General features: G+C 63.9%; 54 protein-coding genes and 1 other RNA gene (2 of these 55 only partly in view). 35 read left to right on the top strand and 20 right to left on the bottom strand.

Features of this window, described 5'->3' with window-relative positions; translation table 11 throughout:
* Nucleotides 1-1,116, bottom strand: the 5' portion of a protein-coding gene (locus AB4Z42_RS09075; protein WP_442008780.1) for an acyl-CoA dehydrogenase. 48 nt of this gene lie to the left of the window's left edge; the window shows 1,116 of its 1,164 coding nt (coding positions 1-1,116); the start codon lies at nt 1,114-1,116; the stop codon falls past the left edge of the window.
* Nucleotides 1,117-1,374: 258 nt separating this feature from the next.
* On the bottom strand, nt 1,375-1,932 hold the full coding sequence (locus AB4Z42_RS09070; protein WP_442008779.1) for a TetR/AcrR family transcriptional regulator: 558 nt from the start codon (nt 1,930-1,932) through the stop codon (nt 1,375-1,377).
* Between the two features lie 280 nt (nt 1,933-2,212).
* Here AB4Z42_RS09070 and AB4Z42_RS09065 point away from each other — a divergent pair, with 280 nt between their 5' ends.
* Together AB4Z42_RS09065 and AB4Z42_RS09060 are read left to right on the top strand one after the other, a co-directional pair.
* Nucleotides 2,213-3,187, top strand: coding sequence for an esterase family protein (locus AB4Z42_RS09065; protein ID WP_442008778.1), 975 nt, complete (start codon nt 2,213-2,215; stop codon nt 3,185-3,187).
* 122 nt (nt 3,188-3,309) lie between these two features.
* Nucleotides 3,310-4,308: an acrylyl-CoA reductase family protein gene (locus AB4Z42_RS09060; protein WP_442008777.1), complete on the top strand. Its 999-nt coding sequence runs from the start codon at nt 3,310-3,312 to the stop codon at nt 4,306-4,308.
* Nucleotides 4,309-4,323: 15 nt separating this feature from the next.
* Here the strand turns inward: AB4Z42_RS09060 and AB4Z42_RS09055 are convergent, their stop codons facing one another.
* A complete protein-coding gene (locus AB4Z42_RS09055) occupies nt 4,324-5,535 on the bottom strand; it encodes an acyl-CoA dehydrogenase family protein (RefSeq protein WP_442008776.1) in 1,212 nt (403 codons plus the stop codon).
* A 35-nt stretch (nt 5,536-5,570) separates the two neighbouring features.
* A complete protein-coding gene (locus AB4Z42_RS09050) occupies nt 5,571-6,968 on the bottom strand; it encodes an acyl-CoA dehydrogenase family protein (RefSeq protein WP_442008775.1) in 1,398 nt (465 codons plus the stop codon).
* Nucleotides 6,969-7,260: 292 nt separating this feature from the next.
* Here AB4Z42_RS09050 and AB4Z42_RS09045 point away from each other — a divergent pair, with 292 nt between their 5' ends.
* The gene (locus tag AB4Z42_RS09045; RefSeq protein WP_442008774.1) at nt 7,261-8,529 is read left to right on the top strand and encodes an alpha/beta hydrolase; all 1,269 of its coding nucleotides are present in this window, start codon (nt 7,261-7,263) and stop codon (nt 8,527-8,529) included.
* Here the strand turns inward: AB4Z42_RS09045 and AB4Z42_RS09040 are convergent.
* The gene (locus AB4Z42_RS09040) at nt 8,475-9,911 is read right to left on the bottom strand and encodes a WS/DGAT/MGAT family O-acyltransferase (RefSeq protein ID WP_442008773.1); all 1,437 of its coding nucleotides are present in this window, start codon (nt 9,909-9,911) and stop codon (nt 8,475-8,477) included. The two genes, AB4Z42_RS09045 and AB4Z42_RS09040, sit on opposite strands and share 55 nt — an antisense overlap.
* Nucleotides 9,912-10,045: 134 nt before the next feature.
* Here AB4Z42_RS09040 and AB4Z42_RS09035 point away from each other — a divergent pair, with 134 nt between their 5' ends.
* Nucleotides 10,046-11,926 carry a CHASE3 domain-containing protein gene (locus AB4Z42_RS09035; RefSeq protein WP_442008772.1) on the top strand — a complete coding sequence of 627 codons (1,881 nt, stop codon included), beginning with the start codon at nt 10,046-10,048 and terminating at the stop codon, nt 11,924-11,926.
* A 103-nt stretch (nt 11,927-12,029) separates the two neighbouring features.
* On the top strand, nt 12,030-12,419 hold the full coding sequence (locus tag AB4Z42_RS09030) for a response regulator transcription factor (protein WP_442008771.1): 390 nt from the start codon (nt 12,030-12,032) through the stop codon (nt 12,417-12,419).
* Here the strand turns inward: AB4Z42_RS09030 and hisN are convergent.
* Entirely contained in the window at nt 12,416-13,198 is a 783-nt protein-coding gene (gene hisN, locus AB4Z42_RS09025; protein ID WP_442008770.1) for a histidinol-phosphatase, read from the bottom strand. The genes AB4Z42_RS09030 and hisN overlap by 4 nt on opposite strands.
* A gap of 23 nt (nt 13,199-13,221) precedes the next feature.
* On the opposite strand from hisN, the gene AB4Z42_RS09020 reads away from it, so the two are divergent.
* Nucleotides 13,222-13,584: a hypothetical protein gene (locus AB4Z42_RS09020; protein WP_442008769.1), complete on the top strand. Its 363-nt coding sequence runs from the start codon at nt 13,222-13,224 to the stop codon at nt 13,582-13,584.
* On the opposite strand, the gene AB4Z42_RS09015 is transcribed toward AB4Z42_RS09020, so the two are convergent.
* Nucleotides 13,581-14,945: an FAD-dependent oxidoreductase gene (locus tag AB4Z42_RS09015; RefSeq protein ID WP_442008768.1), complete on the bottom strand. Its 1,365-nt coding sequence runs from the start codon at nt 14,943-14,945 to the stop codon at nt 13,581-13,583. The genes AB4Z42_RS09020 and AB4Z42_RS09015 overlap by 4 nt on opposite strands.
* Nucleotides 14,946-15,107: 162 nt before the next feature.
* Between AB4Z42_RS09015 and prfB the strand changes: the two genes are divergently transcribed.
* The 8 genes from prfB to AB4Z42_RS08975 all read left to right on the top strand — a co-directional run bounded on the left by prfB (nt 15,108) and on the right by AB4Z42_RS08975 (nt 22,976).
* Nucleotides 15,108-16,223, top strand: coding sequence for a peptide chain release factor 2 (gene prfB / locus AB4Z42_RS09010; protein WP_442008767.1), 1,116 nt, complete (start codon nt 15,108-15,110; stop codon nt 16,221-16,223).
* Nucleotides 16,213-17,193 carry a mechanosensitive ion channel family protein gene (locus AB4Z42_RS09005; RefSeq protein WP_442008766.1) on the top strand — a complete coding sequence of 327 codons (981 nt, stop codon included), beginning with the start codon at nt 16,213-16,215 and terminating at the stop codon, nt 17,191-17,193. The genes prfB and AB4Z42_RS09005 overlap by 11 nt, the downstream gene beginning before the upstream one ends.
* Nucleotides 17,190-17,654, top strand: coding sequence for a hypothetical protein (locus AB4Z42_RS09000; protein WP_442008765.1), 465 nt, complete (start codon nt 17,190-17,192; stop codon nt 17,652-17,654). The genes AB4Z42_RS09005 and AB4Z42_RS09000 overlap by 4 nt, the downstream gene beginning before the upstream one ends.
* A gap of 36 nt (nt 17,655-17,690) precedes the next feature.
* Nucleotides 17,691-18,380 (top strand): cell division ATP-binding protein FtsE, encoded by a 690-nt coding sequence (gene ftsE, locus AB4Z42_RS08995; RefSeq protein WP_442008897.1) that lies wholly within the window; start codon nt 17,691-17,693, stop codon nt 18,378-18,380.
* A complete protein-coding gene (ftsX, locus tag AB4Z42_RS08990) occupies nt 18,380-19,276 on the top strand; it encodes a permease-like cell division protein FtsX (protein ID WP_442008764.1) in 897 nt (298 codons plus the stop codon). Before ftsE ends, ftsX begins: the two co-directional genes overlap by 1 nt.
* 2 nt (nt 19,277-19,278) lie before the next feature.
* Nucleotides 19,279-19,773: an SsrA-binding protein SmpB gene (smpB, locus tag AB4Z42_RS08985; protein WP_442008763.1), complete on the top strand. Its 495-nt coding sequence runs from the start codon at nt 19,279-19,281 to the stop codon at nt 19,771-19,773.
* A gap of 53 nt (nt 19,774-19,826) precedes the next feature.
* Nucleotides 19,827-20,615: an EamA family transporter gene (locus tag AB4Z42_RS08980; protein ID WP_442008762.1), complete on the top strand. Its 789-nt coding sequence runs from the start codon at nt 19,827-19,829 to the stop codon at nt 20,613-20,615.
* Between the two features lie 75 nt (nt 20,616-20,690).
* On the top strand, nt 20,691-22,976 hold the full coding sequence (locus tag AB4Z42_RS08975) for a putative bifunctional diguanylate cyclase/phosphodiesterase (protein ID WP_442008761.1): 2,286 nt from the start codon (nt 20,691-20,693) through the stop codon (nt 22,974-22,976).
* Between the two features lie 20 nt (nt 22,977-22,996).
* Here the strand turns inward: AB4Z42_RS08975 and AB4Z42_RS08970 are convergent, their stop codons facing one another.
* Nucleotides 22,997-23,746 (bottom strand): helix-turn-helix domain-containing protein, encoded by a 750-nt coding sequence (locus tag AB4Z42_RS08970; protein ID WP_442008760.1) that lies wholly within the window; start codon nt 23,744-23,746, stop codon nt 22,997-22,999.
* A 47-nt stretch (nt 23,747-23,793) separates the two neighbouring features.
* Between AB4Z42_RS08970 and AB4Z42_RS08965 the strand changes: the two genes are divergently transcribed.
* From AB4Z42_RS08965 to AB4Z42_RS08950, 4 genes are read left to right on the top strand one after another with little or no spacing between them, the layout of a single operon-like run.
* Complete coding sequence (locus AB4Z42_RS08965) at nt 23,794-25,692, top strand: S9 family peptidase (RefSeq protein ID WP_442008759.1); 1,899 nt, start codon at nt 23,794-23,796, stop codon at nt 25,690-25,692.
* A gap of 44 nt (nt 25,693-25,736) precedes the next feature.
* Nucleotides 25,737-26,363, top strand: coding sequence for a DUF3159 domain-containing protein (locus AB4Z42_RS08960; RefSeq protein ID WP_442008896.1), 627 nt, complete (start codon nt 25,737-25,739; stop codon nt 26,361-26,363).
* Nucleotides 26,363-27,517: an SGNH/GDSL hydrolase family protein gene (locus tag AB4Z42_RS08955; protein ID WP_442008895.1), complete on the top strand. Its 1,155-nt coding sequence runs from the start codon at nt 26,363-26,365 to the stop codon at nt 27,515-27,517. Before AB4Z42_RS08960 ends, AB4Z42_RS08955 begins: the two co-directional genes overlap by 1 nt.
* A 46-nt stretch (nt 27,518-27,563) precedes the next feature.
* The gene (locus AB4Z42_RS08950) at nt 27,564-28,373 is read left to right on the top strand and encodes a thioesterase family protein (protein ID WP_442008758.1); all 810 of its coding nucleotides are present in this window, start codon (nt 27,564-27,566) and stop codon (nt 28,371-28,373) included.
* Nucleotides 28,374-28,386: 13 nt separating this feature from the next.
* On the opposite strand, the gene AB4Z42_RS08945 is transcribed toward AB4Z42_RS08950, so the two are convergent.
* Nucleotides 28,387-28,869 (bottom strand): hypothetical protein, encoded by a 483-nt coding sequence (locus AB4Z42_RS08945; protein ID WP_442008757.1) that lies wholly within the window; start codon nt 28,867-28,869, stop codon nt 28,387-28,389.
* 175 nt (nt 28,870-29,044) lie between these two features.
* On the opposite strand from AB4Z42_RS08945, the gene AB4Z42_RS08940 reads away from it, so the two are divergent.
* The 4 genes from AB4Z42_RS08940 to ssrA all read left to right on the top strand — a co-directional run bounded on the left by AB4Z42_RS08940 (nt 29,045) and on the right by ssrA (nt 32,773).
* Nucleotides 29,045-30,238 (top strand): acyl-CoA dehydrogenase family protein, encoded by a 1,194-nt coding sequence (locus tag AB4Z42_RS08940; RefSeq protein ID WP_442008756.1) that lies wholly within the window; start codon nt 29,045-29,047, stop codon nt 30,236-30,238.
* Nucleotides 30,231-31,418: an acyl-CoA dehydrogenase family protein gene (locus AB4Z42_RS08935; protein ID WP_442008755.1), complete on the top strand. Its 1,188-nt coding sequence runs from the start codon at nt 30,231-30,233 to the stop codon at nt 31,416-31,418. The genes AB4Z42_RS08940 and AB4Z42_RS08935 overlap by 8 nt, the downstream gene beginning before the upstream one ends.
* 55 nt (nt 31,419-31,473) lie before the next feature.
* On the top strand, nt 31,474-32,325 hold the full coding sequence (locus AB4Z42_RS08930; RefSeq protein ID WP_442008754.1) for a maleylpyruvate isomerase family mycothiol-dependent enzyme: 852 nt from the start codon (nt 31,474-31,476) through the stop codon (nt 32,323-32,325).
* A 79-nt stretch (nt 32,326-32,404) separates the two neighbouring features.
* Nucleotides 32,405-32,773, top strand: a transfer-messenger RNA (tmRNA) gene (gene ssrA, locus AB4Z42_RS08925).
* A gap of 23 nt (nt 32,774-32,796) precedes the next feature.
* Here the strand turns inward: ssrA and AB4Z42_RS08920 are convergent.
* Together AB4Z42_RS08920 and AB4Z42_RS08915 are read right to left on the bottom strand one after the other, a co-directional pair.
* On the bottom strand, nt 32,797-33,723 hold the full coding sequence (locus tag AB4Z42_RS08920; protein ID WP_442008753.1) for a tyrosine-type recombinase/integrase: 927 nt from the start codon (nt 33,721-33,723) through the stop codon (nt 32,797-32,799).
* 187 nt (nt 33,724-33,910) lie between these two features.
* The gene (locus AB4Z42_RS08915; RefSeq protein WP_442008752.1) at nt 33,911-34,570 is read right to left on the bottom strand and encodes a helix-turn-helix domain-containing protein; all 660 of its coding nucleotides are present in this window, start codon (nt 34,568-34,570) and stop codon (nt 33,911-33,913) included.
* Between the two features lie 295 nt (nt 34,571-34,865).
* Here AB4Z42_RS08915 and AB4Z42_RS08910 point away from each other — a divergent pair, with 295 nt between their 5' ends.
* From AB4Z42_RS08910 to AB4Z42_RS08895, 4 genes are all read left to right on the top strand, one after another.
* Nucleotides 34,866-35,822: a bifunctional DNA primase/polymerase gene (locus tag AB4Z42_RS08910; RefSeq protein ID WP_442008751.1), complete on the top strand. Its 957-nt coding sequence runs from the start codon at nt 34,866-34,868 to the stop codon at nt 35,820-35,822.
* On the top strand, nt 35,800-37,341 hold the full coding sequence (locus AB4Z42_RS08905) for a YfjI family protein (protein WP_442008750.1): 1,542 nt from the start codon (nt 35,800-35,802) through the stop codon (nt 37,339-37,341). Before AB4Z42_RS08910 ends, AB4Z42_RS08905 begins: the two co-directional genes overlap by 23 nt.
* A 73-nt stretch (nt 37,342-37,414) precedes the next feature.
* Nucleotides 37,415-37,993 carry a hypothetical protein gene (locus AB4Z42_RS08900; RefSeq protein WP_442008749.1) on the top strand — a complete coding sequence of 193 codons (579 nt, stop codon included), beginning with the start codon at nt 37,415-37,417 and terminating at the stop codon, nt 37,991-37,993.
* Nucleotides 37,994-38,078: 85 nt separating this feature from the next.
* Nucleotides 38,079-38,576: a hypothetical protein gene (locus tag AB4Z42_RS08895; RefSeq protein WP_442008748.1), complete on the top strand. Its 498-nt coding sequence runs from the start codon at nt 38,079-38,081 to the stop codon at nt 38,574-38,576.
* Between the two features lie 299 nt (nt 38,577-38,875).
* Here AB4Z42_RS08895 and AB4Z42_RS08890 read toward each other — a convergent pair whose 3' ends face one another.
* Nucleotides 38,876-39,307, bottom strand: coding sequence for an ASCH domain-containing protein (locus AB4Z42_RS08890; RefSeq protein WP_442008747.1), 432 nt, complete (start codon nt 39,305-39,307; stop codon nt 38,876-38,878).
* Nucleotides 39,280-40,764 (bottom strand): GNAT family N-acetyltransferase, encoded by a 1,485-nt coding sequence (locus AB4Z42_RS08885; RefSeq protein ID WP_442008746.1) that lies wholly within the window; start codon nt 40,762-40,764, stop codon nt 39,280-39,282. Before AB4Z42_RS08885 ends, AB4Z42_RS08890 begins: the two co-directional genes overlap by 28 nt.
* A 672-nt stretch (nt 40,765-41,436) precedes the next feature.
* Here AB4Z42_RS08885 and AB4Z42_RS08880 point away from each other — a divergent pair.
* Nucleotides 41,437-42,000, top strand: a complete 564-nt coding sequence (locus AB4Z42_RS08880) for a recombinase family protein (protein ID WP_442008745.1) — start codon at nt 41,437-41,439, stop codon at nt 41,998-42,000.
* A 105-nt stretch (nt 42,001-42,105) separates the two neighbouring features.
* Here AB4Z42_RS08880 and AB4Z42_RS08875 read toward each other — a convergent pair whose 3' ends face one another.
* On the bottom strand, nt 42,106-42,927 hold the full coding sequence (locus tag AB4Z42_RS08875; RefSeq protein ID WP_442008744.1) for an alpha/beta hydrolase: 822 nt from the start codon (nt 42,925-42,927) through the stop codon (nt 42,106-42,108).
* A gap of 228 nt (nt 42,928-43,155) precedes the next feature.
* Between AB4Z42_RS08875 and AB4Z42_RS08870 the strand changes: the two genes are divergently transcribed.
* The 6 genes from AB4Z42_RS08870 to AB4Z42_RS08845 all read left to right on the top strand — a co-directional run bounded on the left by AB4Z42_RS08870 (nt 43,156) and on the right by AB4Z42_RS08845 (nt 48,593).
* Nucleotides 43,156-43,368, top strand: coding sequence for a hypothetical protein (locus tag AB4Z42_RS08870; protein ID WP_442008743.1), 213 nt, complete (start codon nt 43,156-43,158; stop codon nt 43,366-43,368).
* Between the two features lie 404 nt (nt 43,369-43,772).
* A complete protein-coding gene (locus AB4Z42_RS08865; protein WP_442008742.1) occupies nt 43,773-44,906 on the top strand; it encodes a spirocyclase AveC family protein in 1,134 nt (377 codons plus the stop codon).
* 127 nt (nt 44,907-45,033) lie between these two features.
* On the top strand, nt 45,034-45,477 hold the full coding sequence (locus AB4Z42_RS08860; protein ID WP_442008741.1) for a limonene-1,2-epoxide hydrolase family protein: 444 nt from the start codon (nt 45,034-45,036) through the stop codon (nt 45,475-45,477).
* Nucleotides 45,474-46,310: an alpha/beta fold hydrolase gene (locus AB4Z42_RS08855; RefSeq protein ID WP_442008740.1), complete on the top strand. Its 837-nt coding sequence runs from the start codon at nt 45,474-45,476 to the stop codon at nt 46,308-46,310. The genes AB4Z42_RS08860 and AB4Z42_RS08855 overlap by 4 nt, the downstream gene beginning before the upstream one ends.
* Nucleotides 46,307-47,242 (top strand): SAM-dependent methyltransferase, encoded by a 936-nt coding sequence (locus AB4Z42_RS08850; protein ID WP_442008739.1) that lies wholly within the window; start codon nt 46,307-46,309, stop codon nt 47,240-47,242. Before AB4Z42_RS08855 ends, AB4Z42_RS08850 begins: the two co-directional genes overlap by 4 nt.
* A gap of 130 nt (nt 47,243-47,372) precedes the next feature.
* Nucleotides 47,373-48,593, top strand: coding sequence for a cytochrome P450 (locus AB4Z42_RS08845; RefSeq protein ID WP_442008738.1), 1,221 nt, complete (start codon nt 47,373-47,375; stop codon nt 48,591-48,593).
* A 33-nt stretch (nt 48,594-48,626) separates the two neighbouring features.
* Here AB4Z42_RS08845 and AB4Z42_RS08840 read toward each other — a convergent pair whose 3' ends face one another.
* From AB4Z42_RS08840 to AB4Z42_RS08825, 4 genes are all read right to left on the bottom strand, one after another.
* Nucleotides 48,627-49,559, bottom strand: coding sequence for an SDR family oxidoreductase (locus AB4Z42_RS08840; RefSeq protein ID WP_442008737.1), 933 nt, complete (start codon nt 49,557-49,559; stop codon nt 48,627-48,629).
* Between the two features lie 46 nt (nt 49,560-49,605).
* On the bottom strand, nt 49,606-50,436 hold the full coding sequence (locus AB4Z42_RS08835) for a CbbQ/NirQ/NorQ/GpvN family protein (protein ID WP_442008736.1): 831 nt from the start codon (nt 50,434-50,436) through the stop codon (nt 49,606-49,608).
* A 15-nt stretch (nt 50,437-50,451) separates the two neighbouring features.
* Nucleotides 50,452-52,122, bottom strand: a complete 1,671-nt coding sequence (locus tag AB4Z42_RS08830) for a nitric oxide reductase activation protein NorD (RefSeq protein ID WP_442008894.1) — start codon at nt 52,120-52,122, stop codon at nt 50,452-50,454.
* A 66-nt stretch (nt 52,123-52,188) separates the two neighbouring features.
* Nucleotides 52,189-53,166, bottom strand: coding sequence for an oxygenase MpaB family protein (locus AB4Z42_RS08825; RefSeq protein ID WP_442008735.1), 978 nt, complete (start codon nt 53,164-53,166; stop codon nt 52,189-52,191).
* 127 nt (nt 53,167-53,293) lie between these two features.
* Between AB4Z42_RS08825 and AB4Z42_RS08820 the strand changes: the two genes are divergently transcribed.
* Both AB4Z42_RS08820 and AB4Z42_RS08815 read left to right on the top strand, forming a co-directional pair.
* Nucleotides 53,294-53,938 (top strand): TetR/AcrR family transcriptional regulator, encoded by a 645-nt coding sequence (locus AB4Z42_RS08820; protein ID WP_442008734.1) that lies wholly within the window; start codon nt 53,294-53,296, stop codon nt 53,936-53,938.
* Nucleotides 53,939-55,287: 1,349 nt separating this feature from the next.
* Nucleotides 55,288-55,674 (top strand): hypothetical protein, encoded by a 387-nt coding sequence (locus AB4Z42_RS08815; RefSeq protein ID WP_442008733.1) that lies wholly within the window; start codon nt 55,288-55,290, stop codon nt 55,672-55,674.
* Here AB4Z42_RS08815 and AB4Z42_RS08810 read toward each other — a convergent pair.
* Both AB4Z42_RS08810 and AB4Z42_RS08805 read right to left on the bottom strand, forming a co-directional pair.
* A complete protein-coding gene (locus AB4Z42_RS08810; protein WP_442008732.1) occupies nt 55,658-56,119 on the bottom strand; it encodes an NAD-dependent epimerase/dehydratase family protein in 462 nt (153 codons plus the stop codon). The genes AB4Z42_RS08815 and AB4Z42_RS08810 overlap by 17 nt on opposite strands.
* A gap of 136 nt (nt 56,120-56,255) precedes the next feature.
* Nucleotides 56,256-56,944, bottom strand: partial view of a hypothetical protein gene (locus AB4Z42_RS08805; RefSeq protein WP_442008731.1) — the 3' portion only. 73 nt of this gene lie beyond the right edge of the window; 689 of the gene's 762 nt are visible here — the last part of the coding sequence; its start codon lies beyond the right edge, outside the window — the gene reads right to left on this strand; its stop codon occupies nt 56,256-56,258.

Raw genomic sequence — 56,944 nt, 5'->3', positions numbered from 1 at the left:
GGCGAGTTCGCGACTGGTGTCGTAGTCGAACACCACGTGACCGGCGAGGACGTCGACATCTCGTTTGATGCGCTGCAGCGGGTTGCCGGTGAAGTGAACGCTGGCGCCCGACGCCTCGAGCAGGCCGGCGATCACGTTCCGCGATTCATGCACGATGTGCGCGGCCGCGAGCCGTGCCTCGGCGCGCACCGGCCGTGGGACGGGGTCCCCTGAGGCGACGACGGTTTCGACGTCGGCGACGGTGTCGGCGAGCAGCCCGCGCAGCGCGCGCAGCCGGACCCGCGCCTCGCCGAGCCGTGCCTGCGCAAGCGGCTTGTCCTTCTGTGCGACGCCCTCGTACGCGAGGACTCGTTCGCCGAGCCGGTCGGCGAAGATCTCGGCGACGCGCTCGGCGCTGCCCAGCGCCGGCATCGCCGCCAGAAGCGACAGTGCGGGCACCATCGGCCATCGGTAGGTGTCGGCATCGTGCAGCCCGGCGCCGGGCGCGGTGCCGGAATAGATGTCGGCGACCCGGACAAGGCGGTGCTGCGGGACGAATGCATCGGTGATGACGACATCGTTGGATCCGGTCGCCCGCATACCGTCGGTGTGCCAGACGTCCTCGATGCGGACGTCCTCGATGGGCAGCAGCGCCAACGCCGGATAAATAGCGTCGTCGGGCCCGCACAGTGCGCCGACCATGATCCAGTTGCCGTCCATCACGCCCGTCGCCCACGACCACCGGCCGGTCAGCCGGATGCCGTCGCCGGACGGGACCCCTCGACCCGTCGGCGCAAGGGGCGCGGGCGCGAGGAATGGACGCGTCGCGAACGCTTCCTCCTGAGCACGCTCGTCGAACAGGGCGAGAATCCAGTTGTGCAGCGCGTAGAAACCGATGGTCCACGCACTCGACGCGCAACCGTGTGCCATCCGCCGGACCGGGTCGAGGATCGCAGGCCACTCGGCCTGCGCACCGCCGAAACGGGCAGGCACCAAGAGCTCGGTGAAGCCGGAAGCGGTGAGGTCGGCGACGGTGTCGGCGGGCAACCGGCGCAACTGTTCGGCCTCCTGCGCCCGGTCACCCAGCCGCGCGACGAACTCGGCGGTGATGGCCGGGGTATCTGAAACCGCGGTCATGGCCGCGACGTTACCATACTTTTTAGTACGGAACTCTTGCCGGGGCAGCCTCATTCGCGGGCATTGCGCCGCGCCCCCGACACTCATTGCGACCCCCAACGCCGAAAACCGACTTTTGCAGGGAAAGTGCGAGTAAGTGCCTGCAAAACTCGGATTTCGGCGTGTTCGGGACAGACTCGCAGCAGACTCGGCCGAGATCGCCAGCCAGCGCGCGCCGACGGAACTCCGCCGTCAGCGCGCGCCGACGGAACTCCGCCGTCAGCGCGCCAGCATGATGTCGAGGAAGCGTTCCCGCCGTCCCGCTCCCCGGGAGCTGGGCTGGGGCCCGGACAGGTGCAGGAACCCGATTCCGGCCGCGAATGTGGCAGCCGCCCGCAGGTCGGCCTCGTCGGTATCGAACCCGTAATCCAGAAATGCCTGGCGGACAGCGCCGAGGACTCGCCCGTCCGCGGCACGCACACTGGCGGCGACCGCCTCGTCGGTGCGGGCCCACTCCCGCATGGCGCGCTCGAGCGTCCAGTGCCGAGCGTCCACCAGCGTTGTCATCATTTGCGAGAGCCGCTCCCGAGGCGGCGTGTCGGTCGGCTCGCCGAAGTGGCGTCGCTCCTCGTCTCGGGAGGCGCCCCACGCGTCGACCAGAGCGATGCGATAGCTCGCGATATCGGTGAAATGCCAGTAAAAGCTGCCTTTGGTCACGCCGAGGCGTTCGCACAGCCGGTCGATCTTGAGAGATTTGATGCCCTCTTGGGCAAGGACCGCGTAGCCGGCCTGGATCCAGTCGTCGACGGCCAGGCGGGTGGCGCGAGCCTTTGCCATGCCCTTCAGCCTACGATGCGAACGGCAGGTCACGAAGATGTAGACGGCCGGCGTCGTATTCACAGGAATCACGCAACCCGCGCCGGTCGGGCTTTCTCCCGTGCTGGTCACATGTTTTACTGCACACGCGACAACTGAAATTTTCTCGGTCCGTTCAATGGCCACCGGGCTCAGTCGGGCGGACGCGACAACGCAGTGAAAACAATGCTGCGCTGTCGATGACGATCACCCGATCGTGGGAAAAGGTATGCGGAAACCGGAAGATGGATGGGTTTGCAGTATGAGCTTCATTGACAAGTTTCGAGGCCCCTGGGCGCGCCGGATCGTGGTGGGTGCCGTAGCGGCAGCCCTGCTACCAGGCGTAGTGGGCACCATCGGGCAGTCAGCCACCGCTGGGGCGTTCTCCCGGCCGGGCTTGCCGGTGGAGTACCTCATGGTCCCCTCGCCGTCGATGGGCCGCGACATCAAGATCCAGTTCCAGAAGGGCACCGGATCGCATGCCGTCTACCTGCTTGACGGTCTGCGCGCCCGTGACGACTTCAACGGCTGGGATCTCGAGACCCAGGCGTTCGAGTGGTTTTACGACACCCCGTTGTCGATCATCATGCCGGTCGGAGGCCAGTCCAGCTTCTACAGCGACTGGTACGCGCCGGCATGCGGCAAAGCCGGCTGCCAGACGTACAAATGGGAGACGTTCCTGACCAGCGAGCTGCCCCAGTGGCTGTCCTCCGAACGAGGGGTCTCCACCGCGGGTAACGCCGCGGTCGGCCTGTCGATGGCGGGTAACTCGGCGATGATTCTCTCGGTCTATCACCCGGACCAGTTCGTCTATGCCGGGTCACTGTCGGCGTTCCTCAACCCGTCCGAAGGGCAGTGGCCGTTCCTCATCAACATGGCGATGGGTGACGCGGGTGGATTCAAGGCCAACGACATGTGGGGCCCGACCGAAGATCCGAACAGCGCTTGGAAGCGCAATGACCCGATGCTGCAGATTCCTACTCTCGTCGCGAACAACACGCGCCTATGGGTCTACTGCGGTAATGGCACCCCCAATGAGTTGGGCGGCGCGAACATGCCCGCGCAGTTCCTCGAAGGTCTGACAATCCGGACCAACGAGACGTTCCGCGACAACTACATCGCCGCGGGCGGCAACAACGCCGTGTTCAACTTCCCGGCCTACGGCACGCACAGCTGGGAGTACTGGGGTCAGCAGCTTCAGGCCATGAAGCCTGATCTGATCTCGCACCTCGGCTGACAAGCACAGACGCAAGGTCCCCGACTCACTCGGCTCGCCCGGGTGATCGGGGACTTTTGCGTTCCCCTACTCCCCAGCTTGCGCGTGGGCCCATCGGTGTGGGCCCAGGCAGAATGAGTTGCATGTCTGAAGTCAACGCGCTGGTCGCACATCAGGACGCCGAGGGATCCATCACGCTGGAGCACGAGGTCGTCGACACGTCCTTCCTGCCCGACGGCGACGTGCAGATCGCCGTCGAGTACTCGGGGATCAACTACAAGGACGCGTTGGCCATCACCCCGAAGGGTGGTGTGGCGCGGGAGTACCCGCTGATTCCCGGTATCGACGTCGCCGGAACGGTGACCGCGAGCTCGTCCTCCGACTTCGCCGTCGGCGACCGCGTCGTCGCCCACGGGTACGACATCGGCACCGGTCGCCACGGGGGCTACGCCGACACCGCCCGCTACCCGGCCGAATTCGTCGTGAAGCTCGACGAGTTGACCACGGCGCAGGCCGCCGCCATCGGTACGGCGGGATTCACTGCGGCGATGAGCGTCAACGCGATTCGCGCGGCGGGGGTCCAACCCGCGGACGGCCCGATCCTTGTCACCGGCGCGACGGGGGGAGTGGGCAGCGTCAGTGTCGACCTGCTGGCAGGCCTCGGGTACGAGGTGGTCGCGTCGACGGGCAAGTCCGACGCGCACGACTGGCTGATGGCACTGGGCGCCACTCAGGTGATCGGCCGGCTGCCCGCCGAGGGCGAGAAGGTCCGGGCACTCGGCAAGTCGCAATGGGCCGGAGTAGTCGACAGCGTCGGCGGTGACACGCTGGCCTACGCGCTGAGCACCTTGAATTACGGTGGTACAGCCGCAATTTCAGGCCTCGCCCGATCGGCAGACCTGCCGACGACGGTGATGCCGTTCATCCTTCGCGGTGTGACGCTGGCGGGTATCGACTCGGTTCAGCTGCCGATCGCCGCGCGCCGCGAGGTGTGGCGCCAGCTCGCCGGCGAGCTCAAGCCGGGTCACCTCGAGGAGATCACCAACGACGTCTCGGTGCTCGAGGCGCCGCACACGCTGCGCACCATCGTCGGCGGCGGCGTCACCGGCCGGACCCGCGTCGCCGTGCACGACGGGTTCTGAGCGCGCGGAAAGCGTTTACTTCAGTTCGGACGACGACAGGCCCAGCAGCCGTCGAGCCACCACCAGCTGCTGAATCTGTTGCGTGCCTTCGAAGATGTCGAGGATCTTGCTGTCGCGGGCCCACTTCTCGAGCAGCGTCTGCTCGGAATAGCCTACGGTGCCTGCCAATTCGACCGTCTTGAGCGTGATGTCGCTGGCGACGCGACCGGCCTTGGCCTTGCCCATCGACGCTTCCTTGGAGTTGGGGATGTTGTTGTCGGCCTGCCAGGCGGAGCGCACCATCAGCAGATACGCCGACTCCCAGTCCGATTCCATCCGCAGGAACTCCGCGACGGGCGCGCTCTGCGCGTGTGAGGGCTTGTCGTAGGAGATCTCCACACCGGCCTGGGTGAGGGTCTTGCGCAACTCCTCGAGTGCGGCGCGGGCGATACCGACGGCCATCGCGGCCACCACCGGACGGGTGTTGTCGAAGGTCTCCATGACCCCGGCAAAACCCTTCTCCACCTGGATCTCCGGGCTGCCCAGCAGGTTCTCTTTGGGGATACGCGCGTTGTCGAAGCGGATGGCCGCGGTGTCGGACGCCCTGATGCCGAGCTTGTCCTCGAGGCGCTCGACGGTCACTCCGGGGTGTTCGCGTGGGACGATGAACGACTTGATCGCCGCGCGGCCCAACGACTTATCCAGCGTCGCCCACACGACGATATGGGTGGCGCGGGACCCGGCGGTGACGTAGATCTTCTCGCCGTTGATGACGTACTCGTCGCCGTCGAGCTTCGCGGTGGTCGTCACTGCGGCGGAGTCGGAGCCGAAGCCCGGCTCGGTGATCGCCATCGCCGCCCACACGTCGTTGCCCAGCCCTTCGAGCTGTTCACGGGTGGCGACGCTGGAGATGGCGGCGTTACCGAGGCCCTGGCGCGGCACCGAGAGCATCAAAGCCACGTCGCCCCAACTGATTTCCATCACGTTGAGCACGGCCGACATGTTGGCGCCGTTGTGGTTGGTGTCTCTGGCCTCACCGGCTGCGAACGCCTCGGCGCCGGCGAAGGCGACGGTGTTGGCCTGTGAGATGCCCTCAAACAGGGTGGCCAGCGTGTCGAGTTCGACGGGATACTCGTGCTCGCGCAGATCCCACTTGCGTGAGATCGGTCGCAGCATCTCGGCGGCACCCTGATGCGCCTTCTCGATCACCGCTTCGAGCTTCTTCGGCAGTTCCAGATTGATTGCCATGGTCCGACTTTCGGGTCTAAGGAATAACGACTCTGTTAAATAATTACGATGCCCTCGGCGACGCCGATCGCGCGAAGGTCGCGGTACCAGCGTTCGACCGGGTGTTCCTTGGTATAGCCGTGGCCACCGAGCAGCTGGACGCCGTCCAGCCCGATCTGCATGCCCTTGTCGGCGCCGAGTCGCTTGGCCAGCGCCGCCTCGCGGGCGAACGGCAGCCCCTGGTCGGCGCGCGAGGCGCCGCGCCAGGTGATCAGCCGCAGACCGTCGAATTCGATCGCCATGTTGGCGCACATGAACGCCACGGCCTGCCGGTGCGCGATCGGCTCGCCAAATGCGTTCCGCTCCTTGACATATGGCACCACGTAGTCGAGTACCGCGTGCGACGTGCCGACGGCCAGTGCCGCCCATCCCAGGCGTGACAGCGCGATGGCTTCCGAGTAGTCCGCATCGGTTGCCTCGTCCTCGCCGAGGCGCGCCGACAGCGGCACGGTGACGTGGTCGAGCTCGACCTGTCCGAGTGCCGCCGCGCGGATCCCCATGCTCGGATCGGCGGTGACGGAGACACCCTTCGACGACGATTCGACGATGAACAGCGCCGGCTTACCGTTGAGTTGTGCTGCCACGATGAACAATTCGGCGTTGGCGGCAGCAGGCACCAGCGATTTGACTCCGTCAAGGCGGTAACCGCTCGGGGTGCGCACCGCGGTGGTCTTGAGTGCGGTCGGATCGAACAGCGGGTGCGGTTCGGAGATCGCCACGCACGCCTGCGGCACGTTCTCCCCGGCGAACTCCTTCAGGTACGTCGCCTGCTGATCGGCGCTGCCCCAGTGGGTGAGCGCCGACGCGACGCCGGCGGGCGCCAGGATCGGCAATGCGAGTCCCATGTCGCCGTAGGCCAACGCCTCCGCGACCAGCACGTTGGTGACCGCTGCGCGATGGGCGGCAATTCCGTCGAAGTCCTCGGGGACGTTGATCGCCGTGATGCCGAGCTCGGAGGCCTTGGTGACCAGGTCGGGCGGATAGGTCGCGGAGTGGTCGGCATCGTGAGCGGCCGGGCGGATGACCTCCTCGGCGAACTCGCTCACCGTGTCGACGATCATCTTCTGCTCGTCGTCGGGGGTCAGATCGAAGTAGTCCGTCCCGCTCTTCTTCAACCGCGTCGGTCCACTTTTGGCGCTGGATACGCGCTTGAACTGGCGGGTCGCCGCACCGGCGACCGAAAACGCCTGTTTGACCCCGTACTTCAGGCCGCGATTGAGGGGGTCCCGCAGGTTGTAGCGGTCCAGGAATTCCTGGCCGACCAGCGGCGTGACGATGGCCAGGCCCAGGTCTGTCGCGGAGCGCTTGTGCTTGCGCAGGCCCACGGCGCTTTCCTTGTCCGCACGCTTTCGACGTGGTGTGGCACCGTTTTTCGGGGGCAGGGTGTTGGTCATTGCGATTGCCTCGCTCTGGGGTTGTCGTTCGCGCTTTCGGAACTGACTCCAGAGTAAGGTATGGGAACTGACCTTCGAGTAAGGTAGCCGCTCCTGTTGTCTAACTCACAGGTGAGAGCCTTTCTCGGCAACGACGCCCCGGCAGTGTCAGGCAATCTTTCAAACTTTGCTGAGCATGATGTATGCCAACACCCGCGATCCCGGCGTAGCATGCGAACACCAGGCAAATTAGCTGATAACGGTTTCGTCAATTTGGATTTGCAGAGGGTGGGGCTGGCATATGTTTCAGGACATGGATCTCCCGCGAGGCTCCAGGCAGGTCGGGCGGAAAATACGCGCCAACGCGAACTGGTTGTTGCACGCGAAGCCCGAGGATTACCTCATCGCGGCCGGTGCCGCCTCATCGCATTTGCCGGTCATCGGCCGCTACCTCGAACCGGTTGGCGGCATGGCTGCACTGAGCGTTTGGGGCGCTCGCTATCTACCGGACATGATGTCGTCGGCCAAGGGTCCGCGGGGCCCAGGCGAGTCCACTCGCCGAGCCAACGCGCCTGCGCTGGCCGATCTGGTCACGGCCGGGCTGTGTGGCGTCGTGTCCGGCGAAGCGCTGGCACGGCGTGGGCCCATCGCCGACTGCGGCACGCCATGGCGGACTGCGGGCCGACAGCGACGGTTCGTCCACCGCGCGTCTGTTCCGTACGGCGACGAGCCCGGTCAGCTGCTCGATGTCTGGCGGCGCGACGACCTCGAGGGGCCCGCCCCGGTGCTCGTCTTCGTACCCGGAGGTGCGTGGGTGATCGGCAGTCGGGTGCTGCAGGGCCACGCTTTGATGGCACATCTCGCCGAGCAGGGCTGGGTGTGCGTTTCGCTGCAATATCGAACGAGTCCCCGGTACCGCTGGCCGCGTCAGATCATCGACGTGAAGACCGCGATCGCCTGGACGCGCGCGAATGTCGACCAATTCGGCGGCGACCGTACGTTTGTGGCTGTCGCGGGTTGTTCGGCGGGCGGACATATGGCGAGCCTGGCGGGACTGGTACCCGACGAAGAGCAATGGCAGGCGGCGGTGACGACCGACTGCTCGGTCGACGCGGTCGTCAGCCTCTATGGCCGTTACGACTGGGAGGACCGGTCGACGCCCGAACGCGCACGGTTCATGGACTTCCTCGAGCGGGTGGTGGTCAAGCGCCCTCAGCGGCGTAAACCCGAGGTGTTTCGGGACGCGTCGCCGGTGGCCCGAGTGCACGCGCAGGCGCCGCCGTTCCTCGTCATCCATGGCGACCGTGACGGGATCATCCCGGTAGGGGAGGCGCGCCACTTCGTCGAGCGCCTACGTGGCGTGTCGGCCAGCCCCGTCTGCTATCTCGAGTTGCCGGGTGCGGGGCATGGGTTCGATCTCACCGATGGCACGCGCACGAGCGCCGCGGTACGGGCAATCGGCCTGTTCCTGAATCACATTCATCGCAGCAGGCTGCACAGCGAGTCGATGCTGCCTGCGGAGAACGGTCAGTCCGCCGTTGCCAAGAGCTCATCGAAAGCTGCCTGCATGCAGTCGGCGTAGTGGGCCGGGTCGGGCAGTGCGTCGCGGTCCGCGGTGACTCCCATCGAGACCGCTCCGTTGTAGCTCGCGATGACATGGAAGAGGTTCATTCCGCCGATCAGCGGTCCCAGGCCCGTGACGCGGACAAGGCGTGCGCCCGCGAAGTAGATCGGGTCCGCAGGGCCTGGAACATTACTGACCGTGGTGTTGGCGATCGCGGGACCGCTGAACGGCATCGCCGACGCCGCCTTGACCGTCAGCCCGAGCAACGTGGTGGGCACCAGCCCCACAAGCTCCATCAGCTGGCTTGAATTCGACGTATCGGAGTTTTCGCGGAACGCGGATGCCTCGGCCACGATCGACAACAGCCTGGCGTGCGGGTCCGGCGTATCCGTCTGCAGCGACTGCAATCTGCCGAACAGCCGGTTTCCACCGGCGCCTTTCTCACTCGAGTCGCGGATGGACGCGGGGCAGGCGGCCACGAGTGTCTCGTCCGGCAGCTCGTCATGGTCTTCGAGGTAGCGCCGCAGCGTCCCGCCGACGTAGGCGACCGCCACATCGTTGATCGTCGCCCCCGGCACGCTCGCCTTGATGCGTTGGAAGTCCGCGAGCTCGTGGAAGCGGGCCTCGAAAACCCGGTGAGGTGAGGCGGAACCGTTGAACCTGGTGTTCGGTGCGAACAACGAGCCCGACCGAGGGTCCAATGCTGATGCGACCCCACCGGCCAGTCTTGCCGGTAGCCCGGCCAATTGGCGGACGGCTCGCAGTGCACTGGGGACGACGACGCCGCCTGCGCGCAACGGGTACTGCGCGATATTGATCGCGGTCCTCGAAACCAGAGTCGCCGTTGACGGCATTTCGCCTGGCGCCCAGGGTGTTTCGGGAGGTGCAGGCCGGGGGCCGTCGGCTGCGAGGTCGTGCAGGGCGGCGAGCAGTTCGACGCTTTCCATCCCGTCGGCCGCGCAATGGTGCAGTTTCACGCCCACCGCGAACGATCCCGGCGCGACACCGGGTACCGAGTTCAGCCCTTCGATGACCGTCATCTCCCACGGTGGGCGACGCAGGTCGATCTGCCGCGCATGGATGCGTGCGATCTGGATGCACAGCTGGCGCCAGTCTCCCGGCTGCGGCAGCGCGATGTGGCGGACGTGGTACTCGAGATCGAAGTTGGGATCGTCCACCCAGTACGGCATATGCAGGCCGCCGGGGAGCTCGGTCAGCCGCCGCCGGAAGGTCGGCGCGAGGTGCAGGCGGCTCTCGATCTCTTCGAGGATGCCCTTGAAGGTGACCCGGCCGCCCGGCGCCGTTGCCGGGTCGTAGATCAACAACATCTGAATCTGCATCGGCGTCTCAGGCCGCTCGGCGCGCAACATCATGTCGTCGGTCCAACTCAGTTGCTGCACGCAGAACCCCCCAATCGTCGCCCCGACGCCGTCAGGCTACGCGGTGCACGGAGGCCACGTCAGGTATGCCCATTCACAGGAACAGGCTCACACTGCATACTCGCTTAGTTGACCCTTAGTCCGAGGTGGACCGCGTGCGCGGCGGATTGATAACACGGTTGATCGTGGTGACGGTGGCGCTTGCCGTTATCGTCACCTCCGCTTTCCTGTTCCTCCTTTTCGCGATGGCACGCGTGGACCGAGCCAGGGACGTCGCAGTGAATTCCGCGGAGGAGGCGTACGCGGCACGCGATGTCCGGCGCGCGCTGGGCGACATGGAGACCAGCGAACGGGGATTCCTCATCACCGGGCAGGAGAGTTTCCTCGCGCCGTGGGAGTCCGGCAGGCAGCGGATCTCGGAACGACTCACGAAGTTGCGCACGATCGTCGACGACCCCGAGCAGGCCAAGCGCGCCGAACAACTCGAACGGGACTCGCTGTCCTACCTGAACGACTATTCGGTACCGATCGTCGACGCCGCGCGCCGCGGCGAACCGTGGGTGCGCGGCCTTCCCGCGAGTGAAGACGGCATGAGACGGATGGATTCCCTTCGACGTCTGCTCGACGACTTTCTGTCGACCGAGTACGCCGAGAGCTCCGAACAGCAGGCCAAGGCGGACAGCCTGTACCGACGGGCAACCGTCGTCGCAGGCGCCAGTCTGGTCCTGTCGGTCGTGGTGACCGCGCTGAGCTCCGTCTATCTGGCGCGCGAGGTCGTCAGCCCGGTCCGTCGCACCGCCCGGATGGCCGAACGTCTGGCTGCCGGCGAGCTGGAGGCCCGTGTGCCGCAGACAGGCACTGGCGACATCGGGGTGCTCGAGCGCAACTTCAACTCGATGGCGGAATCGCTTGAGCACAACCGCGCCGAGTTGGGGCGCCTCAACGACGAACAGACCGCCCTGCGGCACGTCGCGACGCTCGTCGCCGAGGGTCGGCCCTCGCACGAGGTCTTCACCGCAGTCGCGAACGAGATCGGGCTGCTGGCGCGGGCCGACATCACCAGACTTCTGCGGTTCGAGTCAGACGGCACCGCGACGGTTTGCGGAACGTGGGCGCGCACAAGCGATCCCGTACCGGAAGGTGCCCGAATCGACATCGGTGCGACCGTTGCCGCGCACGTCCGTCAAACCTGGATGCCTGCCCGCCGCACGGAGGTCTCGCCGCCGGACCTGCCCGAGGGCACCTACTCCGCGGTCGGCGCACCGATCATCGTCGGAGGCACGCTGTGGGGTGCGATCACCGCACTGTCGGATATCGAGCGCCCGCTTCTGGAGGACACCGAGGTCCGGATGGGGGAGTTCACCGATCTGGTCGGCACGGCTATCGCCAACGCGCAGGCCCACTCCGACCTGATGGCATCGCGTGCGCGCATCGTGGCGGCGGGCGACGAATCGCGGCGCCGCATCGAACGGGATCTGCACGACGGCATCCAGCAGCGGCTCATCACGCTCGCGTTGAAGCTGCGCACCATCGAGGCGGACCTGCCCGAGGCATCGCCGGTACGGGAGCCGATGGCGGCGCTCGACGCCGAAATCATCGAGGCCGTCGAGGATCTACGTGAGGTGTCGCGCGGTATCCATCCGGCGATCCTGTCCGAAGGTGGCCTCGGGCCGGCGCTTCGGGCGTTGGCCCGCCGATCCGCTGTGCCGGTCGAGTTGGATCTGCATGTCGAGACGCGTCTCGCGTCGACCGTGGAGGCGGCGGCTTACTACGCCGCGGCCGAATCGCTGACGAACGTCGCCAAGCATGCGAACGCGTCGGTGGTCGAATTGAGCGCTGTGCTGGGAGACGGCCACCTGCACATGACGATTCGCGACGACGGTGCAGGGGGAGCGGACGCGTCGCGCGGCTCGGGGCTCATCGGACTGATCGACCGCGTCGAGGCGCTGGGCGGCACCTTGGTGTGTGACAGTCCGAAAGGTACGGGCACGACGGTTCGAATCGACCTTCCCGGGGGTATGCCGGATGCGGGCTGAAATCACGGCCCGGCAGATTTCCCTGCGCAGTATTGGTTAGCCCGTCTGACAAATTGCAGCTACCCGGAATGTCATTGAAGCGATCGATCGGCAGACTTTGATCATGGAATCCGGGGCAGTTGATGTCCGCTGCGTGATTGTTGATGACAATCCCGGATTTCTCGTCACGGCCGCCAAATTTCTTGACCGCCGCGGAGTTTCGGTCGTCGGATATGCGACCTCCTCGGCCGAGGCGCTGGAGTGCGTGCAGAAGCAGCAACCCGACGTCACGATCGTCGACCTCAAGCTGGGCGAGGAAAGCGGATTCCGGCTTGCCGAGCAGATCATGAACGGCCCCGTGCCGACGAAAGTGATCCTGACGTCCACCCACTCCGAAAGTGAGTACGGCGAACTGATCGCCGCCAGTCCGGCGCTGGGCTTCGTCCGCAAGGAGCACCTGTCGCCGGAGGCGATACGAGGCATGCTCGACGGTGCGGCCGACCCGCGAGGTTAGCCGTTCAGCCTGCTCAGCACGGCGTCGTGCAGCTGGCCGTTGGTGGCGACCGCGCTGCCGCCGTGCGGACCCGCTGTCCCATCGAGGCCCGTGAACGATCCGCCTGCCTCGCGCACCAGGATGTCGAGCGGCGCAAGATCCCACAGCTTGACCTCCGGCTCGACGGCGATGTCGACCGCACCCTCGGCGACAAGGCAGTAGGACCAGAAGTCGCCATAACCACGGACCCGCCACACCTCATCGATCAGGTTCAGGAATCGTGGGCGCAGCTCGTCCCAGCCGGTGGTCAGGTCGGAATACGTCAAGCTCGCCGAGGAGATGTGCTCGACGCCTGACACCGAGATGCGCCGGCTCTGGCCGCCGAACGACGTGAACGCACCTTCTCCGCGGCCGGCCCACCACCGGCGGTGCAGTGCGGGAGCGCTGACGACGCCCACGACGGGGACGCCATCGTCGAGCAATGCGATCAGCGTGGCCCATACCGGTACGCCGCGCACGAAGTTCTTGGTTCCATCGATGGGGTCGACGACCCACTGGCGGCCGGCGAAAACCGCTGTGCCGCCGAATTCTTCGCCGAGGACGACATCGCCGGGCCGGTTCTCCGACAACGCCTGACGAATCAGTTCCTCCACCGAGCGGTCGGCATCGGTCACGGGGGTGAGGTCCGGTTTCGTTTCCACCCGCAGATCGAGTGCGCCGAAACGATCCATTGTCTGCGCGTCGGCCGCCTCAGCCAGTTGCAGTGCGAAGGTCATGTCATCGGCCACCGTCGTACTCATGTGTGACGTCCTACCATGTCGGTGTGTGGGAAATCGCGATGGTCCTGGTGATGCTCGGGGTACTCGCGGCCATCGCGGCCCCCTGGATCATGAGGCGGCGCGGCGCAGGTAGCGACTGGATGCAGGGTCAGCTGCTGGTCACCGGCGTCAGCCCGCGGCCCGACGACCTCACCGGAGAACAGTTCGTCACGATCACGGGTGTCATCAACGGACCGACGGTCAACGAGCACGTGATCTATCAACGCCTCGCGGTCGACGTCGACCAGTGGCCCACGATGTCGCAGCTCTTCCCCGTCGTCTACTCGCCGAAAAATCCGGACAACTGGAGATTCGCACCGACCGCGGCCCCGCCACAGGCGCCGGCACCGGGGCCTGAGATCTACTAGCCGTGGCCGATGCGCAGCAGGTCGGCCACGCTGGTCAGCTTCACCCGCGGTCGTCCGTGGGGCTCACCGGATGAGCGTTCGTGTTCGTTGATCAGCTTCCAGTGGTCATCGGTGACCACCTTGGGCTGACGTTCCACCAGCCATTCCGCCAGCCGCTCGGCGTGGTCGTCGCCGAATTCAGCCAGCGAGGCGCCGGAGAGATCCGCGATCAGGGTGTCGACGGTCTCCTGCGAGTCGCTCTTGTTGCTGCCGATGACGCCCGTGGGGCCGCGCTTGATCCAGCCGACGGCGTACTCGTTGCGACTGCCCTCGATACGGCCCGCGGTGTGCGGAATCGTGCCGCTGCGGTCGTCGAACGGCAGCCCTTTCAATTCGACGCCGCGGTAGCCGACGGCGCGCACCACCAGCTGAGCCGGCACCTCCTCCCGTTCGCCCGTGTCCCTGGCTGAGACTCGCCCGTTCTCCTCGATCAGTTCGTTGCGGCCCAGCACGATCGACTCGACTTGGTCGGTGCCCTTGATCTCGATGGGCGAGGTGCGGAACCGGAACACGATCCGGCGCTTGGCGCCCTTCGGGCTCTGCTCGGCGTAGCCGCGCAACACCTTGATGTTGTTCTTCACGGTCTTGCCGGCAGCCTCGAGATCCTCCTCGGTAATGTCGGCGAAGTCCGCGGGGTCGGTGATCACGTCGACGTCGCCGAGGCCCTCAAGGTGACCGAGTTCGCGCAGCTCCAGCGTGGTGAACGGAGCCTGTAGCGGTCCGCGCCTGCCGATGATGAGGACCTCTTCGACGCCACGGTCGTGCAGGGACTGCAGTGCGTGGTCGGCGATGTCGGTGGCCGCCAGGATGTCGGGATCGGTGACCAATATCCGCGCGACGTCGAGCGCGACGTTGCCGTTACCCACAACAACGGCGCGACCGCTCGAAATATCGGGCGCCATTTCCTGGAAGTGGGGGTGGGCGTTGTACCAGCCCACGAAGTCGACTGCGGGCACGCTGCCGTCCAGGTCCTCGCCGGGGATGCCGAGCGCCCGGTCGGACTGGGCGCCGACGGCGTAGATCACCGCGTCATAGCGTTCGGCGAGCTCGGCGGCGTGCACATGGTCGCCGACGACGATGTTGCCGAAGAACCGGAACCGGGGGTCCAGCGCCGTCTTCTCGAATTGGGCGCTGATCGACTTGATCTTCGGATGGTCGGGGGCAACACCGGAGCGCACCAACCCCCACGGGGTCGGCAGCATCTCCAGCATGTCGACGCGGACATCCGCATCGTCGGTGGCGTCTGCGAACTTCAGGAGCGAAGCGGCGGCGAAGTAGCCGGAGGGGCCCGAGCCGACGATCGCCACGTGATATGGGCGCATGGATACCTTTTGTCGAAGGTGTGTCGCTGCCCGGCCACGCGCAAGGGGCTGTCGCGTCATGGCAGGGCTGTTGCCATCTCCGATGCTAAACGGGCACGCTGCCTGATCGCCGCTAGTCAGGGATAACTGTGTCGGGATCTCTCACAGGTACCCTGAATTCCCGTGGATCCCGACCGGCAAGCCGACATCGCAGCACTCGACTCCACCCTGACCACGGTGGAGCGGGTGCTCGACGTCGAGGGCCTGCGTGTCCGGATGGAAAAGCTCGAGCACGAGGCCTCCGACCCCAACCTGTGGGACGACCAGTCCCGGGCGCAGAAGGTCACCAGCGAGCTGTCCCACACCCAGGGCGAGTTGCGCCGCGTCGAGGAACTCAGGCAGCGCCTTGACGACCTGCCCGTGCTCTACGAGATGGCCGCCGAAGAAGAAGGTGCAGGTGCCGCGGAAGCGCAAGCAGAAGCCGACACCGAGCTCAATAAGCTGCGCGAGGACCTCGAGGCGATGGAAGTGCGCACGCTGCTGTCCGGCGAGTACGACCAACGCGAGGCGCTACTGAACATCCGCTCCGGCGCGGGCGGCGTGGACGCGGCGGACTGGGCCGAGATGTTGATGCGGATGTACGTGCGCTGGGCCGAGCAACACAACTATCCGGTCGAGGTGTTCGATACGTCCTACGCCGAAGAAGCCGGAATCAAGAGCGCAACCTTCGCGGTGCACGCGCCATACGCCTACGGCACGTTGTCGGTGGAGCAGGGCACACACCGGCTGGTGCGGATCAGTCCGTTCGACAATCAGGGCAGGCGTCAAACATCTTTCGCCGAAGTGGAAGTGTTGCCCGTCACCGAAACGACCGACCACATAGACATTCCCGAGGGCGACGTACGCGTTGACGTGTACCGATCCAGCGGACCGGGCGGTCAGTCGGTGAACACCACCGACTCTGCGGTTCGACTCACGCACATCCCAACCGGTATCGTGGTCACTTGCCAGAACGAGAAGTCGCAGTTGCAGAACAAGGTCTCGGCAATGCGGGTTCTCCAGGCAAAGTTATTGGAGCGCAAGCGTTTAGAAGAGCGCGCCGAGATGGACGCCTTGAAGGGCGACGGCGGAAGCTCATGGGGCAATCAGATGCGCTCCTACGTATTACATCCGTATCAAATGGTAAAGGACTTGCGCACCGAGTACGAGGTCGGTAATCCGGCCGCAGTGCTCGACGGTGATATCGACGGATTCCTCGAGGCCGGAATTCGTTGGCGCAATAGACGAGATGACGAATAGCAACCTGACCGCACTCGCCCTGGCCGACCGGTGGACCGGTTTCTGGCAGGGCAGCATCGGCGTCTGGCTCCTCGAAAGAGGCGTGCCGATCGGGCTTTACCTGATCGGCGGCTTGCTGGCTGCCCGGTTCATCAACTGGTTCGCGCGCCGAGTCGTTCGGCGCATCGACGCCGAGTACCAGGAAACCGACCAGCTGGTGCGCACGGAGAGTGCCAAGCACCGCCAGGCCGTCGCATCGGTGATCTCGTGGGTGACGGTCGCCCTGCTCTTCGTCATCGTGACGATGCAGATCACTTCGATCCTCGCCATCCCGGTCGGATCCTTGGTCGCGCCCGCCGCGGTGCTGGGCGCCGCCCTCGGCTTCGGCGCGCAGCGCGTCGTCCAGGATCTGCTCTCCGGGTTTTTCATCATCACCGAGAAGCAGTACGGCTTCGGTGACCTGGTGTCGCTCACCGTCACCGGTATCGCGCTGCCCGCTGAGGGCACGGTGGAGGATGTCACCCTTCGCGTTACCAAGCTGCGCTCCAGCGAGGGCGAGATGTTCACGATCCCGAACGGTCAGATCGTCAAGACGGTGAACCTGTCCAAGGACTGGGCACGTGCCGTCATCGACATCCCTGTGCCGACGTCGGCGGACCTCAACGTCGTCAATGACCTGCTCCACGGCGTTGCCAAGAAGGCGATGGAGGATCCGGGGCTGAGCGCGCTCCTGCTGGACCCGCCGCAGTTGATGGGTGTGGAGAGCATCGAGTTGGATACCGTCAACCTGCGGATGGTGGCCCGCACCCTGCCAGGCAAACAGTTCGAGGTCGGCCGCCGGATTCGTGTTCTCGTGGTCCGCGCGCTGCGCGGCGCGGGCATCGCGGCGACAGCTGACGGCTCCGCGCCGATGGTGGGGGCCATCGTGCATCCCGCGACATCGGGCGGCGCCGAGGACGAAACGCAGGGCCCGCCGGAGGACCGGAAATGACCTCTTGGCTGAAGGTGAAGCTCGGCGGCAAGATTCGGGTCTCGACGGCCGTGCTCGTCGTCGCGTTCATCGCGTTGTTCTGGGTGTATCACAATCTCGAGCCCACTCGCGCCGTCCCGGAGGCGCCTGCGCCTGCGGTCGTGCCCCCTGGGTTCGTGCCGGACCCGAACTACACATGGGTGCCGCGTACCAACGTGCGACGGCCCAAAGAGCCTGAGGAAACCACCACCACCACTACGACGACCACGACAACGACCACCACCAGCCCGACGGACACCACGAGTCCGACATCGCCGACCAGCCCGACGTCGCCGACGACCAGTCCCACGTCACCGACGGAAACCACCCCGGCCGGGCCGGTGGTGGATCCGGACGGTTCGGGCCCGCTGGGGCCGATCACCCTGCCTCCGGTGCCGACGGTGCCCGGACTGACACCGACGACTACATCCTCGCCCGGCTAGGGCGAAAGAGTCCCCCCGCTACACTGGCGCTCCGTGATGATCACCCTTGACCATGTCTCGAAGATGTATAAATCGTCGGCGCGACCCGCGCTCGACAACGTGTCGGTCAAGATCGACAAGGGTGAGTTCGTCTTCCTCATCGGACCGTCGGGTTCGGGAAAGTCGACGTTCATGCGGCTGCTGCTCGCCGAGGACACGCCCTCATCTGGGGATATCCGCGTATCGAAGTTCCACGTCAACAAGCTGGCCGGCCGCCATATCCCGGGTCTGAGGCAGGTACTGGGCTGCGTGTTCCAGGATTTCCGGCTGCTGCAGCAGAAGACGGTTTTCGAGAACGTCGCCTTCGCGCTCGAAGTCATCGGCAAGCGCTCAGAGGTGATCAACCGCGTGGTGCCCGACGTGTTGGAGATGGTCGGCCTCTCGGGTAAGGCCAACCGGCTGCCCAACGAGCTCTCGGGTGGTGAACAGCAGCGGGTGGCCATCGCCAGGGCGTTCGTCAACCGGCCGCTGGTGCTGCTGGCCGATGAGCCGACCGGCAACCTGGACCCCGAGACCAGCAAGGACATCATGGATCTACTCGAGCGCATCAACCGCACGGGCACGACGGTGGTGATGGCCACCCACGACCATCACATCGTCGACTCGATGCGCCAGCGCGTCGTGGAGTTGGAATTGGGCAGGCTGGTTCGCGACGAGCAGCGCGGCGTCTACGGAATGGACCGCTAGTGCGCTTCGGATTCCTCGTCAATGAGGTCCTCACCGGGTTCCGTCGCAATGTGACGATGACGATCGCGATGATCCTGACGACCGCGATCTCGATCGGCCTGTTCGGCGGCGGCCTGCTGGTGGTCCGCCTCGCCGACCAGTCGCGCGACATCTACCTGGATCGCGTGGAGAGCCAGGTCTTTCTGACCAACGATGTCTCCGCCAAGGACCCCACCTGCGACGCCGATCCGTGCAAGGCGCTGCGGAAACAGATCGAGGACCGCGACGACGTGCGCTCGGTGCGGTTCCTGAATCGCGAAGAGGCCTACGCCGACGCGGTGAAGAAGTTCCCGGAGTTCAAGGAGTTCGCAGGGCAGGACGCCTTCCCGTCGTCCTTCATCGTCAAGCTCGACGACCCCGAACAGCATCAGCAGTTCGACGAGGCGATGGCCGGCCAGCCCGGAGTGCAGCAGGTGCTGAACCAGAAGGTCTTGATCGACCGCCTGTTCGCCGTCCTCGACGGCGTAAGAAACGCCGCGTTCGCCGTGGCCTTCGTGCAGGCGATCGGCGCAATTCTTCTGATAGCCAACATGGTTCAGGTGGCTGCGTACACCCGACGTACCGAGATCGGCATCATGCGACTGGTCGGCGCCAGCCGGTGGTACACCCAGTTGCCCTTCCTGGTCGAGGCGATGACAGCGGCGTTCGTCGGCGTGGTCATCGCGATCGTCGGACTCATCCTGGTCCGCGCCTTGTTCCTGGAAAGTGCGCTCGACCAGTTCTATCGGGCCAATCTGATCGCCAAGGTGGATTACGCGGACGTCCTCTACTTCAGCGCGCCGTGGATGCTGTTCCTGGGTATGGCGATGTCGGGTGTCACGGCCTACATCACGCTGCGGTTGTACGTCCGAAGATAACGATGGCCAAGAAAGCTGACCCGTCGAGGTCTGCCAACAACAAGGTCGTCGCGACGAATCGCAAGGCGCGGCACAACTATTCGATTCTCGAGACGTTCGAGGCGGGTGTGCAGCTGGTCGGCACCGAGGTGAAGAGCCTGCGCGACGGGCAGGCGTCGCTTGCGGACTCGTTCGCCACCGTCGACGACGGCGAGGTGTGGTTGCGCAACCTGCACATCCCGGAGTATCACCACGGCAGCTGGACCAACCACACGCCGCGACGCAACCGCAAATTGTTGTTGCACCGCAGCCAGATTGACAACCTGATCGGGCGCATCCGCGACGGCAACCTCACCCTGGTTCCGCTATCGCTGTACTTCTCCGACGGCAAGGTGAAGGTCGAACTGGCGTTGGCGCGAGGTAAGGAAGCCCGCGACAAACGCCAAGACATGGCCAAGCGCGATGCGGACCGCGAAATCACCCGCGAACTCGGCCGTCGCGCCAAGGGCATGACCTGATCGCGTTCGCCACGGCGCTGATCGCCGCGCTCGGTTACGGGATAAGCGATTTCGTGGGCGGTATCGCCTCGCGCCGGGTCGCCGCGCTGCGAGTGGTGATCGTCTCCTATCCGGTGGCGCTGATCCTGCTCACGGTGGTCGCGGTGCCGTTCGGCGGCGAGATCTCGACCCCCGCGGTGGTGTGGGGGTTGTGTTCCGGCGTCGCGCAGGCGTTCGGTGTCTGGTGGTTCTATGCGGCGCTGGGTGCCGGACCGATCTCGGTGGTCTCGCCGCTGACGGCGATCCTCGTCGCGGGGATTCCGGTCGGCGTCGGCCTGGCTTTGGGGGAGCGGCCGGGTCTGATCGCCGGTGTGGGTGTCGTCGTGGCGCTGTTCGCGGTGGTGCTCGTCAGCCGGGAGGCGACCGACGAGGACGTCAAACCCCACCGATTCACTGCGAAGGTCGCGTGGCTGACGGTCGGATCCGGTGTGGCGTTCGGGATGAACTTCGTACTTCTCGATCAGGTGCCCGTCGAGGCCAAGCTGTGGCCGCTGGTGTTCGGCAGGCTCGCGTCGACCGCGATCGTGCTGCTGGCGGCGGCGTTCACCGCCAATCTCGTGCTGGAGCGTGGAGTTCCGTTGCGGCTGGCGCTCCTCGCGGCGGTGCTCGACGCGGTGGCGAACGTAGCGACCCTGCTGGCATTGCACTCGGGCATGCTGTCGCTTGCCGGCGTGCTCATCGCGCTGTACCCGGCGGCGACGGTCTTACTTGCCATCGTGGTGTTGCGTGAGCACGTGACGCGCTGGCAGGCGGTCGGGATGGTGTCGGCGCTGCTGTCGGTCGGGATGATTGCGGCGGGCTAACCGGCATATGCAGTTTGCTCAAGTAGTGCATCATTGCATCAAGGTTTCGCGAGATAGCGGGATGAAATGAACCGGGTGTCGGTCACGAGCGGCCAGCTGCGCCTCGGATTGTTTGCCGGGGTCCTGGTGGTGCTGTGTATCAACGCGCTGTCCCTATGGGGCGACGCGACGGCGCGGCAGGTGCATTTCGCGTTCCAAGCAGTCGCAGGCATCGCGGTGCTGGCGTGCGGCCTGACGGTGGCGTGGCGGGTCACCGGCAAAGCGCGGCTCTGGCGACTGCTGGGCGTCGCGACCCTGTTGAGTCACCTGGCCGGTGACGCGATCTGGTGGTCGAGCGGCGCGGCCGCGCGTGGCGGTACCGCGCCGTGGCCGGCTGTCGCCGCGTATTTCCTTTCCGCATTGTTGGCTCTGGGGGCGCTTGCGGTACTGGCGTCCGCTGGTATCGGCGGGGCCGGGAGGCCAAACGGCCCGGTACGCACTGCGCGCGTGGTCACCGTTATCGATGGGCTGGTGGCAGCCCTGTCGTTCGTGATTCTGGCGGTGATCGCTGGAGTCGGCGCCCTCGCGGGCGCCGCCTTGCCCCGATCCGGTAACACCGCTGTGGTGATCACGTACACCGCGTTCCAACTGGTCGTGGTCGTGTCGGCGGTGCTGATCGCCACGTTGTATCGACGCGATCGCCCCTATCGGGCGAATTTTCTTCTGCTGGCCGCAGGCGCAGTGATGCTGATCAGTTCGGACAGAGTGGTCGCCTATCTGCGGACCGTCGGCTTCGAACGCGGTGATCTGTGGGGTGGCGTCGGATTCGTCCTCGGTCTTCTGCTGATCGCGTACGGGATGCTGGAGCTGAAAATGCCACCGGTACCGGAGATCAACCGCGACGCCATGGATTGGCTACGGCTCCTGTTGCCGTACTTGGGATTCGTGGGCACTGCGGTGTTGTTCGCATTTCACGTGTTGATCGGACGGCAGTTGAATCTGTTTCTCGTCTGTGTGGCCGTCGTCATGATCGCGCTCGTCGCCACCCGGCAACTCATCGAGACGAGGTCGCAGTGGCTGCTGACCAAGCGCCTTTATGACGCGCAGCGCGGACTAGCCCATCAGGTGTATCACGATGCGCTGACCGGGCTGCCCAACCGGCTGCTGTTCACCCAGCGGCTCGACGAGGCAATCCACCGTGGCCCATTCGTGTTGATCTTCGTCGATCTCGACGACTTCAAGGAACTCAACGACCGGTTCGGCCACGCGGGCGGTGACGAGCTGCTCTGCGCGGTCGGGCAGCGGCTTCGGCGTTGTGTCGGCGACGCCGACACGCTCGCCCGCATCGGGGGCGACGAGTTCGCGATCCTGATCGATGGTGAACGAGAGGCGCCCGAGGTCGTTGCCGATCGCATCCGCCTCGCCCTTCGCGACCCGTTCGCCGTCCACGGCTCGTCCGCTCAAGTACGGGCCAGCATGGGTCTAGTCCGCCCCAACCCCGACGAACCCCTTCCGACATCGGATGACCTACTGCGGCAGGCGGATATCTCGATGTACGCGGGTAAGCGGGTAGGTAAGGACACCGCGGTCATCTATCGGCCGTCATTGGGCTTCTCGACGGAGTTCCCGACGGCGTTGCGAAAGGCCAAGGGAGGAGTCCCGCCCGGCTTCAGCCTCGTCTACCAGCCGATCGCGCGGCTCCCGGACGCGACGCCGGTCGCGATCGAGGCCCTGGCACGGTGGACCGCCCCCAACGGAACCGAGGTTGCGCCCGACGCGTTCGTCGCCGCCGCGGAAGCCGCCCGGCTGGGGGCCACCCTCGATGCCATGGTGCTGGATCTGGCCTGCAGCGAGATCCGCGCTGCCGGCGTGGATCTCGTGTTGCATGTGAACATCGGCGCGGCGCGGATCGGCAGCCTCGATTTCGAGCAGCAGGTCCGTGAAACGCTGGCGCGGCACGCAATGGCGCCGAGCCAACTCGTCCTGGAGATCACCGAGTCCGTACCGGTCGTCGACCTCGCCGACGCGGCCGCGCAGATCGCCCGGCTGAATGCGTTTGGAATCAAGGTTGCCCTTGACGACTTCGGAGCAGGCTACAACTCCCTGACCTACCTGCACGCATTGCCGGTGCAGATCATCAAACTCGACCGTGGTCTCGCGGCGGGCTCCGAGCCCGATCGGATTGTGACGCTGTATCGCTCGGTCATCAGGCTTTGTGGCGAACTGGGCCTTGGCCTCATCGCCGAGGGTATCGAGTCGACGGCACAGGCGGAGATGGTCTACGCCGCCGGATGCCGCCTGGCGCAGGGCCATATGATCGGGCGTCCCGTGCCGATATCCGAACTCAGCTGGACCTCAGCGGCACCCGTCGGGCGGCGCTGAACGCGCGACCGCTCGCGACGTCAGGGGGTTGAGCCGCGCAGGATCTCTCCTGCCCGGCGCAAGACGTCCAGTTGCGCCGGGTTGTACAAGTCCGCCATCGCATCGTCGATCGCCTTGTCCGCGAAGCGTTTTCCGCGAGGGGCATCGGCGCGAGAGTCGTCCAGCCCCGGATGGGCCTGTCTGACCGCACGAATGTAGGGCGCCAGGCGCTCGGCAAGGTCGCGACGTGTCACCTCGTCGGCGTCGGCGGGCAGGTTGTCCAGCTCGGAGGCCGCGGGATCATCGGGTGTCTCCCGCATCATGTCCGCGTAGATCTTCCTGCCATCCGGCCCCAGCACGCGACTCAGCACGACAACGAGCGAGCGATCGGCGTTGGTCATCTTGGCCGCAGTATCCGGCGCGACGAAGTCCGGTGGCAGATCTGTCGGCGCCGAGAGCTTCAGGAGTTCTGCGAGTTCGTCGCGAGCGCGCTGCAGGCGGTCGATCGTCTCGGCGAGTTCGGCGTCGAGCTCGCGCAAAGCCTGCTCGGGGTGATCGTCGGATTCACCCATCGCCGCGATCTGGGGGAGTGAGAAGCCGAGATCGACGAGCCGCTTGATACGCACCAACCGGACCAGGTGTGCGACGCCGTACTGCTTGTAGCCGTTGCTGCGGCGCTCGGGCTCGTCGAGCAGACCGACCTGGTGGTAGTGCCGAACCGCCCGCACGGTGGTGCCCGCCAGTTCGGCGAGTTCACGGGTGCTCCACGCCACGGTCCCATCATGAATCATCGGACTCGACTTGACTGTGCCGCAGCGTCCGGGTGTGCCATGGAGACATGTCAAAACCTGAGCTCATCTCCGTCGACGACTTGTTCAAGCCGCCTACCAGAGCTGGGGCCGCGATCTCCCCGGACGGCACCCGCGTCGCGTACCTCGCACCGTGGCAGGACCGCCTCAACATCTGGGTGGCGTCGCTGGGCCGTGACGGCGAGTTCGGAGCCGATGCCCGGCGCGTGACCGCCGACGAGACCAGGAGCATCCTGCACTTCTCGTGGACCGACGACCCGCGATGGCTGCTGTACCTGCAGGACACCGGTGGCGACGAGAACTGGCACGTTCTGCGCGTCGACCTCGAGGCCCCTGAGACCGCCGCGGCGGATCTCACCCCGTTCCCCGGCGTGATGTCGGCCTTCGAGCTGCTCCCGGAGAAGCCGGGCAAGGCGCTGGTGTACTCCAACAAGCGCGGCCCGACACTGATGGATGCCTACGAACTCGACATCGCCTCGGGCGAACTGACGATGCTTGCCCAGAATCCGGGCGACGTGGTCTCGTGGCTGCCGAGCCGTCGCGGCGACCTGTTCGCGACAAAACTCAACAACGACGGAGATCTGGAAGTTCTGCAGTGGGACAAGAAGACTGAGACGCTGCGATCGGTCGCACAGTACGACGGCAAGGACTACACCATGGGGATGTATCCCACGGTCGTCACCCCCGGCGACACCGGGATCTGGATGGGCTCCAACGAGGGCACCGACCGCACCCGACTGGTGCGTCTCGACGTGGCCGACGGCAAGCAGTACGCCGTCGACAGCCATCCGACGTTCGATATCGATACGCGCGCACAAGTGTGGGCCGGTTTGCCAGAGCCGCTGATTCAAAGCCGCGCCACCGGCGAACTGCTCGGCGTGCGGTATCTCGGTGAGCGACAGGTCATTCACGCGCTGGATCCGCACTTCGCCGACGTGCTCGCGGGCCTGGAGAAGCTGTCCGACGGTGACATCGGAGCGTTGACCTCTGACACCAGCGGACGGAAATGGATCGTCAGCTTCAACCACGACCGCGACCCGGGTGTCACCTATTTCTACGACCACGACACCGGTGAGAGCCGACTGCTGTTCCGCCCCTTTCCGCATCTGGATCCGGAGCAACTGGCGCCGATGCTGCCGGTGACGATTCCGTCGCGCGACGGGCTGGACCTGCATTCGTATCTGACGCTGCCGATCGGCGGGCGGCAGCAGAACCTGCCGTTGGTCCTGACGGTGCACGGTGGGCCGTGGGCGCGCGACGGATGGATGTACGCGCCCGGCGTGCAGATGCTCGCCAATCGCGGATACGCGGTGCTGCAGGTCAACTTTCGCGGTTCGTCGGGTTACGGCAAGGCGTTCCAGAAGGCGGCCATCGGCGAGTTCGCGGGCAAGATGCACGACGACCTCATCGACGGCGTCGAGTGGGCCATCGAACAGGGCTACGCCGATCGCGAACGGGTCGCCATCCTCGGGGGCTCCTACGGCGGCTACGCGACTCTTGTCGGTGTGACGTTCACCCCGGATGTGTTCGCCGCCGCGGTCGACTACGTCGGCATCTCGGATCTGAGCAACTTCATGCGCACGCTGCCCGAGATCGCCCGCCCGCACCTGGCGAACAACTGGCACCTGTTCGTCGGCAACCCCGACGACCCGGAACAGTTGGCCGACATGCTGGCGCGCTCGCCGATCACCAAGGTCGACCAGATCAAGACACCGCTGCTGGTCATCCAGGGCGCCAACGACGTCCGCGTGGTACAGGCCGAGTCCGACAACCTCGTCGAGGGTCTGCGTGCCCGTGGCGTCGAGGTCGAGTACATGGTCAAGGAGGACGAGGGCCACGGCTTCGTCAACCCGAACAACACGATCGACATGTGGAACGCCGTCGATGAGTTTCTGGCCGAGCACCTGGATAAGGGGGACAGGGCGTGAGCGACTCGACCACCGACGAACGGCGACCGACGCTGCTCGATCGCATGGGCGGTATGTCCGGGCTGGTGTACGCCGGCGTGCCGACCATCGCCTACGCCATCATGAATGCGGTCGCCGGGCTCACTGCGGCCGTGGTGGTGGCTGTCGGCGCCGGTGCGGGACTCATCGTGCTGAGGATGCTTCGCAAGCAGCCGCTTTCGCCGGCCGTGTCCGGACTTCTCGGCGTCGTCGTCGCGGCGTTGATCGCGTTTTCCACCGGGTCTGCGGAGAATTACTTCCTGCCCGGAATCTGGCTCAGCCTGGCCATGGCGGCGGTGTTCACGGTGTCCCTCGTGGTGCGACGCCCCCTGGTCGGGGTGATCTGGAATCTGGTGCGCAGCGCCGGTCCGGATCCCGCGTGGCGCGCCGACATGACCGTGTTGCGCGCGTTCGACGTGGCGACGCTGACATTCGTTGCCGTCTTCGCGTCGCGGTTCTTCATCCAGGAATGGCTCTATGACGCCGGGTCCACCGGCTGGCTGGCGTTCGCGCGGATCACGATGGGGTATCCGCTGCTGGCACTCGCGCTTCTGGTTACGTTTTGGGCAGTGCGTCGCGCCAATCGACGGCGCGTCGTCACGGATGAGGCAAACGAGCGGATGGTCACCCAACCAGTGGAGGTGAGCAGCTGATCCAGCATCAGATCGAGGCCGGCCTGCTGCGTGGCCTCGCCGATCTCGAGCGCACTGAGCGGGGCTGGCTGCCGCACCGACTCCCGGCCCGAGCCCGCGCGCAGTGCGACGATCCCCAGTTGCTCGGGGCGCAATCGCAGCCGTCCGCAGTGCGTTTCGCCTTCCGGACGTCGGCGGCGGAACTTGAGCTCGAGGTCATCCGGACCCGGCTAGTCCTGCTCGGGGTTCCGGAGCGGCCCGACGGCACAATCGATCTCGTCGTCAACGGCGGCTTGGCCCGGCAGGCGGCGACGAGCGGCGGCGATGTGGTGCGAATCGACCCCACCACCGGGGACACCCGGCTCGAGCCGGGCCCGGCCGCGACGATCCGTTTCGACCTGCCCGCCGGTGACAAGGACGTCGAGATCTGGCTGCCGCATCACGAGCGCATCGAGCTGGTCGCGCTGCGCACTGATGCTCCGATCAGCGTGCTGCCGGATGAGCGGAAACGCTGGGTCCACCACGGGAGTTCGATCAGCCAGGGGTCGAACGCCCTGAGTCCGAGTACGACGTGGCCCGCACTCGCCGCCAATTTGGCGGGCGTGGATCTGATGAACCTCGGGTTCTCCGGCAGCGCGCTGATGGACCCGTTCGTCGCGCGCGCCATCCGGGATCAACCCGCCGACGTCGTGAGCGTCAAGCTCGGCATCAACCTCGTGAACGCGGATCTCATGCGGCAGCGCGCCTTCGGTCCCGCTGTGCACGGATTCCTGGACACCATCCGCGACGGACATCCGGATGTGCCGCTGATCGTCGTCGGTCCGCTGTACTGCCCGATCCACGAAACCACCCCGGGGCCCGGCGCTTTCGACGTGGATGCGCTGGCACGCGGCGAGGTGCGCTTCGTCGCGACGGGAGATCCGGCGGAGGCCGGTCGGCCAGCCGGACTGGGGCGGCTGACGCTCACCTACATCCGTGCCCAGCTGGCCGCGATCGTGGCCCGCAGACAGGTCGACGACCCTGCGATCAGCTACGTCGACGGCCTGACGCTGTACGGTCCGGCGGATGAGCAGACACATCCGCTGCCCGACCAACTGCATCCCGACGCGGCGACCCATCAGCTGATCGGGGAGCGGTTCGCGGGGACGCTGCGGATGCCGCGTGGCTCTGAGTGATACTGATTGCGATTTAGTTAGACAGCCGAATCGTAGGAGCGACCCGTTGACTGAGCCGGGCACCGATGGCGCCGCGTATTTCGAGCGTCGCGGCGACAGATACCACCCGCGTCCGATCGCCAGGGGCGGCTGGGGTGCGCTCATCAGCGGGCATGTCGTCGGCGGGCTCCTGGGCTGGGCTTGCGAACAACTCGTCGACGACCAGGACTTTCTTCCGGCGCGACTGACCGTCGACCTGCCGAGGCCGTGCGCGATCGAGCCCATCGAGGTGCAGACCCGCGAGATCCGCAGCGGAAAGCGGTTACGTCTCGTCGAAGCGGTCATCCGCCAAGAGGACAAGGTCGTCGGCCAGGCGAGTGGTCTGTTCCTTCGTCGCGGTGATCAGCCGAGCGGCACCATTTGGTCACCGAAGGTCGAAATGCCGCCGATTCCAACGGATGTGCAGCCGAATACCAATCCGTTGTTCATCCGCACGTACGGCTGGGGTCTGCCGATCCAGAATCCAGACGAGAGCTGGCCGGATCAGGGCGGAGCCAAGTACACGTGGCTGAGGCTGTCGCAGCCACTTATCGACGGTGAGCCGCTGACACCCTTCACTCGTGCGGCGATGGCCGCCGATGTGACTGCCTCCCTGGTCAATTGGAGCTCGGAAGGGTTGAAGTTCATCAACGCCGATTACACGCTCACGCTGAGCCGTGTGCCGAAGGGATCTGTGATCGGGCTGGCGTCCCAAAGTCATTCGACCCAGGACGGCATCGCGACGGGGTCGGCGATCATCTTCGATGAGCACGGTGAGATCGGAAGCAGCATCTCCGTCTCGGTGGCGCAGTCAGGATTCAGCCCGCCCGATCGATAGGGGCAGGCGACGCCTAGCCTGTGGAAACGTGCTGTTCAGCGCGTATTTGCTGATGCGCCTGCGCGTGAACGGGTTGGGCGCCGGGGCGGTCAGCAGGCCGCTTGCGGCGAGCTTCCCGCGCGACTCGGCGGCCGAGAACGCGGGCCTGGCGATTGGTGATCGCGCGGTTCTTGGCGGCCAGGTCGTCCAGTTGTTGCCAGCTGAGTCCGTCGAGGTCGCCGTCCGAATCGTGGGTGGCGATGACGACGCATCCGTGGAGAAGGGGAACCGATCGTGCTGTGAAATTCGTTGTCGCCATCAGTAATTCGGTGGCAATCGTGTTGGCCTGTCGTTGACACTTCCGCGTCGACGTGGCGAACCAGAAGTCGAACTGTCGGTCTGCGCTGCTCAAGCACTGCAGACCCTGACTCTTTACGAGCTGATCGATATCGGCCTTGGTGTAGGCGCGGGTTTCATAAACGACGCCGCTGGGGCTGCAGTACAAAACGGTATTCATTCAAATGATCCATTCCACTCTTTCTTCTTTTACATGGAGTGTGGCGAGCCACAACTCCCTTGTTACAGGTGTTACCCGTGTGACAACTGAGACAAACCTTAATAACAATCGTGAAACGAGAGGTTTGACCGCCCCGCTGTGTCTCGACGGGTGTCGAGTTTCTATCGTGACTGGTATGAGCAATGACGCTGATGCCGAACGGGTCGCCGAACTGGCGAGGGGAGTGGTCGCCGATCACGACCCGAAGACGGTGCCCATCCCTGACTATCTGGGCGCTTGTTACGACGCGGGCCTGTCGTGGGTGCACTTTCCCGAAGGGCTCGGCGGCCTCGGGGTGTCCCGTGGCCTGCAGGTTGTCGCCGATCGTGTCCTGCAGGGCGCGGGTGGACCGGTGCCGCTCGGGCTCAACCCGATGGGATACGGCATGGCGGCGCCGACAATCCGGGAGCACGCGCAGAGCGAGGACGTGAAGCGCGAGTGGCTACGGCCGCTGGCCACCACCGAGGACCTGTGGTGTCAGCTGTTCTCGGAGCCGGGCGCCGGATCTGACCTGGCCGGACTCGCCACCTCCGCGGTACCTGACGGCGACGATTGGGTGATCAACGGTCAGAAGGTGTGGACGAGTCTGGCCCACCGGGCCCGCTGGGGGCTGCTGCTGGCCCGTACCAACCCGGACGTGCCCAAGCACAAGGGGCTGTCCTACTTCGTCATCGACATGCACGGCGACGGCGTCGAGACACGACCGCTGCGCCAGATAACAGGACAGGCCGAATTCAACGAGGTCTACTTCACGGACGCGCGCATCCCGGACAAGCACCGCCTCGGCGAGGTGGGCAACGGCTGGAACGTGGCGATGACGACGCTGATGAACGAGCGCACCGCCCTCGGCGGCAGCGGCAGCCGTCGCGGCGCGGGCACCATCTCCGACGCCACCGCGCTATGGGCCTCACGGCCCGATCGCCATACGCCGGTGCTGCGGGACCGGCTCACGCAGCTGTGGCTGCGCTCGGAGGCCCAGCGGCTGACGTCGGAACGGTCACGCGCGGCGGCGACCGTCGGTGGCCCCGGTCCGGAAGGTTCGATCGGCAAGCTGGTCGGCGCCGAGCTGAATCAACACATTTATCAGTGGTGCATGGATTTCCTTGGGCCAGAAGGGCTTCTGTACCGCGGTTACTCGCAGGGCGCGCACACCGGCGAGCGGGATTGGCAAGGGCCCATCCAGCAGAAGTACCTGCGCAGCCGCGCCAACACCATCGAAGGCGGCACGTCGGAGGTGATGCGCAACATCCTCGGCGAGCGCATTCTCGGACTGCCCGGCGATCTGCGTGCCGATGCGGGCATGCCGTGGAAAGAGGTACCCCGTGGATGAGAAGCTTGCGGATCAGACCGACATTCAGGCTGAGTTCAAATTCTCCGAAGAGCAGCAACAGCTGCGCGATGCGGTGCGTAAGTTCAGCGCCGAACACTTCGCCGAGGAGAAGATCCGGGCGCTAATGGAGTCCGACCCGCCGTTCGACCCGAAGGTGTGGGCGCGGCTCGGCGGTGAACTCGGCGTCCTCGGCCTATCGGTGCCCGAAGCCGACGGTGGTGTCGGCGGCACCCTTGTCGATCAGGCAGTGGCCATCGAGGAGATCGGCGCACGATTGGGCTGCGGCCCGCTTTTCGGCACGGTGTACCTGGCGATCCCCGCACTGGTTGCTGCCCCCTCCGGTCCGGCGCGAGACGAATTGCTCGGCGACCTCGTCGAGGGGCGGCGCACCGCGGCCGTCGCAGTGGTGGACCAGGCCGGCGTTTTCGATCCGGAAGCCGTCAGCGTGACCGCTGAGGGTGACGCACTATCAGGCACGGTGACGCAGGTGGTCGATGGCGGTTTCGCCGACGTCCTGCTGGTCGCCGCACGCGGAGCCGACGGCGTCGCCCTGTATGCCGTCGACGCCACCGCGGACGGGGTGGAGCGCACACCGCTGGCCACACTCGATCTCACCCGTTCCGAGGCCAACGTCACGTTCTCCGACGCGCCGGCCCGCGTGATCGCCGGACCCGAGGAAGCCCATCACGTCCTTGACCATGCGCTTCAGGTCGGTGCGGCCTTGTTGGCCGTCGAACAGGTCGGCGCCGCACAGCATCTGCTCGACCTGTCCGTCGAATACGCGAAGTCCCGGCTGCAGTTCGGCAGACCCATCGGGTCCTTCCAGGGGGTCAAGCATCGGCTCGCGGATCTGCTTGTCGATGTCGAGCACGCCAGATCGACTGCCTATCACGCGATCTGGGCGCTGACCGACGGATCCGACGACGCCGCGTTGGCGACGAGCATCGCGCAAGCGGTCTGCTCGGCCGCAGGCAGCCATGTCGCCACCGACACCATTCAGGTGCACGGCGGCATCGGGTTCACCTGGGAGCATCAGGCGCACCTCTACTACAAACGCGCGGCCACCAACGCCGTGCTGCTGGGCGGCGCCGAGGAACACCGGGACCGGGTCGCGGCGATGGTGCTCGACGGCGCCACCGCCGAGCGGGTGCCGTGGGTGGCCGACGGCACCGCCGTCTGACAGGACGGGTCCGTTTTGCTTACGCTCGCGCGTCGCGAGCGCTAGCGTCGGCCCGGTGAGCAGCCCCTCGCGCCCCGTCACCGTGCTCGACAAACCTGCCGTCCTCGCCGGCCTTTTCGCGGTGTGGAGGGACCTCGACGCGCTGGTCGACGAGCTCGGCGACAGTCAGTGGCAGAACGCAACGTCGCTGCCCGGATGGAATGTGCACGACGTGATCTCCCACCTCATCGGGGTCGAGTCAATGCTGCAGGGTGTCGAGACTCCGGAGGCGGACATCGACGTGTCGACCCTCGAGCATGTCCGCAATGACATCGGGGTGATGAACGAGCGCTGGGTGCGCAAGCTCCGGGAGCTCAGTGCGGCGGAGTTGGTCGAGACGTTCCGCGCCACGACCGCCGATCGGCGAAAGGCATTGTCGGATCTGTCCAATGCGCAGTGGAACGATCTGACCATCACACCGGCCGGGCCGGACAGCTACGGGCGCTTCATGCGGGTGCGCATCTTCGACTGCTGGATGCACGAGCACGACATCCGCGACGCGATCGGAGCGCCCGCCAGCGCGAGCGAACTGGTCGGGTCAGCCGGTGATCTCGCGTTGGATGAAATGGCCGCCAGCATGGGCTTTGTCGTCGGCAAGCTGGGCGGCGCCCCGGAAGGTTCGCGGGTGTCGTTCGAGCTGACGGGCCCGCTGGGCCGCACGATCAACGTGGCGGTCGAGGGCAGGGCCAAAGTGGTCGACGATTTCGGTGACGCCGATCCCACGTCGACGATCCAGCTGGACGGCTTGCTGTTCAGCCGACTGGCCGGCGGGCGAGTGCCGCTCGAGCAGCACGCCGACGCGATTACCTACGGCGGAGACGAGGCTGTCGGTCGGCGCGTCGTCGAGCACCTCAACTACGTGATCTAGCTGGGACTTTTTATTCGCTGGCGCGTGTTGTGCTCACCGGTAGAATGAAGTGTCCTGCTGAAAGTCGGCGGGGGTGCGAGGGGCTGAACGGTTTCGACTTCGCGCATCGAATCAAGGGAAGCGTGCCGGTGCAGGCAAGAGACCACCGTAAGCGTCGTTGCAACCAATTAAGCGCCGATTCTAATCAGCGCGACTTCGCACTCGCTGCATAAGCGACTGTGAGTCCGTCAGACCGGGAGAGCCCTCGACCCGGACCCTGGCGTCATCTAGAGGGACAAACCTACGGGTCCGGTCGCGGGACCCGTAGGGACATCAAACAGCGACTGGGATCGTCATCCTGACTTGTTCGCGTGATCAGGAGATCCAAGTAGAGGCATAGCGAACTGCGCACGGAGAAGCCTCGAGGGAATGCCGTAGGACCCGGGTTCGATTCCCGGCAGCTCCACTGAGAATATGCGGCTCGTTAGCAGGTCAGAGGGTATTTTCGCTCTGACCTGCTTCCTTTCTGGGCACATTTTGGGCACATCCTGAAACGAGGTCGTCCATCTTGTCGGCCACTTCGTCTAGGTCATCAGGGAACAGATGCCCGTATTGATCGAGCGTCATCGTCGCCGTTTTGTGCCCAAGCTGGGACTGCACTGTCTTGACGTTGGCGCCGGAGGCGATCATCAACGACGCCGCCGTGTGCCGCAGTTCATGGACGGTGACCCGAGGGAACTTCTCATCTGCCGCCTGGCACCGTTTAACTGCCGCACCAAACCAGTGCGTCGTCGTTGGGGGCCGCAATGGATGCCCATCGGACCGGCGCCATAACAGTTCGTCGGGAGACTTGCCGACCATTGCCGGTGCGAGCAGCTTGAGCACCGACGCAGACACTGCCACCGAGCGGGCCGCGTGCGTCTTGGTGGTGCCGATGATCGTCTTGGCGTTGACCTTGGACGCCGACCGCTCCACGCGAATGCGGCCACGACCTAGATCGACGTCGCGGACCCGCAACGCCGCCATTTCGCCCCACCGCAGGCCTGTCGTCGCGAGCAACAAAACGATGTCGGGATGCTTTGATTCGTCGGCCAAGGTATGCACCTGAGCGGCAGTCAAGAAGCTGCGCGGCTTGGTCGTCGTCTTGCGGGGTAGCTTCACGCCACGCGCCGGGTTGGTCGCCAGACGCCGGTCAGCGACCGCGTCATCGAGAATGCCTGCCAGGACCGTTTGCGCGTGAGCCACTGAGGACGGCGAGAGTTTCATTTCGGCAACCCACTTTTGGACCTCGGTTGGCCGAATGTCAGCGATGCGACGGCGACCCCAGCGCGGTTCGACATGCACCCGCCAGACTGATTCCAGACGCGCCGACCAACTGGCCTTGAGGTGCGCTTGGCGCGCAAGCCATTCCTTACCCAACTCGCCGATGGTGACCTGACCGAGTGACGGCGCGACGTAACTGCCGGTGAGCTTCTCGACTTCGACCGTGTTGGCGAACGCCTCGGCCGCTCGCTTCGTGGTGAATCCGCGTTTCTTGGTCTGCGTGTGTTGCGGCGTTCGATAGCGGACCATGTAGCGCGTTGTGCCCGTGGCTGTTTGATACTTCTCAATTGTCGCCACGCAGCACCTCGGCAAGTTTCAGCGCTTCCTCGACGGCCCATGGCGGGTTTGAATCGACGAAGCGCCGGTAGTCGGCGGTGCCTGTCAGGGTCGGCTCAGTGGTCGCGCCGAGACCACGAATGCGCAACGCATGCAACTTGTTCCATAGCAATTCTTGTGCGCGTTCCGGCGGGTGTCCTGTTGCCTGAACTAGCTGATCCTTGGTGTCTGCTTTCGGCATCAGTAGTGCGATTGGGGAGACATTAAGCCCTTCCGCCAGCGCCATCAAGTCGTCAACGTCGACTCGCCGCGCGCCCCGCTCTATCTCACTTATCGTGTTATGCGCCATCGGGCGGACTACCCGGCCCATGTGGTCCGAAAGATCACGCAACGTCATGTCCCTTTCCCGACGTAATCGCTTGATGTTCGCTCGCACCGTCTCCCCGGTAAGGCCGATCTCAACGCGCCTTGTCGCCATGATGCAGATTTTAGACGACTCTTGCAGAATTTCAACTACCCAAGTATAAATGAGGACTATCGGAACAAATTCAGCAAAACCCGACCAAACGAGGTGATCTGTGGAGACCGATAGGCCGACCATGGCAACCGATAGGCAACTGAGCGATTTCGGCGAAGAGGAGCTGATCCCCTCCGGAACGATGCCCACGATCTTTCCAAGAACGAACCTTCAAACGTGGGCGGCCTTGCGGCACAAAGGAAACGGACCCGCTTTCGTCAAAGTGATGCGACGGGTTTACTACCGCCGCTGCGATGTCGAGGCTTGGATAGAACAAAACCGCAAGGTCCGCACCGACCAGCCTGTCGCCTGATCCCAAGACAGCCACGATTGCAGATTGGGACTGTCGATGTCTGACCACCACGCTCGCGATGCCGGGAAGGAATGCAACCGCGTCGATGGGTTGCGCCTAGAAGCCGACGCACTGCGTACACTCGGCGCTTCGGTGCTGCACGCCGACGACATCGGTAGCTACGCAATCGAATACGGGATCAACAACTGGCCGATCATCCCGCTGAACGGCAAGCTTCCGGCGATCCCGAATCCCCACCCAAAGGGAAGCGGCGAACGGCAAGAATGCCACGGCGACTGCGGTCTTCATGGTCACGGCGTCTACGACGCCACCACCGATGTCGCAGTTGTTGCCTTTTGGTGGGGTGGTGAATGTGCGGGCTGCAATATCGGTGGGCGAGTGCCCGAATCGATGTTCGTACTCGATATGGATCCGCGGAATGGCGGCCTGGAGTCGCTCGCTGAGTTGGAGACACAGCACGGACCTCTTCCAGAGACTTTGATGACGCTTTCAGGGCGCGGTGACGGCGGTTGCCATCGGTTCTACCGCCGACCACCCGGAAGGCTGTCCCACAAGCGACTTGGGCCCGGTATCGACCTCAAATCGTCGACCGGCTACGTGGTACTACCACCATCGATCCACCCGGAAACGGGGCGCCCGTATGTACGGATCGACGCTCCGGTCGCAGCACCACCGTCCTGGCTAATCGACCTAATAAAGCCTGAGCCGCCCAAGACCCCACGGCGAGAACCTCGACCACTGTCACGGTTCTCGAGGAGTCCGTCGATAGCCGACAACTTCACCGTTAGGACGTCTTGGTTCGACATCCTGGGTCCACACGGCTGGCGTTGCCTCGATGCAGATCCCGACGCCAATGGGGCTCGCTGGCTGCATCCAACGCACACATCCGCGTGCTCCGCGACTGTCCGCAACGGTTGCCTGTTCGTTTACAGCCCCAACACCGTGTTCGACATCACCGAACCCGGACACCCACGCGGCTACACCAAATTTCGGGCTTACGCGCAGCTCAACCATGACGGTGACCTGTCCGGAGCGGCCCACGTCCTAACGGAAGGGGTGGCCCGAATTGATCGACGCAAAATCCGTTGACCCGCTGCCCGAGGTTGATGAGATCTGGGTCGATGGCGATCCGGTCCCATTGAGCCTGGCCGTGCAAGTACCGCCGTTCCCCGTAGCTGCTCTGCCCGAGCCGATTGCGCAGATGGTGTGCGCGGTCAGCGAAGCCACACAGACTGATCCGGCGATGGCCGCCACGTCAGCCTTATCCGCGTTATCAGCCTGCAGTGGCGGCCGCGCGGAAATTGAGATCCGCCACGGTTGGCGAGAGCCACTGTGCCTATACACCGTTACCATCGCCGCCCCAGGTGAACGTAAGTCAGCAGTCCAGTTGGCATTAACTCGTCCGATCTTTGACGTTGAAGCGCACCTCGCCGATAAAGGTCAAGCGGCGCGGCTGGAAGCCGAGACTCGCAAACAGATCGCCGTCAAAACCGCGGAACAACAACGCGTCACTGCCGCCAAAGCCAAAGCTAGCGAGCGGGATAAGCGGATGGCTGATGCGATCGGAGCAGCGACGATCGCGGCGTCCATCGAGGTTCCCCCAATCACGCGGCTGGTTGCCGACGACATCACGCCTGAGGCCGCTGCCTCCTTGTTGGTCGAGCAGGGAGGTCGGTTGGCGATTATTTCAGCTGAAGGCGGGATTTTTGACATCGTTGCCGGGCGCTACTCGGGGTCAATCCCAAACATGGACCTGTGGCTCAAGGGGCACTCGGGTGACCCGCTGAAAGTGGACCGTAAAGGCCGACCACCCGAACATGTTCGCCGCCCCGCGCTCACCCTAGCCCTGATGATTCAGCCCGCGGTGTTGTCCGCCATTGCCGCCAACCGGGAGTTTCGTGGCCGCGGGTTTCTGGCGCGCATCCTTTACGCGCGCCCGGTATCAAAGGTGGGCCGACGCACGATCGCAGCACCCCCGGTCGACTTGGCGATCGAGAATCGGTATGAGGCCGTTGTTGCCGAGCTCGCTTCGGGGATGGCCGCTTGCTTTGGCGAACCCGCCGTCCTGACGCTGACCCAAACCGCGCAGCAGGCGATGCAGACGATCGAGGCGGCGGTAGAACCAACTCTTGCCGGGAACGGTGAACTTGCCTCGCTTGCTGATTGGGGCGCGAAGTATGTGGGTGCGGTGGCGCGCATCGCAGGGATCTTGCACCTTGCCGAGCATGGCTCTGTGAAAGGCCCGCGAGAACCGATCTCGGCGCAAACGATTTTGGCGGCCTCACGGATCGGGGGGTACTTCAAGGCTTCCGCGATCAACGCGTTCTCGGAGATGGGCACCGATCGTGGTACCGCCGACGCGATCTATCTCCTCAGGCGCGTCCGAGATCTCGGCCAGGATGAGGTGTCCGAGCGCGACTTGCATGTGGCCGGTCGGTCTGTGTTCAAGAAGAAAGCTGATCTAACCCCCGCGCTGGATCAGCTCGTAGATCACGGGTACCTGGTCCCGCTGGCCCAACCGAAATCGACAGGAGGCCGCCCAGCATCACCGCGCTACAAGGTGCACCCGTGCGCAAAAGCCACACAACACACAGAAGGTACGTCATGAGAGGCCTTCTGTGCCTTCTGTGCGTTCTGTGTCTGAGTCGACCAACCGACGCGCTTACCGAAGGAGGAACAAAGTGACCGACCCATCGACTGTCGAACCTATCGACCGGTGGGCTCGTAGCGCCCACCCAGAGCGGCGGTGCACCGCACACCGAAAGAACGGCGACCAGTGCAAGAACGCCGCGCGCCATGGGACGAACGTCTGTGACTTTCATGGCGCCAAGGCGCCACAGGTAAAGCGCAAAGCCCGTCAGCGCATCGAGGAAGCAGCCGATCGAATGGCGTGCGAACTGTTGAAGATGGCGACCGACGACAACGTGGCCGACTCGATCAAGCTTGCGGCGATCCGCGATGCCCTTGACCGGGCCGGCCTGGCGGCGAAGAACGCGGTCGAAGTGGAAGTGGGGCCACCCAAACCGTATGAGCAGATCCTCAACGGACTGGTGGTTATTGGCGGTGGCTCCCGCGCCGAGTACCGCCGAAGCATCGGTCGGCCAGACGATTCCGATGCCGACCACACCCGACCAGCGGCGGATCGCCTGCGCAAGTTGCCCACTGCAGATGCCGAGTCATTCGACACCGGGCTTGTCGGTTACCAAACACACAGAAGAGTTCAGCGGCGTCCCGCCGGTGAGAACAGACAAAGGGACTGATAGCAACATCGATTCGTCCAACCAAGCATCCCCGGCACAAAACATCGCGGCGCTAAAGCGCGCAGCACCAACCGAAAGTAGAAACATGATCGATCGCATTGGTGAGGGTCTTATCAAGTGCCCCGACTGCGGCGCGATGGTCCCCTCGTTCGCAAGCCTCATCGACCAGCCCGGCGCACCGGAACATATGACGCTCTGCTTCCGTCCGGTTCACGACGCCACCATGCACAATCCGGGCTGCACCTACTGTCACGACCCGGAAACAGTGGGCTACCTGAGACCGCTTATTGAGCGGTTTGACCGGAATGAGCAGGAGCGCAACAAGCTCACTGTCGGCGAGTTGCTCGATAGCATCAGTCCGATCCTGAACCTAAGCATCACTGCCGAGGACCTAATGAAGGTCGCTGAAATTGGCAAGGTCCTGTTCTACGACGCCATCTGCACGGCCGATGAACAAGACAACGCTGGGTTCTTCGCCGAGGCATACAGTCATTGGGGGCCGGTGGTCGACGACGTGCTGGCGGAATGTGACCGCGACATCACGCGCGATACCAAGACTGGCCGCTTGCGGGCGTTGGAATAATTGAGTTCCCGGTTATCCCCGGGGAGGCGAACGGACGCGCCGCTGACGCCGGGCTGCGCTGAGCTGCCTCGCGTTGGCAGCGTCGGTTGCCCGTGATGGCACCAGCGCGACCCGAAAGACGACGGCATGACGGCACGGTTGCACCGGCCCGAGCCGCAACCCAAGGCGTCCGCCTGCATGATCTGCGGCACAGGGCAGCCGTCGGGTGGCTGCGCCGCCCACCCGTGGGTGAATTTGCATGAGCGCGCGGGTATCAAGCAGTTGCCGCTGAAGGTGGGAGCCAGATGGCCGCATCGTTCCTATGAGAAAATTTCGGCCAGTCGCGACCCAGCCTGATGCGGTCCAAAGTACTGAAAACTCTGCGGCGGCCGGCTAATTCCGAACGCTTCCTGAAGCGTGACATGTCGATCGAGACTCACGAGGTCACCGACACGAATCCCGACACCTCGCGAGCACCCGTCGTAGTAGTCGAGAAACTTGACCTTTGAGATGCCAGCTACCTTACTAAATTGCCGCCAAAGTCGTTGCGGGCTATCGATAACCTGCTCCCGCACTGTGAACACCGCAACTACCCGCGCCACCGGATGAGTCGCGTAGAGGGCCACGTGTGTTACGTCGGGCGCAAGAGGACGTTTCCGAAACTCGACTGTTTTTTGTCCCGTGACAAGTGCGTCGGCGTACTCAGCGTGAACCGACAGGAGTGCTATCCGGTAAGCAGGTTGGTTATCCATGACAGGGCTCCGCCGTCTCTTACCAGTTGAATGCTCTGAGGAGAGCGTGCCATCACCCTTTGCTGGATCAGCTCAACCGAGTCTATCGGCGTGTCGAGGACTCGATCGAGTCGGAATCGTATCGCGAGTACCTCTCGCCTCGAGCACATCTCGTGAATCTCGGTAGGTGTGTACACGGTTCGCCGACCCGTGAAGGCGAGAATCTGGGTGGGATCCGATGAACGTAACGTTTCCTCTACCACCCCAACCACATTGACCATTTGCGCCTCGCGAGTGCGCAAGAACAGCAACGTGTCGCCACCTCTAAGCTGCCTAGACCCAGAGTGGCACACGTACGCTTTTCGAATCGCATTTCCCTGATCACTCATGCCCTCATACAAGGTGAGCTGATGCGACTCGTCCGCGATAGGGAAAAGGCTGGCGTGCCACCTGGGCAATATGGGAACTAGGAAGACGCGATCGGGTTGAATGGCGCCCGGCCCATGTCGAATATGGTAGGCGAGAGGGTCTACAGGCGCCGAGCCCGGCACAGGGTGCAGCCGCTTTCCGAGCACCGCCTCCCCGGTTCGATGTGTGACCCCGATCTTGGAAAATCCGAAGCTTTCGAACAGTTGGACAACGGCGATCTCTTGCTCGAAGGCCTCGACGAAGATGGAGTCGAACCCGTTGGTTCGCGCGTACTCGAAAACGGCCCAGAGGAGAAGCTCTCCCCTCTTCACGCCACGGGCTTCAGTCGCCACCTTAAATGTGCAGATCTTCAGTACCCGTCCTGGCAACCCCCAGGTGTCGTCGAACTCCTCCTTAAGGATGACGATGGCATCTAGACCGGCACCGAGACCACCCATGATCAGACAGGGCCGCGCCTCCTTGGCCACCTTGTCCCGCAGCCAAGTGCGAACGCCATACTCGGCCGCGAAATCGTTGAAGATAGGGTCGTCGCGGTTGATCTCATAACCAGCGACAGTCTCAACGGTGGGGATGCTGATCGGACGATGCCGTTGCCGGGAGAGTACGTCGAGCGCGTCAACAAGGCCGAATACTCGGTCTTCGAGACCAAGCGCCTTGGCATGCGGCAGGATTCGTTGGTCCTCGGTCACCAACCACTGAACTGCACCCCGATCAAGGGCCAATAGCAGAGTTAAGTCGACATGGCTTTGCGCGCTTATTTGTGGTGGATAGCCCGCCCGGGCCTGGAAGCCGTCGGGGACGTTTATCGGCCTCAACACGTGATAGCGCGTGAGTTGCTGGCGGCGTCTACGTTTGTGTTGTTCATCGGCATGGCGCGCGAAGTCGTCGCGGATACCTGCCCCGACGCACAGTGTGTGGCCGAGCTCCGTGGCAGCGCGATATAGCTCTGTAGCCATGACGGCATTTGGATGCAATGAGTCGGGGTCGCTCTCCGCCGCTATGAAGATATTAGTGTCGATGAGGATGCGTAGTGTCGCAGCGCTCGCCATGCCTCTCCTCTCGCGAATTCAGCATCCCGTAGATTGGCAACGTTTTAGCCGCCAATCGAATACATTTCGCCAGACAAAGGCGGCGTCCCGGGAGCCTGATGGCGGGTCGGAGTCAGCAGCAGATTTGCACTCGCCCACTTTTTTGGAGCCATCCCATCGGGCGGGGTCATTTGCGGTGTGGGCTGGCCGATCGCTGACTATCGTTGTGGACTTCAATCAGGGGCTTTGAGGACCTGCTTTACGTAGCAACGCGGACGCATCGCTCTACAAACTAGGATCCGTGATGGTAAATCAGCGCGATGCCAAATGCGCTATCGGACTTGAAATCGCGCGTCAAGCGCCACACAACGGTGGGTCCAGTGGTCCATCACATATGAACCGCACAGAGAGCGAGGGAGGGCGGGCCGCCGGTGGAGGCCGCTCAAACGGATGTGTACATCAAAGGGTCGTTGGTGGACTCCAGGCTCCTTCGCTGCCTCAGCTTGTTTATCCGCGCGTTGAACGGCAAGGTGCGGCTGTCTCGAAAACGATGGGTTGATGCGACTGAGTCATGTCGTTCGTCGGCACGCCCGCTTCCAGGCTCAACGATTCCATCGTTGTCTTGAAAACCAGTCTCATAACCTCTAGTATCAGAACCGGTAGTCCGACGGGATTATGAGACAGGAGCTGCAGTTGGCAACGATTGGATACGCGAGGGTGTCGACGGTTGACCAGAATCCCCAGCTTCAGCTCGACGCGCTTGAGGAAGCCGGGGCCACCCGCATCTTCACCGACCATGGCGTGAGTGGCGCGACCGCGTGCCGACCCCACCTTGATGCATGTCTCGACCACCTCCGCGAGGGTGACGTGCTCACCGTCTGGAAACTGGACCGGCTCGGGCGCAACACCCAGCACATTCTCGCCGTCGTTAATGAGTTGACGTCACGCGGGATCGGGTTCCGCAGTATTACCGAGGGCTTGCACACCCAGGGGGCGATGGGCAAGGCGATGTTGACCATTATGGCGGCGTTCGCCCAGCTGGAGCGGGACACCATGATCGAGCGCACCCGTGCCGGGCTGATGGCGGCTGCGGCGAATGGTCGGAAGGGCGGACGTCCGCGAAAAATTAACGACGTCGATGCCGCCAAAGCTCGTGGTCTCCGCGCCAAAGGGGTTGCTGCGAGTGACATCTCGAAAATGCTCGGCGTCTCGCGCGCCACTGTGTATCGATATCTCGCTGAAAACGGGGTCGTGTGATATGTAGCGTTCGATGGCAGCTCGCCTACACGTCTCGTTTTGGAGGCCCGTGGGTGACCCGCCAGATCGAACGCGTTGCTCGGATGGTCGTTAGGGGCAAAGGAACTAATGCGCGCGCCTTTGCGGCCTCAGCATCCGCCGCATCGCAGCGTACATATTCTCGGTGAAATGCCGAACCGCGAAAGTGTGTGCACCCACGATGTCGAATCCGTGGTAAGCGTCTGGGACCACAGCTAGGTGAGTCGACACTCCTGCTGCGCGGAGCCGGTTCGCGTAGTCGACGCTCTCGTCGTGGAATAGATCTTCGGTGCCCACGCCGATCCAGGCAGGGGGAAGTCCTGACAGATCGGCGCGTCGCGCCGCTGATGCGTAAGGATTCACGCCGTCTGCGCCTGGCTCGCAACCGAGGTAGGAGCGCCATCCGAATCCGTTGTCTTCGGGCGGCCAGCCTCTTGCGGCGTTGGGAGTAGCCCGCTGAACCGTCCTGTCATCGAGCATCGGGTAGATGAGAACCTGGCCTGCGAGGCGGTTCGACCCAGCGTCGGTCCAACGCAGGGCGAGGGCCGCGGCAAGGCCACCACCGGCTGACTTACCGGCTACGAGAACTCGTCGATGATCGATATCGTCGCGAGCGGATAGCCATTCAAGGGCGCCGTAGCAATCATCGAGCGCTGCCGGATAAGGATGTTCGGGGGCTAGCCGATATTCGACGCTCGCCACCAGGACGCCGAGGCTCTCAGACATCCTCCGCACGGCGCGGTCATTCACTGCCGCCGATCCCCATACGTAGCCGCCGCCGTGAATCCACAGCACCGCGGGCCACCTGTCCCCGAGAGTGCTCGGCCGATGAATCCGCACGGTGGATGTTGCCGACACCGAAACGACTTCGACATCGTGGCACGCCGTTGCTGCGCCAACTACTGCCATTCCGGCTCGCATAGTGCGCAGATGGCGGTGAAATAGACCTCTTCGGTATGGCAAAAAGTATGCGGCGGCTCGTAGCCAGGTACCGGCAGGGGGTAGGTAGTCAGTGCCGGGTTCATCCATTACGTCCCTCCCACCGATAGGGCTGCTCGCGGTGGAGCCGGTACCGCACTCTATCTGTGGGCTAATGGCAGTCGAACGCCCTCATCCGTGCGCTGACGACGCGACACCATGATTGAGCGGACGCGCGCCGAACTTGCTGCTGCTGCCGCCAACGGCCACAGGGGTGGACGTCCCCGCAAGGTCGATGACGTCGCCGCCGCTAAGGCGCGCAACATGCGGGAGAAGGGGGCTCACCGCGATCGACATCGCGAATATGTTGGGCGTGTCCGCGCCACCGTGTACCGGTATCTCGCGGTCGACGCCGTCGCCGTTCAGACGTGATTCGTCTACGCATTCCTGGGCGACCGGGCAGCTAATGCTCCGGTGGGGCGCGGCTCCGCACAACCTTCGCAGGGCTCGTCCACGCAATTGCTTGACCGCAAGTTATTTCTGGTGCAGTCTGACACCACAACATTTTCTGGTGCCGGTATGCCCCAGATTGGTGCGGAGGTGAAGGCCATGTCGGTTGGCATGATCGCAGCGCCCAGAAATCGTGTGTCGACCCATCCGCCCGACAACGACGAAGCCGCGGCGTCGTCTCGACCCGCCCAGGGTGTCGGCATCACCGGGCAACTGCGGCCTGAAGTCAAAGGGCGACGATCCGCCAGCTCTAGATCGGCAGACCGGAGCCGTCGGGCCCGCTGCGAACCCGACCCTTTATGCGCGCGTCAAAGTGAGGAAAACCAGTGACAACTGAGCAGACATCGAAGTCGGCCGATCCGCCGGACGCGCAATCTTCGCGCTCGTCGACCAGCGTGTGGACGTGGGTGTGGACTGCACTAGGTGTCGCGACGGTAGTCGCGATTGGGTGGAACGCAACGAATTACCCCGATGAGCGAATCGCGAATCCGAACGTCAAAGGCGCGCCGCGGCCTGTCGAGCCGCTACTCGGCTTCGATCACTGGATCGCCGTGCTGCAGATCTTCACGGTCATTGCCGTGGTCGGCCTCATCGTGGCCGCTGTGTGGGGATGGCGCCGCTATGGACCACACCCGTACATCCTCATGGGCCTGGTGACAACCATCATCGTCTGGCAGGACCCGATGATGAACTGGGCACCGTACGCGGTGTACGACCCGCGTCTGTGGCACTGGCCCGAGTCGTGGCCATACGTATCGCTTGCGCCGACCGTCGAACCGTTCGTTGTCTTTGGCTACGTGATGTTCCAGTTCGGCCCCTACTTCCCAGCTGTCTGGGCGCTCCGCAAGATTCAGGCGCGAAGGACCGCCGACACTTTCGTGTGGCGCCATCCGTTGCTCAGTCTCGGCGTGCTGATCTTCCTCTTCGGATTCATCATCGACATGATCCTCGAGGTCGCGATGATCCACACCGGTCTCTACATCTACTCGCAGGTGATTCCGTTCGGTTCGATCTTCGTAGGGACCCCTCATCAGTTCCCACTGCTTTGGGAGTCGTCGCTGGTTACTCTCGTCATGATCCCCGCGGGAATCCTGGTCTATCGCGATGACACGGGCCGCACGGTGTCGGAGAAGCTCGCCAAGCGCGCCCGCCTCTTCCCGACTCGGCCGGCACTCGGGTCGTTCATGGTAATGCTCATCATCGTCAACCTGTTCTATCTGGTCTATGGGCTCGCTTTCGCCTCTTTCAAGTGGACGAGGATCGCGACGTCAGTCGCGTGCCCTTGGCCGTACCCGGACGCGAAAGTCTATGACCCGCAGGGGTTCTACGAGCAGAACGGTCAGGAGGGGCCGTACTCGGTCGGTATATGGTCCGGCTGGGAGATGGCCCAACCCAACGGACGTCCGAGCGTTCAGCTGGGATCCGTCAGTGACCGCTGCGCGCCGAATAAAGTCGGATGATCAGCTCGCGACGTGATGACGAGCGCCACACGGTTGCGACTCGGCGTCCATCATCCTGGTAGTTCAGCCCCCGCAGGTGCTCCCGATCGAAGCCCTGAGTCCTGCCCACCAATGTGAGGAGACCTCGATGTCAAACCCCATCGCGATCGTCCGCGAGTTCTGTGAGCTGATGGAGAAGCGTGATCCGGATGCCTTACGCCCGTTGCTAGCTGAGAATGCCGTCTACCAAAACGTCGGAATGCCTGCGATCACCGGGGTCGACGCGATCCTGGACAACATGGGCGCGCAGTTTGCGATGTTCCCCGACGCGTACGCATTCGAAATCGTGAACATCGCCAGCGACGGTTTAGTCGTACTGACCGAGCGGCTTGACTACATACAAACGCCCAACGGCGAAAAACCCGCCGTGCCGGTGATGGGTACTTTCGTCATCGATGACAACAAGATCACCCGATGGACGGACTACTTCGATCTCAACCTGACCGTGAAACTCCTTCAGGGTGAGGACATCACCGCTCTTGTGCCTGCGAGTCCAACCGTTAGGGCGGCAATAGCGGAGAGGCCTCGATGAATCCGACGTGCGTCGTCGACGGTGCTGTCATCGACTACGAAGACACCGGCGCGGGGTCAGTCGTGGTGTTCGTCCACGGTGTCTACGTCTCGGGCGCGATCTGGCATCGTGTGGTGGCCGCAATTGGAGGCAGCGCCCGGTGCATCGTCCCAACCTGGCCGCTGGGTGCACACGAACCGGTACGGTCCGGTGTTGACCTGAGCGCTGCGGCCACCGCAAGGCGCATTATCGGCTTCCTCGAAGCCCTTGATCTGCAAGGCGTCACGCTCGTAGCCAACGACACAGGTGGTGGTTTGGTGCTAGCAGCACTCGGCGATCCCGCTCTCGATTCGTCGAGGATCGGCAGCCTGGTCTTCACCAACTGTGACAGTTACGAGCACTTCCCACCCGGTCAGTTTCGGGTACTCGTCAAGCTGTGCCAGATCAGCCCACGCCTCGGTAGTGCAGTGCTCTGGGCGCTTTCGACGAAACCGGGCTTGAGTGTCTTCCTTAAGGCTGTCTGCAAGCAACCAGTCACCGATGCCGAGAAGTCCGCCATATTCGGAGCATTCCTAACCGACTCGGCAACGCGACGGCAGGCGGCCGCCGTGACGGCCTCTCTGGACCCGGCGCTCACGCTGCGGGCGGTGCCGGCGATCAAAGCCTTCTCTGGGCCAGTCACCCTTGTTTGGGCCGCCGGCGACCCGATGTTCCCATTGGACCACGGGCGTCGCTTAGCAGCGGACTTCCCGAACTCGCAGCTGATCGAGATTTCGGAAAGCCTGACATATGTCATGCTCGATGCTCCGGGACCCCTGGCCGAGGCGATCACGTCCATGGTTTCGGCGTCATGAGTTCCGACAGGCACAACGAGAGTTGGGGAATCACAGCCAATCTCGGGACCACAGCGCTCGGAGTCGCCTCTCAACGTGCGGCCGAGACGGCGCAGCCACATCCTCTGGTGCGTGACGATTTCGCCGCGATCATGGTGGCGGCGGCGAACGAGCCCGGATGGCAGACAATGGCGACCGGCGATCTCTCCTGGATGGGGCCCGAAGACGACAAGGGGCGACGCGCAGCGGAGACCGGACGCAACTACGTCGCCACGCGCACCGTCTTCTTCGACAACTATTGCGCCGCCGCGGCGGAGGCCCGAATACGGCAGATCGTGATTCTGGCATCGGGTCTCGATGCGCGGCCATACCGACTTCAGTGCCTTCGCGACATCGATGTGTATGAGATCGATCAGCCGGAAGTGTTGGCGTTCAAGGCTTCCGTTCTCACGGCGCACGGCGCGTCGGCGCTCGCGAGGTTGCACCTCGTGCCTATCGACTTGCGCAATGAGAAGTGGCCAAATGCCTTGGGAGCAGGGGGCTTCGACACCTCGAGACCCACCGCGTGGCTCGCGGAGGGGTTGCTTCCGTATCTGAGTTCAGAGGACCACGATCGCTTGTTCACCGTCGTCACCTCGCTAAGCGCACCCGGGAGTTGGTTGGCCGCCGAGGTCTACCCGGATGCCGAGGTGTCCTTCGGCGCGACGCGGATGGGAAAGTGGCGCGACGGAGCCAAGGACATGAGCGACACGATCGGTGTCAGCATGGACGTCGCGTCGTTCATCAAGGACGACGACGCCACCGACACAGCGTCGTGGCTGTCTCGACGCGGCTGGGCAGTGGAATCGGTTGACAGTCGCGAGGAGATGGAACGCCACGGCAGGCCGATTCCGCCGGATCTCGTGGACACCGCTCCGGTCAGCTCCCTTGTGACTGCGCGGCTCCCGTCGTGATGCACTCGCCCTGGGCGGCTCCAGATGGGCGTCTGGCACGCGATCAGAGTGCCGAGTCGGGACAACTTCAATCGCGTGGGCTATCAGCTTGACTGAACAGCGAACATATGACGTATGACGGAAAACGACAGTGACATCACCAATTTCTGATTCCAGCGCTGAGGCGGAGCTTCCTCCTATCCCGGGGCCACGTGATGTGCATTGTCCACTTCGTCCTCCACCTGAATCCGCGGCGTGGCGGGACGAGCCAGGTTTGCGACGGGCGATCTATCAAGGCCAACCGGCCTGGGTCGTGAGCCGCTATCAGGACATCCGAGCCGCGCTAGTCGACCCGCGGTTGAGCGCAAAAACCGTTCCCGTTGATGTGATGTCCTCGATTGCTGACGGCGATGAGCCTGTGATGTTCGCTCGGACAGATGATCCCGAGCATCACCGAATACGGCAAATGATGGCCCGCAACTTCACATTTCGGCGATCTGAAGCGATGCGGCCCAAGATCCAAAAACTAGTTGATCGGCATCTGGACAGGATGATCGACAAGGGTTCGCCCGCAGATCTATTCGGTAACTTCGCGCTGCCAGTGCCGTCCCTAGTCATCTCGCTGCTGCTCGGCGTGCCGCCCGAAGACCTCGAGCTCTTCCAACACCACACCGCGATGACGATGGACTCGCAAGCCACGGCGGACGAGCAAACCCAGGCGTTCGTATCAATGTTCATCTACATATTGGACTTGGTGGATCGAAAACTACACCAGCCCGGTGATGATCTGATCAGCCGCCTCGCTACCGATTACATTGCCACTGGCGAGCTTAGCCGTGAGACCGCTGCCATCAGCGGGGTGATCATGATGCAGGCCGGTCATGAAACCACCGCCAGCATGATTGCGCTGGGAACGATCGCGCTGATGCAGCACAGGGATGTCTTTGAGCAGCTCGGCCAGACCGACGATCGGGCAATCGTGGCGAACATCGTCGAAGAGTTAATGCGCTACCTGGCCATCGTGCACGCCCAAGTAGACCGCATTGCGATCGAAGACCTCACGATCGCAGGCGAACTCATTCGAGCGGGAGACATGCTGGTGATGAATCTGCCAGCGGGAAACTGGGACCCCGCGTTCGTTCCCGACCCGGAGACTTTCGACATCGGCAGGAGCACCCGCGGGCACCTGGGCTTTGGCTACGGCGTACACCAGTGCATCGGGCAGAACTTGGCGCGAGTAGAGATGCAAACAGCGTTCGCGACGCTGGCCCGGCGGCTGCCCGGTTTGCGGTTGGCGGTCCCCATCGAAGAGTTGAGGTTCCACAACGAATCAGGCATCTATGGCATCAACGAACTTCCCGTCACGTGGTGACAGTTCCTATAAACGTCAAACGGGACGGGCGCGCTAATGCGATGGCGCCGCCGTGCCTTGACGCGGTATACCCATCGCAAGCCGTGTGACCTGGTGCATCACTCGCGTCGGCATGAGGCGATTGGCGGCACAGAGCATGTGCGCGTCCCAACCGACCGCGTGGCGGGTGTACGGGCCCTTTGCGCCGAGAACTTGCTCAAGCCCTTTAGCGAAGCGCTCGGGCTTGCCTGCGAACCGCATCGCAAAACGGCCTCTGCGCTCAAGGTTGGTGTTCACTGGCGCATAGGGCCCGTCGAAACCCCGGTAATCCGGAGCCCCTTCGTCGGTGATTATGTCGGTGTCGAAGGTGCCGGTGATCAGCACGCTGACACCGAGACCGAGTGGTGCGACCTCGTTGGCCATCGATTCGGCCCACCTTTCCGACGCACCCTTCACAGCGGAATAGGCGGCGATCGCAGGCATGCCGCGGACACCGCCAGCGCTGGAGACGATGACGATGCGCCCTTCACCGGCTCGTCGCATCAGAGGTAGCAGCTCCTGCGTTAGTGCTACCGGCCCGAAGAGGTTGGTGTGGAACATGTCCCGCCATACGTCGATTCCCATTTCCTCCACACAACCCACGGCTGTCACCCCCGCGTTGTGCACGACCGCGTAGGGCGCCCCCACTGCCTCCTCGATCGACCTCGCTGCGGATGCGATCGATTCAGCATCGTTGAGGTCGAGTCGGACGCCGATCAATCGCGGATCCTCGGCGTCTGCCTCGCAAGCCGATCGGATCTTCGCCAGGCCGTCATCCGGATTTCGCATGGCACCGACGACACGCCAACCGCGCTTGTACAGGTGGACGGCGGAGGCCAACCCGAGGCCACGAGAGGCGCCCGTGATGACAACGGAACGTCCTTGCGGAGTCGTATGGTCTCCCAGCCGATCACCGCCGGGCGATGGTCTCCTCTGTGCAGTGGTCATCGATGCTCTCCCTCGGATCTTGGCCTTTGGATTCTTGAAGGTTCGATCACCCGGAGGCACCGAAATACACCTCGATCATCTCGAGGAGCCCCGCGGTAGTTGCGGCGTCGTCGCTAAGTGGCCCGGCAATCGCGGCTCGTGACGCTTTGGCCGGGTCGAGACCGTCGGCGATCAGCCGTCCTGCGGCTATCAACACACGTGTGGAGGCAACCTCGCGGAGCCCGGCATTTTCGAGCCGACGGATCGCATGGCCGAATTGAACAAGTTCACTCGCTTGCTTCCGGGTGATGCCGGCCTCCGCGGCGACAACCTTCTCTTCGACATCGTTCGGTGGAAAACCGAACTCGATGGCCACCATCCGTTGGCGCGTTGAGTCCTTGAGATCCTTGAGCACACTTTGGTATCCGGGGTTGTAGGACACCACGAGTCCGAACCCCGGAGCGGCCTTGAGTGTGATTCCCAGGCGCTCGATCGGCAGCTCCCTCCGATGGTCAGCAAGTGGATGAAGCACGACCGTCGTGTCTTGTCGCGCCTCGACGACCTCGTCGAGATAACACAGCGCACCTTCCCGGACGGCTCGCGTAAGCGGCCCATCGACCCATTCCGTCTCGCCTCCGCGAAGCAGGAAACGCCCAACCAAGTCGGCGGTCGTCAGGTCGTCATGGCACGCGACGGTGATCAACGGCCTGCCGATGTCGTGAGCCATTGCCTCGACGAATCGCGTCTTTCCGCATCCGGTCGGCCCTTTCAGCAGGATTGAAAGCCCCTGCCGGTGGGCGGATTTGGAAATCTGCTCCTCGTCGCCGACTCCGACGTAGCACGGCCGCGTTTCGTCCGTCGACGTCCTTCGGTCATTGATGGTGCCGTTGAGTGTCACTGGCCAAGATTCCCTTCATTGTCGTGAATGTGCGGATACGCCAAGCGCTCTCGCTTGTCGCTGGCTCTTCCGACGGCGGGCCTCAGCGGATCTCAGCGCTGAATGAAAGAGGGGCCCCACCAGATCCGCAAGCTTTTCTGGCCGAGATATGGTCGCGTGTGCGGCGGAGCCGAAGACGCGGCGCAGCTCTGCGACGTCTGTACTTGCGCCGACTGTCAGGCAGAGACATCCGGTGCCACGACGCCGAGCCTCGGCCAAGGCCCGCCGGGCATCGGCGGCACCGTAGTCTCGTTCATAACCGAGGTCGTAGGCAAGGCCATCGGAGATCACCACGAGCAGGCGTCGCGTAGTACCCGACTTCTCTTCCAGCACGGCTGACCCATGCCGGATGGCAGCCCCGAGTCGCGAATAAGCCCCAGGAACGATGCCGTAAAGACGATTCATCACCGATTTATCGAGTTGGTGGTCGAACCTTTTGATCGGCATGACGTTGACCGATGAGCGTCCTTGGGAAGCAAACGCATAGAGCGCAACTCGATCGCCAAGGTGGTGAAGCGCGTCGACCAGCGCCGCTGCGGTTGCGCGTTGCTGCTCGTGGACGGTGCGGCCAACCGTGCCGGGTTCTGCGGTTGAACCGGAGACGTCCAGGAGCACCAGCACACCTAGGTCCCTTCGCCGCCGGAGCGTGTCGACGTAGACGGCTTCGTCCGGAGATGACCCCGCCAACGTTTCAACGCGTGCCTCTACCGCCGCGTCGATGTCGATGTCATCGCCTTGGGACTGGCGGTGGCAGTGTTGTAGGCCGACACCAAGGCGTGCCAGCGGTCGGCGAAGCCGAGAGTCGGTGTGCGTCTCTGTGACTTCGTGCTTCAGCTCGGGGAGCGACTCGTGCACGGTGCACCAGTCCCAGCGATACTGGTGCCGGTACACGTCCCATTCCGGGTAACTGAATCCGTTGGTCTGGCCCGGCTCGTCGTCAATGCCACTCGAGGTGGCGCGGCTGAGGACGGCGTTCACGCCGCGCACTCCCGAGCGGGTTCGGTGGGTGGGGGAGTCGGAGCCAGGCGGGCCACTTCCGCTGAGTTTCCGGACCGAACTCGTCAGCTTGGCGAACAGCTTGCCCAGCGGTCCACTCCCGCCGACGGGGCTACTGAAGGGATCGTCGAAGTCGGAACAGTCGTCGGCGTCCGCGTCCAACTCCTCGAGCGGCTTGCTCTGCGTCTTGCGCGGAATGTGTTCGTTCGCTTCGGTTGTCTGCTGCGACTCGGGCTCCTTGGTGAGCAGTTTCCGTGGGTGGATGGCGCCGAAGTGCGGTGGCGGCTCCGCGACGGGCTCACGGGTGCGGGCGACCTCGTAGGAGTCCTCGGCTGAGCTCGTCCGTGCGTCCCGCTCGAGCAGCCGACTGAAACTCGATGGCAGTAGTGACGAGTTCGCCTGCACCGCTCGGACGCCTTCGATCGCCAGGTATCGACGTGCCAAGTTCGGGCGACGCACCAATTTGGCCGCTATCGCCGACTCGAGACTGCCGGCCGAGATCAGGCTGGACTGCACCGCCAACGCCGATAGTCGCTCTTGCGCCGTCATGTCAGCGTCGACATAGATGGTCTGACCGTCGGTCCATGCCGGTTCGCCTGAACCGGCGTGCTTGACGGCGACGGGGCGCCCAGCCAGTGCCGACCCCAGCATCTCGAGCCGCCGCAATGGGTCCGGCCCGTCGAACGTCGCTATTTCCGCGTCTTGGGCCGTCAACCGTCAGTGCCCGTACGTCTCGACGGCACCCGGGGAGAACGAGGTCAAACCGAGTCCCTTGTAGTGCGCGACGAGCCGTTCGTACTCCCACTTGTTCCGCGCCAGCGGCGTGTGGAGCAGTCGGGTCGGGAAGCTACGGTAGGCAAGGCGCAGCACCCTCGTCGCAATCGCGAATATGAGCTGGTGGCGGCGAGTCCAAGGGACGGGGACGATCGCGCGCACCTTCGGATGCATGATGCCGAATCCCAGCACTGTGACCAGGTGGCCGACGGCCGGCGCCACGAGCGTCCACACGGGTTGAAATATCGAGGGCACGTACTCCGGACGCTTTGGTCGGAGCGTCGCGTCGACGACGATGTCGAGGCTCTCCGTATGCGTCAGGGTTTCATCCACCATGCGGTCGTAGTACGCGCAGAGGTCTTCGTAACGTTCTGCGAGTTGTCTTGCGCGTCCGGCCATCTGGAGGCCCTCGCACATATGTCGGAAGCGGTCCCAAATCGCCTGATTATCGGCCGGACTCAGCGTTTCGCCACCGACGGCGATGAAGACACCGCGATGCATGAAGAAGATGCTGATGAGGTTCCAGTTCCAAGGCTCGGGGCTCAGGGCGCTGTAACGCTTACCGTCGGGTTGAACGCCCGTGAGATCTCGATGTAGCCGCACGAGCCGCTCCATCTCGTCCTGACGGTCAGCCTTGTGGGAGAAGAAGGCGAGCTGGTCGGATGCCGCGGTTCGTCGCGCGCGGTTGAAGGGGTCATCTCGAATGCGCGCCGTGTCAACCAGAGATGCCGAAACCGCGGGATGCATCATCTCGTCGAAAAGGGCAGGCGCGAACATCGCGACCAGTTTGGAGCCCATGATGCGCTCGAATCGGTCGGCGACAGGCGAGCTCAGCGTTCGCACGTCGTCCATCGCCTGGACCTCACGATCGCCTATGGCTGCGATCGGTGCGACTGAGACGTCGTGGGAGTCGACTGACATGCGCGCTCCATTCCCGATGAGCGGACCTTTTGGTGCCAGACGGCACCAAAAAGTATTCTGGAGTCAGACTGCACCAAAAAATCGTACGGGTCAAGCGATACAGGAGGCGTGGGACACAATGGTCTCTATGTCGGCGAAGCGGGCGTATGGCGGCGTCGCCGCCGATGAGCGTCGTGCCATCCGACGCGCAGCGCTGATGGAAGCTGCCCTCGACCTCTTCGCCAAGGAAGGCGCGCGCGGAGTCTCAAAGCGCGCAATATGTGCTCGCGCTCGGCTCAACGATCGCTACTTTTACGAGCACTTCACCGACGCTGATGCGGTGATCGAGGCAATTGTCCAGGACGCCACCCTCAGGGGACTCGAGGCGGTCGGTGCAGTGAACCAGACGGCCGCCCCAGACATCCGCGCCCAAGTCCACGCGACTGCCGTCGCGGCACTCGACTTTCTCACTTCTGATCCGAGACTGGTGCAACTTCTCCTGCGTTCGCATACTTCTGAGGTTCTGCAACAAGCACGGCTGGAGAGTGCCCGCGCGATCGGTCGAGCTATGGCCGCGCTGATCAACAAGCCGCCCAGCGCAGGCGCACACGAACTCGATTCCGAGATGGCTGCTTACGCACTCGTGAGCGGAGCGATGGAAGTCATCGCCGGCTGGCTGCGCGGAGAGTTTGAAGTCAGTCAGGATCACGTCGCTGCCATCGTCGCGGGTCTGCTGCTCAAGACCGCTGACTTATCCGCGGAACTCGCCCACGGCGGCATCCAGCCTAAGTAAATCGAACCGACAGACTTGCGGGCGCCGGTCTGGAGGTCAAGTGGTCGCAGCATTCAGCCGTCGCACCGTTGGTCGAGTTCTTGTGACGCCGCTGCGGTGTGTGTGCGCAGGCGAGCTCAAGTCCCAAAGCGGCTCAACGTGTCGGAGGGTCGGCCTATCGTGTCTGCGTACGCCGTTGCCATCGCAGTACTGGCACAGGTCGGCAGGGGGATTGGTGCTCGGGTTCGCAATCGTTGAAGGGCAACCAAAGGCGGATGCCACTGCTGTATCGCCTGCTCGTGGCAAACTGTTCTCTGCACGATAAGCGAGTGCGTCGTGCAAGAGTCGGCTTTTCCGCAAAGTCCTTCGGCTGAGCTCGCCGTCGTATGCAAATTCAGCAGACACGGCCGAAGGCCCCGTCTAGTCGATGGCTAGTACGGCGAGAACGGCGTTACTATTTTGCGGCCAGCGGAGACCCCGACGTAGTACTCGCCCCGACGCCTTGTGTGTAACTTCGCCCCGACATGCACGCCCGCGTATTCACCGCCGGGTCCGACGCGGCCGACCCGTAGCGTGTGACCGAGGCTGCCACGGACATACCGGGGACGGCGCCGGTTGATCTTGCGCCTGATCCGGCGTCCACGGGAGGCGCCGGTGGACGCGAATCGGCCCCGCCGGTCGCGCTTGTAGGTGCGTCGCTTCGCCATTAGGCGCTCGCAAAATGAACGCGGGCCTGGAGGCCGTAAATTGACCTCTGTTCCTCGGCGCAAGTCCTACACATCGTGAGCACCTCACATCGATGATGTCCCCCTCAGTCGATTCTATCGTCGAGATGCGCCAAAGCTGTTGAATTACAGCTGATGTCGCCGAGTAAAGTGGCTCGCGGCCCACATCATGCGTGCTGTCAATCGAGGGGCCTCCTTGGGCACATTTTGGGCACACTCGGTGTCCACGGAGGTCAATTCTGGTGAATCACACCAAATGTCATTTCGCAGCTCAGCGCAGGTTCGGCTAAGGGACCAGCACCCGGAAACGGGTTCGATTCCCGGCAGCTCCACCGAACGAGACGGGCCAGGACGATAGTCCTGGCCCGCTTCTCGTTTCATCAATAACGAAGAGCACATAGCGGGACTCAAAATAGCGGTTGCCCACGGCGACTTCGCTCGTACCTCTCACGGCCCTGTCGTGTCCGGGCTTGGATCGCCCCACCGGTCCCGAATCGCTGTCCAGGGGTCGGCGTAGCGTCCTTCAAGCCGGCGGTAGGGCGAGTGCCAACTTAGGTAGACACGTACCGCCGGTGCCATCATTCTCATTACGACGCGGCGCCATCCCACGATCGATTGCAGTTGTGTATACACATCCGGCAGCGAATGCTGTTGAAACTGAAGGGCATCCTGGGCATCGTCGGTATCCATCAAACCGGTGGCAAACCATTTACGATCGTCGTCTGGATCGCCGGGTCGGCCTGCGGGCAGCCCACCCCGCATGCCCATGGCCGCGGCTGTGTCGGCGCTAATCGTGGGCTGAATGGTGCGATGGCTCGCATCACCACCGATGAGAAACACTTCACGCGTGCGATTTGTGATCGCCGCAGCCGCGAACGCCCGCCCAGCGTCGCGCACATCAACGGTCTGTATTCGTCCGTCGGCGGGAAGGACACCTTCGAACAACACAAGATCCCGGTCGATTCGGTAACGCGGCGCGGCCGTCAGAACGCCGCCGAGTCGCAAAATCACCCAGTCAGTTTGAATCGGTGATGAGGTTTTCGGCGAGGAACTTGTGCGAGCCATAAAGATCGCTGGGGTTGCGAGCGGTCGCGGCGGTCAGTACATCGCGATGTGGGTTGCGTGCTCCGTAGACGGCAACGCTCGACGCCAATACCAGACGAGCCGGCGTCTCCCTCGCACTCATCGCGCTGACTAAATGTTCGGTGGCTTCGACGTTGACCGCACGTGCAAGCTCGCGCTTGGCATAGCAGAAGGGGGGAATGACCGCTGCAAGGTGGATTACGACCGTCGGTGCTACCTCTTCGATGAGCCGTCGCACGTCGGCCTGCTTCGTCAAATCCGCCCAAGCCACCCGAACCCCGGACAACGCCGCGAGGGCGCCTTCGCGGTGGCGGTGGGCAGGGACGTCGAGGTCGCTGGCAACCACGGTGTGACCTGAGTCGGCAAGCGTGGCAACGACTGCCGTACCGACCAACCCGAACGCGCCCGTTACCAGAATCTGTTGAGCGGTCAGCGAAGGCAGCCTTCCTCGTTCGAAGATCTAGGTCCTAATGTCCTTGGGCCCGGATGTCGCGCATAGAGCTACATAGCGATCTGTTCCACCGCGCGCTTTAGAACGTGACCGCGAGATTCTGACTGGCCAGTCTTCGAACACCCCAGAAGTAGGTGACGAGTGGCATGGTGCACCACAAGAGGTTCAACAGAATGAACTTGATCCACATGTCAAGCGGACTTGCCACGTTCTCCATATTGTTCGCGATCTCGACGCCGAAGTAGACCGCCGGCAGCATCACCTCGACGATCATTCCGCCCATGATGAACGAGAGTTGATTGTTGGTGAACCGCTTTCCGTTTCGGAAGAACTGCACCAGTGCATAGAGCTCGAACGCTCCGACGAAGACGGCGACCCATTCGAGGGTGACGACGAGCGGATCTCCGTTCAGGTAGCGAGCATCGCCACCGAGGAGGTAAGGAGACCACATGTACGTCCACACTGACCCCTCCAGCACGCCCGCTCTGATCTGATCAAGGAAGAAGAGCCACGGCAGTTCCCATATGAATCTCGGAGTCAGAGCGATGAAAACCCAGACGATCACCATCGCACCGAGCCGCTCGGACCTCGTACGGTCACGTTGGTCCGGAAGCGGAAGCCATGGCAGCGCGAGCGCTGTCGCGAAACAGCAGACGACCAGGATCACCAGTGTGTTGGACGCAATGGTGTGCGACAACCCGACGTGATATTCGAGGAACCAGAACAGCGGTTGGAGCACGACGAAGACCGCCACGATGCCGAAGAGCG

This window comes from Mycobacterium sp. 2YAF39 (assembly GCF_052114565.1).
Lineage (GTDB): Bacteria > Actinomycetota > Actinomycetes > Mycobacteriales > Mycobacteriaceae > Mycobacterium.
Note: the sequence above shows the minus strand (reverse complement) of the source record. Positions and strands in the feature narration are given on the sequence as shown.

Bases quoted from the DNA above. Each gene is read 5' to 3' on its own strand.
- AB4Z42_RS09070 (WP_442008779.1), bottom strand. From the start codon at position 1,932: ATGGCAAAGGCTCGCGCCACCCGCCTGGCCGTCGACGACTGGATCCAG.
- AB4Z42_RS09030 (WP_442008771.1), top strand. From the start codon at position 12,030: ATGGAATCCGGGGCAGTTGATGTCCGCTGCGTGATTGTTGATGACAAT.
- AB4Z42_RS08815 (WP_442008733.1), top strand. From the start codon at position 55,288: ATGCTGTTGAAACTGAAGGGCATCCTGGGCATCGTCGGTATCCATCAA.
- AB4Z42_RS08945 (WP_442008757.1), bottom strand. From the start codon at position 28,869: ATGAATACCGTTTTGTACTGCAGCCCCAGCGGCGTCGTTTATGAAACC.
- ftsE (WP_442008897.1), top strand. From the start codon at position 17,691: ATGATCACCCTTGACCATGTCTCGAAGATGTATAAATCGTCGGCGCGA.
- AB4Z42_RS09050 (WP_442008775.1), bottom strand. From the start codon at position 6,968: ATGACCAACACCCTGCCCCCGAAAAACGGTGCCACACCACGTCGAAAG.
- AB4Z42_RS08965 (WP_442008759.1), top strand. From the start codon at position 23,794: ATGTCAAAACCTGAGCTCATCTCCGTCGACGACTTGTTCAAGCCGCCT.
- AB4Z42_RS08855 (WP_442008740.1), top strand. From the start codon at position 45,474: ATGAATCCGACGTGCGTCGTCGACGGTGCTGTCATCGACTACGAAGAC.
- AB4Z42_RS09015 (WP_442008768.1), bottom strand. From the start codon at position 14,945: ATGCGCCCATATCACGTGGCGATCGTCGGCTCGGGCCCCTCCGGCTAC.
- AB4Z42_RS09065 (WP_442008778.1), top strand. From the start codon at position 2,213: ATGAGCTTCATTGACAAGTTTCGAGGCCCCTGGGCGCGCCGGATCGTG.
- AB4Z42_RS09055 (WP_442008776.1), bottom strand. From the start codon at position 5,535: ATGGCAATCAATCTGGAACTGCCGAAGAAGCTCGAAGCGGTGATCGAG.
- AB4Z42_RS08875 (WP_442008744.1), bottom strand. From the start codon at position 42,927: ATGGCAGTAGTTGGCGCAGCAACGGCGTGCCACGATGTCGAAGTCGTT.
- AB4Z42_RS08895 (WP_442008748.1), top strand. From the start codon at position 38,079: ATGATCGATCGCATTGGTGAGGGTCTTATCAAGTGCCCCGACTGCGGC.
- AB4Z42_RS08850 (WP_442008739.1), top strand. From the start codon at position 46,307: ATGAGTTCCGACAGGCACAACGAGAGTTGGGGAATCACAGCCAATCTC.
- smpB (WP_442008763.1), top strand. From the start codon at position 19,279: ATGGCCAAGAAAGCTGACCCGTCGAGGTCTGCCAACAACAAGGTCGTC.
- AB4Z42_RS08825 (WP_442008735.1), bottom strand. From the start codon at position 53,166: ATGTCAGTCGACTCCCACGACGTCTCAGTCGCACCGATCGCAGCCATA.
- AB4Z42_RS08940 (WP_442008756.1), top strand. From the start codon at position 29,045: ATGAGCAATGACGCTGATGCCGAACGGGTCGCCGAACTGGCGAGGGGA.
- hisN (WP_442008770.1), bottom strand. From the start codon at position 13,198: ATGAGTACGACGGTGGCCGATGACATGACCTTCGCACTGCAACTGGCT.
- AB4Z42_RS09045 (WP_442008774.1), top strand. From the start codon at position 7,261: ATGGATCTCCCGCGAGGCTCCAGGCAGGTCGGGCGGAAAATACGCGCC.
- AB4Z42_RS08960 (WP_442008896.1), top strand. From the start codon at position 25,737: ATGGGCGGTATGTCCGGGCTGGTGTACGCCGGCGTGCCGACCATCGCC.
- AB4Z42_RS08870 (WP_442008743.1), top strand. From the start codon at position 43,156: ATGATTGAGCGGACGCGCGCCGAACTTGCTGCTGCTGCCGCCAACGGC.
- AB4Z42_RS08970 (WP_442008760.1), bottom strand. From the start codon at position 23,746: ATGATTCATGATGGGACCGTGGCGTGGAGCACCCGTGAACTCGCCGAA.
- AB4Z42_RS08840 (WP_442008737.1), bottom strand. From the start codon at position 49,559: ATGACCACTGCACAGAGGAGACCATCGCCCGGCGGTGATCGGCTGGGA.
- AB4Z42_RS08830 (WP_442008894.1), bottom strand. From the start codon at position 52,122: ATGCTGGGGTCGGCACTGGCTGGGCGCCCCGTCGCCGTCAAGCACGCC.
- AB4Z42_RS08885 (WP_442008746.1), bottom strand. From the start codon at position 40,764: ATGGCGAGCGCTGCGACACTACGCATCCTCATCGACACTAATATCTTC.
- AB4Z42_RS09000 (WP_442008765.1), top strand. From the start codon at position 17,190: ATGACCTCTTGGCTGAAGGTGAAGCTCGGCGGCAAGATTCGGGTCTCG.
- AB4Z42_RS08860 (WP_442008741.1), top strand. From the start codon at position 45,034: ATGTCAAACCCCATCGCGATCGTCCGCGAGTTCTGTGAGCTGATGGAG.
- AB4Z42_RS09060 (WP_442008777.1), top strand. From the start codon at position 3,310: ATGTCTGAAGTCAACGCGCTGGTCGCACATCAGGACGCCGAGGGATCC.
- AB4Z42_RS08890 (WP_442008747.1), bottom strand. From the start codon at position 39,307: ATGGATAACCAACCTGCTTACCGGATAGCACTCCTGTCGGTTCACGCT.
- AB4Z42_RS09005 (WP_442008766.1), top strand. From the start codon at position 16,213: ATGACGAATAGCAACCTGACCGCACTCGCCCTGGCCGACCGGTGGACC.
- AB4Z42_RS08820 (WP_442008734.1), top strand. From the start codon at position 53,294: ATGTCGGCGAAGCGGGCGTATGGCGGCGTCGCCGCCGATGAGCGTCGT.